The 45,124-nt window shown below is 73.7% G+C and carries 41 protein-coding genes, 1 pseudogene and 1 riboswitch (1 of these 43 running past the window's edge); of the genes and pseudogenes, 23 read left to right on the top strand and 19 right to left on the bottom strand.

Going from position 1 to position 45,124, the window contains the following annotated elements; genetic code table 11:
* Positions 1-163: 163 nt before the first annotated feature.
* On the bottom strand, positions 164-535 hold the full coding sequence (locus tag ACFYNS_RS22500) for a hypothetical protein (RefSeq protein ID WP_360291042.1): 372 nt from the start codon (positions 533-535) through the stop codon (positions 164-166).
* Between the two features lie 349 nt (positions 536-884).
* On the opposite strand from ACFYNS_RS22500, the gene ACFYNS_RS22495 reads away from it, so the two are divergent.
* The 5 genes from ACFYNS_RS22495 to ACFYNS_RS22475 all read left to right on the top strand — a co-directional run bounded on the left by ACFYNS_RS22495 (position 885) and on the right by ACFYNS_RS22475 (position 5,235).
* Positions 885-2,060, top strand: coding sequence for an MFS transporter (locus ACFYNS_RS22495; protein ID WP_388604733.1), 1,176 nt, complete (start codon positions 885-887; stop codon positions 2,058-2,060).
* Positions 2,061-2,463: 403 nt separating this feature from the next.
* The gene (locus tag ACFYNS_RS22490; RefSeq protein ID WP_388604732.1) at positions 2,464-3,030 is read left to right on the top strand and encodes a hypothetical protein; all 567 of its coding nucleotides are present in this window, start codon (positions 2,464-2,466) and stop codon (positions 3,028-3,030) included.
* 167 nt (positions 3,031-3,197) lie between these two features.
* Positions 3,198-4,205, top strand: coding sequence for a transcriptional regulator (locus ACFYNS_RS22485; protein WP_388604730.1), 1,008 nt, complete (start codon positions 3,198-3,200; stop codon positions 4,203-4,205).
* A gap of 38 nt (positions 4,206-4,243) precedes the next feature.
* Positions 4,244-4,750 (top strand): roadblock/LC7 domain-containing protein, encoded by a 507-nt coding sequence (locus ACFYNS_RS22480; protein ID WP_360291047.1) that lies wholly within the window; start codon positions 4,244-4,246, stop codon positions 4,748-4,750.
* A gap of 110 nt (positions 4,751-4,860) precedes the next feature.
* Positions 4,861-5,235: a hypothetical protein gene (locus tag ACFYNS_RS22475; RefSeq protein ID WP_276476525.1), complete on the top strand. Its 375-nt coding sequence runs from the start codon at positions 4,861-4,863 to the stop codon at positions 5,233-5,235.
* A 206-nt stretch (positions 5,236-5,441) separates the two neighbouring features.
* Here the strand turns inward: ACFYNS_RS22475 and ACFYNS_RS22470 are convergent, their stop codons facing one another.
* Positions 5,442-6,260, bottom strand: a complete 819-nt coding sequence (locus tag ACFYNS_RS22470) for an NPP1 family protein (protein WP_388604728.1) — start codon at positions 6,258-6,260, stop codon at positions 5,442-5,444.
* A 248-nt stretch (positions 6,261-6,508) separates the two neighbouring features.
* Here ACFYNS_RS22470 and ACFYNS_RS22465 point away from each other — a divergent pair, with 248 nt between their 5' ends.
* Positions 6,509-7,765 carry an alpha/beta hydrolase family protein gene (locus tag ACFYNS_RS22465; protein WP_388604727.1) on the top strand — a complete coding sequence of 419 codons (1,257 nt, stop codon included), beginning with the start codon at positions 6,509-6,511 and terminating at the stop codon, positions 7,763-7,765.
* Between the two features lie 84 nt (positions 7,766-7,849).
* Here the strand turns inward: ACFYNS_RS22465 and ACFYNS_RS22460 are convergent, their stop codons facing one another.
* The 3 genes from ACFYNS_RS22460 to ACFYNS_RS22450 form a co-directional block, all read right to left on the bottom strand.
* The gene (locus ACFYNS_RS22460) at positions 7,850-9,862 is read right to left on the bottom strand and encodes a glycosyltransferase family A protein (RefSeq protein ID WP_360291057.1); all 2,013 of its coding nucleotides are present in this window, start codon (positions 9,860-9,862) and stop codon (positions 7,850-7,852) included.
* A gap of 224 nt (positions 9,863-10,086) precedes the next feature.
* On the bottom strand, positions 10,087-10,854 hold the full coding sequence (locus ACFYNS_RS22455) for a LysM peptidoglycan-binding domain-containing protein (RefSeq protein ID WP_360291060.1): 768 nt from the start codon (positions 10,852-10,854) through the stop codon (positions 10,087-10,089).
* Between the two features lie 4 nt (positions 10,855-10,858).
* A riboswitch (cyclic di-AMP (ydaO/yuaA leader) is annotated at positions 10,859-11,035 on the bottom strand.
* A gap of 531 nt (positions 11,036-11,566) precedes the next feature.
* Positions 11,567-12,163 (bottom strand): helix-turn-helix domain-containing protein, encoded by a 597-nt coding sequence (locus ACFYNS_RS22450; protein ID WP_360291063.1) that lies wholly within the window; start codon positions 12,161-12,163, stop codon positions 11,567-11,569.
* Between the two features lie 171 nt (positions 12,164-12,334).
* On the opposite strand from ACFYNS_RS22450, the gene ACFYNS_RS22445 reads away from it, so the two are divergent.
* The 4 genes and pseudogenes from ACFYNS_RS22445 to ACFYNS_RS22430 all read left to right on the top strand — a co-directional run bounded on the left by ACFYNS_RS22445 (position 12,335) and on the right by ACFYNS_RS22430 (position 16,674).
* The gene (locus tag ACFYNS_RS22445) at positions 12,335-13,072 is read left to right on the top strand and encodes an ABC transporter ATP-binding protein (RefSeq protein ID WP_360291066.1); all 738 of its coding nucleotides are present in this window, start codon (positions 12,335-12,337) and stop codon (positions 13,070-13,072) included.
* The gene (locus ACFYNS_RS22440; RefSeq protein WP_388604724.1) at positions 13,066-15,546 is read left to right on the top strand and encodes an FtsX-like permease family protein; all 2,481 of its coding nucleotides are present in this window, start codon (positions 13,066-13,068) and stop codon (positions 15,544-15,546) included. Before ACFYNS_RS22445 ends, ACFYNS_RS22440 begins: the two co-directional genes overlap by 7 nt.
* A 50-nt stretch (positions 15,547-15,596) precedes the next feature.
* Positions 15,597-15,743, top strand: a pseudogene (locus ACFYNS_RS22435) (TetR/AcrR family transcriptional regulator); the annotation flags it as partial.
* A gap of 97 nt (positions 15,744-15,840) precedes the next feature.
* The gene (locus ACFYNS_RS22430) at positions 15,841-16,674 is read left to right on the top strand and encodes an MOSC N-terminal beta barrel domain-containing protein (protein ID WP_360291072.1); all 834 of its coding nucleotides are present in this window, start codon (positions 15,841-15,843) and stop codon (positions 16,672-16,674) included.
* 113 nt (positions 16,675-16,787) lie between these two features.
* Here ACFYNS_RS22430 and ACFYNS_RS22425 read toward each other — a convergent pair whose 3' ends face one another.
* The 4 genes from ACFYNS_RS22425 to ACFYNS_RS22410 form a co-directional block, all read right to left on the bottom strand.
* The gene (locus ACFYNS_RS22425) at positions 16,788-17,327 is read right to left on the bottom strand and encodes a DUF1697 domain-containing protein (protein WP_388604741.1); all 540 of its coding nucleotides are present in this window, start codon (positions 17,325-17,327) and stop codon (positions 16,788-16,790) included.
* A gap of 78 nt (positions 17,328-17,405) precedes the next feature.
* Positions 17,406-17,864, bottom strand: coding sequence for a hypothetical protein (locus tag ACFYNS_RS22420; protein WP_388604722.1), 459 nt, complete (start codon positions 17,862-17,864; stop codon positions 17,406-17,408).
* 127 nt (positions 17,865-17,991) lie between these two features.
* Complete coding sequence (locus ACFYNS_RS22415; RefSeq protein WP_388604739.1) at positions 17,992-19,104, bottom strand: slipin family protein; 1,113 nt, start codon at positions 19,102-19,104, stop codon at positions 17,992-17,994.
* A gap of 270 nt (positions 19,105-19,374) precedes the next feature.
* Positions 19,375-19,779: a DUF5997 family protein gene (locus tag ACFYNS_RS22410; protein ID WP_360291081.1), complete on the bottom strand. Its 405-nt coding sequence runs from the start codon at positions 19,777-19,779 to the stop codon at positions 19,375-19,377.
* 58 nt (positions 19,780-19,837) lie between these two features.
* Between ACFYNS_RS22410 and ACFYNS_RS22405 the strand changes: the two genes are divergently transcribed.
* The 7 genes from ACFYNS_RS22405 (at position 19,838) to ACFYNS_RS22375 (ending at position 28,834) form a co-directional block, all read left to right on the top strand.
* The gene (locus ACFYNS_RS22405; protein WP_388604719.1) at positions 19,838-20,599 is read left to right on the top strand and encodes a LysR family substrate-binding domain-containing protein; all 762 of its coding nucleotides are present in this window, start codon (positions 19,838-19,840) and stop codon (positions 20,597-20,599) included.
* Positions 20,600-20,921: 322 nt separating this feature from the next.
* A complete protein-coding gene (locus tag ACFYNS_RS22400) occupies positions 20,922-22,058 on the top strand; it encodes a hypothetical protein (RefSeq protein ID WP_388604718.1) in 1,137 nt (378 codons plus the stop codon).
* A 46-nt stretch (positions 22,059-22,104) separates the two neighbouring features.
* Positions 22,105-23,001, top strand: coding sequence for a hypothetical protein (locus ACFYNS_RS22395; RefSeq protein ID WP_360299349.1), 897 nt, complete (start codon positions 22,105-22,107; stop codon positions 22,999-23,001).
* Between the two features lie 91 nt (positions 23,002-23,092).
* Positions 23,093-24,169, top strand: coding sequence for a hypothetical protein (locus ACFYNS_RS22390; protein WP_360299352.1), 1,077 nt, complete (start codon positions 23,093-23,095; stop codon positions 24,167-24,169).
* Entirely contained in the window at positions 24,166-25,407 is a 1,242-nt protein-coding gene (locus ACFYNS_RS22385; RefSeq protein WP_388604717.1) for a hypothetical protein, read from the top strand. Before ACFYNS_RS22390 ends, ACFYNS_RS22385 begins: the two co-directional genes overlap by 4 nt.
* Positions 25,404-27,287: a dynamin family protein gene (locus ACFYNS_RS22380; RefSeq protein ID WP_388604715.1), complete on the top strand. Its 1,884-nt coding sequence runs from the start codon at positions 25,404-25,406 to the stop codon at positions 27,285-27,287. Before ACFYNS_RS22385 ends, ACFYNS_RS22380 begins: the two co-directional genes overlap by 4 nt.
* Positions 27,284-28,834, top strand: coding sequence for a dynamin family protein (locus tag ACFYNS_RS22375; protein ID WP_388604714.1), 1,551 nt, complete (start codon positions 27,284-27,286; stop codon positions 28,832-28,834). Before ACFYNS_RS22380 ends, ACFYNS_RS22375 begins: the two co-directional genes overlap by 4 nt.
* Here ACFYNS_RS22375 and ACFYNS_RS22370 read toward each other — a convergent pair.
* The 3 genes from ACFYNS_RS22370 to ACFYNS_RS22360 form a co-directional block, all read right to left on the bottom strand.
* Positions 28,809-29,924 (bottom strand): hypothetical protein, encoded by a 1,116-nt coding sequence (locus tag ACFYNS_RS22370; protein ID WP_388604712.1) that lies wholly within the window; start codon positions 29,922-29,924, stop codon positions 28,809-28,811. The genes ACFYNS_RS22375 and ACFYNS_RS22370 overlap by 26 nt on opposite strands.
* 37 nt (positions 29,925-29,961) lie before the next feature.
* On the bottom strand, positions 29,962-30,735 hold the full coding sequence (locus ACFYNS_RS22365; RefSeq protein ID WP_360299364.1) for a Crp/Fnr family transcriptional regulator: 774 nt from the start codon (positions 30,733-30,735) through the stop codon (positions 29,962-29,964).
* A 72-nt stretch (positions 30,736-30,807) separates the two neighbouring features.
* Positions 30,808-31,401 (bottom strand): RNA polymerase sigma factor, encoded by a 594-nt coding sequence (locus ACFYNS_RS22360; RefSeq protein WP_360299367.1) that lies wholly within the window; start codon positions 31,399-31,401, stop codon positions 30,808-30,810.
* A gap of 143 nt (positions 31,402-31,544) precedes the next feature.
* Between ACFYNS_RS22360 and ACFYNS_RS22355 the strand changes: the two genes are divergently transcribed.
* The 3 genes from ACFYNS_RS22355 to ACFYNS_RS22345 all read left to right on the top strand — a co-directional run bounded on the left by ACFYNS_RS22355 (position 31,545) and on the right by ACFYNS_RS22345 (position 33,557).
* Complete coding sequence (locus tag ACFYNS_RS22355) at positions 31,545-32,246, top strand: Pycsar system effector family protein (RefSeq protein WP_360299369.1); 702 nt, start codon at positions 31,545-31,547, stop codon at positions 32,244-32,246.
* A gap of 162 nt (positions 32,247-32,408) precedes the next feature.
* A complete protein-coding gene (locus tag ACFYNS_RS22350; protein ID WP_360299383.1) occupies positions 32,409-32,792 on the top strand; it encodes a helix-turn-helix domain-containing protein in 384 nt (127 codons plus the stop codon).
* A 99-nt stretch (positions 32,793-32,891) separates the two neighbouring features.
* Positions 32,892-33,557 (top strand): glyoxalase, encoded by a 666-nt coding sequence (locus tag ACFYNS_RS22345; protein WP_388604709.1) that lies wholly within the window; start codon positions 32,892-32,894, stop codon positions 33,555-33,557.
* Between the two features lie 216 nt (positions 33,558-33,773).
* On the opposite strand, the gene ACFYNS_RS22340 is transcribed toward ACFYNS_RS22345, so the two are convergent.
* From ACFYNS_RS22340 to ACFYNS_RS22330, 3 genes are all read right to left on the bottom strand, one after another.
* A complete protein-coding gene (locus tag ACFYNS_RS22340; protein WP_360299374.1) occupies positions 33,774-35,027 on the bottom strand; it encodes a glycosyltransferase family 4 protein in 1,254 nt (417 codons plus the stop codon).
* 278 nt (positions 35,028-35,305) lie between these two features.
* The gene (locus ACFYNS_RS22335) at positions 35,306-35,878 is read right to left on the bottom strand and encodes a DUF2165 domain-containing protein (RefSeq protein WP_388604707.1); all 573 of its coding nucleotides are present in this window, start codon (positions 35,876-35,878) and stop codon (positions 35,306-35,308) included.
* A gap of 197 nt (positions 35,879-36,075) precedes the next feature.
* Positions 36,076-37,452 carry an MFS transporter gene (locus ACFYNS_RS22330; RefSeq protein ID WP_388604705.1) on the bottom strand — a complete coding sequence of 459 codons (1,377 nt, stop codon included), beginning with the start codon at positions 37,450-37,452 and terminating at the stop codon, positions 36,076-36,078.
* A gap of 111 nt (positions 37,453-37,563) precedes the next feature.
* Here ACFYNS_RS22330 and ACFYNS_RS22325 point away from each other — a divergent pair, with 111 nt between their 5' ends.
* The gene (locus ACFYNS_RS22325; protein ID WP_360303585.1) at positions 37,564-38,454 is read left to right on the top strand and encodes a LysR family transcriptional regulator; all 891 of its coding nucleotides are present in this window, start codon (positions 37,564-37,566) and stop codon (positions 38,452-38,454) included.
* Between the two features lie 89 nt (positions 38,455-38,543).
* Here ACFYNS_RS22325 and ACFYNS_RS22320 read toward each other — a convergent pair whose 3' ends face one another.
* Positions 38,544-39,179 carry a response regulator transcription factor gene (locus ACFYNS_RS22320; protein ID WP_360303587.1) on the bottom strand — a complete coding sequence of 212 codons (636 nt, stop codon included), beginning with the start codon at positions 39,177-39,179 and terminating at the stop codon, positions 38,544-38,546.
* Entirely contained in the window at positions 39,176-40,384 is a 1,209-nt protein-coding gene (locus ACFYNS_RS22315; protein WP_388604702.1) for a sensor histidine kinase, read from the bottom strand. Before ACFYNS_RS22315 ends, ACFYNS_RS22320 begins: the two co-directional genes overlap by 4 nt.
* A 170-nt stretch (positions 40,385-40,554) precedes the next feature.
* Between ACFYNS_RS22315 and ACFYNS_RS22310 the strand changes: the two genes are divergently transcribed.
* A complete protein-coding gene (locus ACFYNS_RS22310) occupies positions 40,555-41,646 on the top strand; it encodes an ABC transporter permease (RefSeq protein ID WP_360302163.1) in 1,092 nt (363 codons plus the stop codon).
* Positions 41,643-42,350, top strand: coding sequence for an ABC transporter ATP-binding protein (locus tag ACFYNS_RS22305; protein ID WP_360302160.1), 708 nt, complete (start codon positions 41,643-41,645; stop codon positions 42,348-42,350). Before ACFYNS_RS22310 ends, ACFYNS_RS22305 begins: the two co-directional genes overlap by 4 nt.
* Here ACFYNS_RS22305 and ACFYNS_RS22300 read toward each other — a convergent pair.
* On the bottom strand, positions 42,317-44,557 hold the full coding sequence (locus ACFYNS_RS22300; RefSeq protein WP_388604699.1) for a xanthine dehydrogenase family protein molybdopterin-binding subunit: 2,241 nt from the start codon (positions 44,555-44,557) through the stop codon (positions 42,317-42,319). The two genes, ACFYNS_RS22305 and ACFYNS_RS22300, sit on opposite strands and share 34 nt — an antisense overlap.
* Positions 44,554-45,124, bottom strand: the 3' portion of a protein-coding gene (locus ACFYNS_RS22295) for an FAD binding domain-containing protein (RefSeq protein WP_388604697.1). 440 nt of this gene lie beyond the right edge of the window; only the last 571 of its 1,011 coding nucleotides appear in the window; the start codon falls outside the window, past its right edge; the stop codon is at positions 44,554-44,556. The genes ACFYNS_RS22300 and ACFYNS_RS22295 overlap by 4 nt, the downstream gene beginning before the upstream one ends.

Genomic DNA, 45,124 nt, shown 5'->3' with positions numbered 1-45,124 from the left:
ACGAGGGTGAGTCGTACGTGACGTGGGCCCTATGGGCGGCCTCACAACCCCCACCCCGCCACCCCCCATCCCCGCACCCCCAGTGATCACCCCCATGCACACCGCCACGAGCCGAGAAGCCACCGGGAGCGGCGGCGTCACCGTGACGGGGGTCCGCGTCCCGTCAGCAGAAGGGGAGGTCGCGACGGCGGTCGTCCGGCAGGACGCCGAGCGCCGCCCGTGTGTCCCGTACCGAGACGGCGATACGGGCGAACCGGGTCTGCCCCCGCGTCTCGACGACCACGACCGGCTTCCAGGGGTGGACCGCGACGAAATCCTGCCCGTCCGCATGCCGCCAGACCCCGAGATGCGCGAGCCCGGGCAGGTGGCTGGTCCGCTTCGCCCGGCCCCGCAGCGGGCGCCACCAGGCCGAGGCGCCGCCGACCCGCGTCACCGCGGACAGCGGTACCCGTATCTCCCGGTGGCCTGTGGCGACCCTCTGCCACCAGCTCGGCCGGATGACCAGGTCGTCCTTGTCGATCAGCAGCCGTGCCATGGCCTCGGCTCCGTCCGTCCGTTCCCGCCGACCTGCCGGTCGGCTCGAGGGCCCACCCGCCTGTCGACCGATGCCGGTGCGCGGGACGGTTCCGGCGGTTGTGGACCGCGGGCCGTCTGCGCGTCCTTTTCCGCTCACTCCAGGCTGGGCTCCGCGCTCCGCTTCCGCACGGCGGGGAGTCCCGCAGATCGATCCGGTGCTCCCCGGGCCCGCGCGGGCGCCTCTTCCGGTTTGCGGTGATGCGCGCGCCCCGCATCCGAAGCCGAGCGCGGGAGGGGTGAGAACTGCCGGGAATCCAAGCTGTGATCGGTCTACCCGCGGGTAGTGGTGCGGCATACGCTGTCCGGCCATGGTGGACACACGGATGCGGCACGGCAGGGCCGCGCTCGCCTTCAGCTTCTTCGCGCAGGGCGTCGCGTTCGCACTGCTGGTGACGCGCATCCCCGCTGTGCAGGACCGGTACGGCATATCGAACGCCCTGCTCCCGGCGTTCCTCGCGGCTGTTCCCGTGCTCGCCGGGGCGGGGAGTGTGGGTGCGGAGCAACTCGTCAAGCGTGTACGGCCCGGCCTGGTGCTCCGGTGGTCGCAGCCGGTGGTGTTGCTGGCGCTGCTGGGTGTCGCGGCGGGAGACGCCGTGCTGCACCTGGCGGTGGCGCTCGCGGTCTTCGGGGTCGGGGTGGGGGCGCTGGACGCCTCGATGAACATGCTCGGGGTGAGCCTCCAGCACCGCTACGGTCGCAGCATCATGCTGGGCTTCCACGCCGCGTACAGCCTGGGCGGGATCGTGGGTGCGACGCTGGCCTGGGTGGGTGCGCACGGGCAGTTGCCGCTCCTCGGCTCGTACCTGCCCGTCGTCGCCGTGCTGCTGCCCGCCGCCCTGCTGGGCAGCCGTTGGTACCTGGACGCCGGTCGCGGTCCGGAGCCGCAGGAGGGCCCCGGCGCTGCCGGGGTGGGGCAGCCGGTGGCCGCTTTCCGGCTGCTGCTGCCGCTCTGCCTGGTCATGACCTTCGCCTACATAGGGGACTCCACGGTCTCCAACTGGAGCGCGAAGTATCTCCAGGATGTGCTGGGCAGCTCGGAGCAGCTCGCCACCGTCCCCTACAACGTCTACATGGCGACGACGCTCATCGGCCGCTCTCTCGGCGACCTGGGCGTACGACGATTCGGGGCCGCGGCCGTGGTCCGCTCGGGAGCGCTGCTGGCCGCGCTCGGGTTCGGCACGGTGGCGGCGGCCTCGGGTCCGGGAACGGGCATGCTCGGTTTCACCCTGCTCGGGCTCGGGCTGTGTGTGCTCGTCCCGCAGACCTTCGCGGCTGCGGGACGGCTCTTCCCGGAGGCCTCGGACTCCGCCGTCGCCCGCCTCAACATCTTCAACTACGTCGGGTTTCTCATCGGTTCGCCCCTGGTGGGAGCCCTCGGCGATGTCTGGAACTACCGCGGGGCCATGCTGGTGCCGATGGCGCTGGTGCTGGTCACCGTCGTATATGCCACCTCCTTCACTCCGCGGCGGACCGCCACCGCCTGAGCACGGGCTCGGTACGGCGGGCGCGGGCGGGCTGCACCGTGTGTCCTGCGGGTGCGTGGCTCGTAGACGGGCGGGGGCGTGCACAGGCTGCGCGGCTTTCGCAGCGTTCGGGCGCTGTGGTTGCGCACCGCCTTGAGCGCACCGCGTGGGTCCGGGGCACTCGTGGAGTGAGTGGCGTCGCGCCTTCTGCACGCTCAGAGATTCGATCTGATTCGATCAGAAACAGGACTCAAATGACCCTCTCTCGCCGAAGTGTGCTCAACTTCGGGGCGGTCTTGGCATGTTCCCCGGGAAAATGCCGGAACCCGCGCTGCTCCGCCCTGCACATGCGTAGTGTGAGCCTCACTGTCCGTGGCCGGGCGGTTTCGGTAGTGATGCGGTGTGCCGGGGAGGGGAGTGCAGGGTGCCCGGAATCGACGAGTGCCTCCTGGAGGCGATGCGGTTGCCCGGCGCCCGCTGCGCGGCCGTGGTGGACTGGATCAGCGGACTGGCGCTCGGCGTCGCCGGGGAGCCGCCCGGCGGGGACCACGAGGCGGCCGCCTGCGAGACAGCCGAACTGGCCAGAATGGTGGCCGAGTACCGCTCCCTCGGCCCGCTCTCCGCGCTCGGCGTCCCGGGCGCCCCCGCGACGGCGACCCCCGGTGCGCCTCCGCAGGCTCCTCAGGCAGGCTCTCCCGGTGGTGGCACCGGCCCGGGGCCCGGCGGCCCGGACGCCGCCTCCGGACATCCGTCCCCTCCTGTCCCTCCCGGCGCCCCGGACGTCTCCGATCCCGCGCTGCACCGCGGCGCAACGGCCCCGGCCGTCGAGGACATCATCGCGACGAACAGCGACAGTTACCACCTGCTGCGGTTCGTGACCGGTGCCCTGGACGGCACGCTCTTCCTCCACCTGTGGCTCGCCCGGGACGAGGGCAATCTCGCGCTGGCGCGGATACGGCTGGCGGAGATCGCAGGCCGGATGGTGCTCTGATGGGAGTGGCCCCCACGCCGGAGCCCCGGTCGCGCTCCGGTCCCGAACCCGCGGGGAGCGAGGGGGCAGGGCGGAACCATCCGCCGCAGGACCTGCCGCGCCCGTTACCGGCCCCTGCGACGCCGCACGATCCGGCCGGGCACCCGCCCGCGACGCGCAGCGCCCCGGTGCCGCACGGCACCGCGTGTCCGGGTGCCGCATACGCGGGCACCGCGCCGGTCCGTAATCCCCCGACGCGCACCCCCTCGACGCTGCACCGACTCGCAGCCGAGCGCGCCACCGGCGCATTCACCCGCGCAGGGGGCACCCTCTTCCTCGTCGACGGCCATATCGTGCACGCGGAGAGCTCGGCGGCCACGGGGCTGGAGGTCCTGCTGAACCAGGGCTGCGCCCTCTCCCGCGCGTGCTGGGAAGCGGCGATGACCCAGGCGGGGCAGGACGGCGGCGGGACGCGGCACCTGGTGGCCTCCGGCCGTGTCACCGCCGGAGTACTGGAACTGTGCCGGGGCGTCGCACTGTACGACGCGGCCTTCTTCATCCTCGCGCCCGGTGGCGGGCCCGGCAGGTTCCGGCGCGGGGTCCGCCACTGGCTCGGAGCCTGCGGGGGCGTCGTGCCGCTGGTGGTGGAGCGCGAGACCGTGCGCCGACTGGCCTTCCTGGACCGCATCTGGCCCGACGCGCGCCTGGACGTCCTGCCGCCTGTGCCGACCGGCGCCGCCGCCCCGCCTGCGCACCCGGCCGATCCGGTGGTGCGCACCGGTGCGGTGTCGCAGGGTGCGCAACCGCACCCGACCGGGCGGCAGGTGCGGTCCGCTGCGGTGCCCGGACGGAGCAGCCGGCTGCGGGCCGTACCGGACCGGCAGCTTCGGATCCTGGAACTGGCCGACGGTATCCGCACCCCGACGGACATCGCCCGCGCACTCGGGCGGCCCGCCTTCCACACACTCGTGGAGCTGCGCCGGTTGGCCGCAGCCGGCCTGGTGGCCCCGAGGCCGCACGACCGCCCGGTGGCGGGTGTGCCGGACCGGTGTCCGCACCCGGGAGGCGGATTCCCGGGCGCGGACACCGGTGTCACCGCCGGTGGGGCGCCTCCTGCCGGACCTCCGGGGCCGGTGTTCGCGGAGCCGGACATCGCTCTGCTCCGCCGGCTCCGGGACGCGCTGGAGGCATTGTGATCAAGGGATTCCGGCAGCGGGCCGAGAGGAGAATGCTCATGGCGGCGGAGCAGGGCGTGGGCGAGGAACTGCGCGGGCTGCGGGCCAGAGTTCCGCAGGTCGCCGGTGCGTTGGCGGCGACCGTGGACGGCTTCGTCCTGGCCGAGGACATGGCGCCGGCCCGGACGGGGGAGCGCCCGGAGGCGGAGCCGCTCGCCGCGCTCACCGCCGCCGCGCTCGGCCTGGCCTTCCGGATGAACGAGGCCACGGCGCGCGGCGCCTTCCGCGAACTGCTGATCCACGGAGAGCTCGGGTATGTCGCCACGTACGCGGCGGGGTCGTCCGCGGTGCTGACGCTGCTCGCGGACGACCGGATCAATGTCGGCCGACTGCATCTGGAGGGGCGTCGTACGGCCGCGCGGATCGGCGAGCTCGTGGTCGCCGTCCAGGGCCCGGCGGCTCCGCATCCGGCCGGGGACAGCCCGCCGCCCGAGCACCGGCCTCCGCTGGAACGCCGCCGTCTGCCGCTGGAGCGCCGCCGCCGGAACGCCCCGGCCCCGGAGTGACGACCACCGCACAACACGCACCACACGACCCACCGGACCGCCCGCACGGCTCACACCGTACGCAGCACACCGGGCCGATCAACGCACCGACGAAAGGACAACAGGACACCATGTCGAACACCGATGCTTCCCTCAAGGAAGCGATGAGCAGCATCGACGGCACGATCGGGGTGGCCCTGGTCGACTACACCAGCGGTATGGCCCTGGGCACCCTCGGCGGGGGCAAGGAGTTCGACCTCGAGGTCGCCGCCGCCGGGAACACGGATGTCGTGCGGTCCAAACTGCGCACGATGGAGCACCTGGGCATCAAGGACGAGATCGAGGACATCCTGATCACCCTCAGCAAGCAGTACCACCTGATCCGCCTGCTGCGGGCCAAGAGCGGCAACGGGCTCTTCCTCTACATAGCGCTGGACGCAGGCAAGGCCAACCTGGCCATGGCACGGCACCAGTTGCGGCGGATCGAGGCGAACCTGGAGGTCTGACCCGCCCGGTTCGCGGGCCGGGCCGGGCCGGAGCGCGCCCGCCGATCCGCCGGACTGACCGGGTCGCACCGGCCCGGGCCAGGCGCAGCGAAGCCGGCAGACGGTGTGCCCGCCTGCCGGCTCCCGCACCGGGGCCCGTATGCCGGAAGAGGCGCACCGCTGCACCGGACGCGCCCGGTGGCTGCGGCCGGAGTCCGGGCACGCGCTCAGCTGTTGGGATCGAAGGGGATGCCGTCCGGCTTCGCCTCGGCCAGGTGGCCGGCGAAGGTGTCGTCCCGGATGCCGAGTGTGGCGCTGCCGAAGTCGGCTCCGGTCAGAGTGTCCCGCAGTCCCTCGGGATAGCCGTCCCAGCCGACCAGGGTGGGGTACTGCCAGGCCCCCTTGTGGTTCTCGGGCGGCTCGTCGCCGCCGTCGCTCTTTGCCGCGCGGAAGCAGTGGGTGCTGATGCCGTCCTTGTGGTAGACGACCTCGGGGTGGCTGCCCTCGAAGGGCAGGGCGTCCCGGCCGTGGACGGTGAATCCGCCGTGGTTGGAGGTCGAGACGTACTCGGCCCGGTCGTCGTGCACCCAGACCACGACGTGTTCCCAGTCGTGCCGGTGCCCGGCACTGCCGCCGCCCAGAGCCGCCTGGTCCTTCTCGAAGTAGGAGGCGTAGACCACCGCACACCAGCCGTTGTTGCACTTGGAACGGGAGTATCCGTTGGTGTTCTCCAGATCCGGCTCGTCACGGCAGTTGCCGTTGACGTCGCCGCCTATCCTCAGGCCAGGCGCCAGGGTGCCGTCGGGGCCGATCGCGGGGGTCGCGTAGCAGCCGTCGGTGTCGTAGTCGTAGGCGGGCTGGAACGTCCTCTCCAGCGCGGTCGCGTTCAGCGGCAGCGCCTGCGGCGGATCGGCCAGAGCCGTACCCGGCAGCCCGACGACCAGGGCGAAAGCTCCGGCCACGACGCCCGCGGCTCTGCGCTTCCCTCCCGCTGCCCGGCGCTGCCGGGGGGCGGGGATGCGGGGAACGCCGTTCGTCGTCTTCATGCGCGCACTCCGAAGTGGGGGGTGGGTTGGCGCGGTTCACGGTTCACGCTGCCGTGCGGCGCCGCGCCTGCCAAGAGGGCAGGCGTGCACTCCCCGGGCCTGCACGCCGGGCCGAACCGCCGCGGCACGGGGGCGAGCAACCGGCCGCGGTCCGTTCCCCGGCCCGGGCCCGCACCTGCCGAAAGTGCAGGCCCGGCACCGGCTTTCGCCGGTGCCGGGCGCGGTGGCCGGTTCCTAGGCTGCCGGACATGATCCGTACACACCGCGCGGCGGCCGCTTTGCTGGCCGCCGCTCTGCTCGCCCCCGCGACCACGGCCTGCGCCTCCGCCGAAGGGGCCCCGGCGGGTGGCGCGCACACCGGCCGGGCGTCCGCCGCCGCGGCCTCGGACCACGCCGACCGGCTGTCCGTCCCCCGGCCCACGGGCCGTTGGGCGGTCGGACGCGACACGCTTCAGCTCACCGACGACAAGCGCCGCGACCCCTGGGTACCGTCCGCGGGCCCCCGCCGGCTGATGGCCTCGGTCTTCTATCCGGCCCGGCGCGGCGGCCGCGGTGAGACTGCGCCTTACCTGTCGGTGGAGGAGGCGGAGCTACTGCTGAAAGGGCTGAAGCTCGATGCGTCCTTCCCGGCGGACAGGCTCGCCTCGGTGCGCACGAACGCCCGCACCGGGGTCCGGCCGGCCCCGGGGAGGCATCCATTGGTCGTGCTCTCGCCGGGATTCTCGCTGCACCGCGCGACGCTCACCACGCTCGCCGAGGAACTCGCCTCCCACGGCTATGTCGTCGCCCTTCTCGACCACGCCTACGAATCCTTCGGCACGACCTTCACCGGCCCGGCCGGTCGGCGCACGCTCACCTGTGTCGCCTGCGGGACCGTCGAGGACGCGCCGACCGACGCGGGCGAGAAGAAACGGCTGGCCCGGGCCGCCCGCGACCGGGCAGCCGACATCTCGTTCGCCGTCGACAGGCTGACCGGCGCCGGGAAGGGCGCGAGGAGCGGCGCCGGGCGCGAGTCCGCCCACTGGGCGGCGCTGATAGACACTCGCCGCATCGGCGCCGCCGGTCACTCGCTGGGCGGCAACGCGGCAGCGGTGGCAGCGGGCACCGACCGCCGGATCCGGGCCGCCGCGAACCTGGACGGCACTTTCTTCGCTCCCGTGCCGCGGACCGGACTGGGCCGGCCGACGCTGATGCTCGGCACCCAAAAGGACCACACCCCGCACGCGACCGACACGACGTGGCCGCGGACCTGGCAGCGCCTGCACGGCTGGAAGCGCTGGCTGACGGTGACCGGTTCCGGGCACTTCACCTTCGTCGACCTGCCGATCCTGGGCGGTCAGGCCGGGGTCGCCGACCCCGAGGCGCCGCTGTCCGGAAGGCGCTCCGGGGAGATCACCACCCGCTATGTGACGGCCTTCTTCGACCGGCAGTTGCGAGGACTGCCGCGGCCGCTGCTGGACGGTCCCACGCGGGAGAACCCGGAGGTGGACTTCCACACGCCGTAGCCCGCCGGACGATCGCCGGCGGGCGCGTGCGGTCCGCCCGGTTCCCCGGGCGGGCTACCGGTTCCACGGGTGGGCTACCTGGGTTCAGGCGGCTTCCCGACCGCCCGGGCTCGCTCCTCCGGTCCGGTGTGCGGCCGGCCCGGCCGGGAGCGCCGCCGGCTGTGCGAGCCGGCGGCGCAGTCCGCGGGTGGGGCGTACCCGGTCCACGCGCAGCGTCAGCGGATCGCCCGCCACCGGTTTGGCGTATCGGGGCATGAGGCTCCGGCGCCAGCGTGCCGCGCCGGCCGGCAGGACAGGTTGCCGCAGGGGACGGGTGTGCTGCCAGTTGGCCGCGGCGATCCGCAGCGCGGCCGCCCACCGGCCGGAGGACAGCACGTCCAGGGGCAGTTCCACCGAGAAGCGGCCGTCGTCCTCGATCACCAGGGGGAAGTCGGCGGCGCCGCTGCGGGAGGCCAGCTGGACGAGGACGGTGCCGGCCGGAGGCGCGACGAGGTTGGTGGTGCCGTGCAGGCGCAGGACCCGACCGCACCAGACGGGGGCTTCCACATCGAGGCGCAGTTCCCTGCTCAGCCGTGCCGCGGGGACGTGCTCCAGGCGCAGGGTGAGGTTGCCGTGGGAGGTGGAGTACAGCCTGACGGTCCGGATGCCGCCCGCACCGTCGTCGGCCAGGTACGTGAACGGGCAGCGTCCGGCCTCCTGATCGCGTCGGCTGCCCAGCCGGACCGTCCTGACCAGCCCGTTCACGGTCAGACTCAGATACAGGTCCCAACAGCCGTCGGCCGGCGGGACGTCGTCGCCCGGCCCGCCGAGGAGATCCAGGTCGGCCTCGAAGAACTCGCCCGCCAGACGGGTCCGCGCGTAGCGTCGCCACGGCTCGTCCCGGTGCTGCAGGAAGACCTCGACCGCCTGCCGGTCGGCGGGCCCGGCCTGCTCCAGGCGTGCGCGTCCGGTCAGCCGCAGCCGGGTGCCGGTGCAGGAGAAGCGGGAGACGCGGTGGCTGAGCGTGAGGCGGTCCGTCACGTCGAAGCTCGCGGCCGGGCCTCCGGCACGGTGTTCTCCGCGCGGTGGGTAGTGTGCCAGCGCCGTTCCCCGGGAGATGCGGACGCTGAACGGCATGTGCGCGTCGGCGGACAGGGTGTGGGTGAGCAGTTCCCCGAGATGCCCGTGCCGGGCCAGATGGCAGCGCAGGCGCTGGACGGGAGCCAGCCGGTGCCAGAAGGAGTCGTCCTCGTGCCGGGTGAGAAGCCGCTGCACACGGGTGAACTCGCGCTGCTGGACGGCCGGGTCCGCCTCCTGGCCGAGGAAGCGGAAGACGTCGCGGAGCTCGACGGCGAAGTGCCGCTCCAGCAGGGCGTCGCGCTGCTGTCCGGGCGGAAGTTCGGCGCGCAGCAGCTCGCAGACGCGGTGCAGCGCATCGAGGACCGGCTCGGTGCTGCCCGTGGCGGTCAGATGCCGGCCGTCCGGGCGCCGGACCAGGTAGTAGCAGTCGTAGTCGGCGACCACCGAGATGCGGCGGGCCCGCAAGTAGGCGAGTGCGGTGAAGGGTTGGTCCTCGCCGATCCGCAGACCGGTGTCGAAGCGCAACTGCAGCCGGTCGAGCAGTTCTTTGCGGAAGAGTTTCTGCGCGGAAAGCGCCCAGTAGACGCGGGAGGTGAACAGGTCGGCATCGGCCTGGTTCGCGCGGAACATGGAGCGCGGCACCCGGCGTCCCCCCGAGGCCATTCGGCCGAGTACGACATCGGATTCGTTCACCTCGGCCGCCGTCGTGAGCCGTTGGAGGGCTTCGGGGGCCAGATAGTCGTCGGCATCGAGAAAGAAGACGTACCGTCCGCTCGCGAGGTCCAGGCCGAGATTGCGCGGACCCGAGGGGCTCCCGGAGTTCTCCTGGTGGATCACCCGCAGGAGGTGCGGATGTTGTGCGGCCAGCCGGTCCACAATGGCGGAGGTGCCGTCGGTCGAGCCGTCGTCCACGACAATCATCTCGGTGGCGCCGGGCTCGAATGACTGGTGTGCGACCGATTCGACACAGCGCTCGATACAGGGCAGTGCATTGTAAGCGGGCGTTATCACGCTCACAAGATTTCTGTTCTCGCTCATGGCTCGACGGTGGCCATTCGGGCGTACCCGCGCCAGAGGGAAGCGGCGTTCGGGTGAATGCGGCCCGCGCCGCGGCGGGGAGCGAGACGGAGGGTGCGCGTTCCGGTGCGCACGGCGACGGGGGCGGGGGAGAGCGCTCCGCCGCGGCCGCCGGGCGTGGCGCCGAGACGGCGACTGCCCGCCACCGCGAGGGTGGCGGGCAGTCGCCGCGTGCGTGCTTCGGCTCAGTAGGGGCCGTTCACGTTGTCGATCGAGCCGTAGCGGTTGGCTGCGTAGTTGCAGGCCGCGACGATGTTGGCGACCGGGTCCCGCTGGTCGTAGGCGGTGCCCTCGACGTGGAAGGAGTCGAAGGTCGGCTTGATCACCTGGAGCAGACCGATGGAGGGCGTGCCGTTCTGGGCGTTGATGTCCCAGTTGTTGATGGCATTGGGGTCGCCACCGGACTCCCGGATGATGTTGCGGTGGATGCCGTCGTAGCTGCCGGGGATGCCGTGCTGCTTCATGATGGCCAGCGCCTCGTTGATCCAGCCGTCCAGGTTGGTGGACTGGGTCTTGTGCACGCCGCCGGTGCGCTCGGCCGAGCTGCGGTCGGCGCGCTCGGGCGTGGCGTCGCTCTTCTCGGCGGGCTTCGAGGCCGTGTCCAGCGTCAGCTTCTGACCCGGCAGGATCAGGTCCGGGTCGCCGCCGACGGTCTTCTTGTTGGCCTCGTAGAGGGTGTTCCAGCCGCCCTCGATGTCGTGGTCCAGGGCGATCCGGTACAGGGTGTCGCCGCCGACGACGGTGTAGGAGCTGGGCTCCTGCTCGGTCTTCACCTGCTCGGCGGCGCCGGACCGTGCGGACTGCGCCTGCTCCTGCACCTGCGCCGGGGCGGCGTGCGCGCTGCCCGCGGCCAGCAGGGGAGCGGCGATGCCCGCGCCGCCGGCGGCGAGGGCGAGCGAGAGCCGGAGGCGGCGGGCGCGGAACGGATTACGGGCGTGAAGGCCACGAGACATGGGGGTGTCCTCTCCTAGCGCCTGCGAGGTCAGCTGTCGGATTCGGGCTGGAGTTGCCCGGCCATATCCGCTGTGCCGGGGCACAGCGGCCATGACTTCACCCCTAGCCGGGCCGCGAAGTGCGGCACGGCACGTAAGTGGGTCCCCCGCTCCTGCCGCGCGGTACTGGTGCGAATTTCCTAGCCGGGCGGCAGGATTCGGCGCCCCGGCAGCGGAACTCCGGCCGTTCACGGAGGCCGGAGCGAGGACACAGAAACACAATGGATTGCCCGGATCAAGGCGCACGATTCATGCACCGAGCAGCCGCCGAAAATGATCTAGCAATTCTTCAACGCTATGCTGTGGATCATTTTCTGTGTGTAAAAAGACGAACCCGCCGGTGTTTCGAAGAGCTTTTATGGAAAGGCTTCCTGACGGGGAGGCAGAGGATCTTGCTGATTTCTGGGTCCGGCCGGTGTGTTTCCCGACACAGCGTACGACCGAGAAGGGCAAGTCCTGTATATCCGGACATTGTCGGTGAATACCGCAGAATGTGGCCGGTTGCCGGATCCTGTGCGGCGGCTGAGGTGTCGCACGGAGGAATTCTACTAAGCGCGATCGTACATCCCCCGGCGCGAGGGTGTGGTGCAGCCCTGGTCCGAAACGGTCGGATGCGCGGTCGGGCGGCGGTGCCCGGCCGCGCACACCGGGGCCCCGCGGCGTCGCGGCGGTGTCAGTCCCGGCGGTCGAGCGGGACCCCGAACCAGCGGACGGCGATGGGCCGGGTGCCCGGTCCGGCTTCGGTGCGGTCGCGCCGGAAGCGTTGCAGCAGCTCCAGGTAGGCGTCGTGGAACTCCCGCAGTTCCTCCTGTGTGAGGTGGAGGGTGCTGCGGGAGCCGGACACCCACTCGTCTTCCTCGGCCGGACGGTCCGCCTGGCGCCGGACCAGTTCGATGTCCTCCTGCAGATGCGCCCGGTCCAGCTCCTCGACCACGGCGCGCTCCGCTGCCGGCAGGCCCGATCGGGAGGGGCGCCGCACCTCCGCGCCGCGCACCCCGCGCCACCAGCGCTCGCGTCCGTTCGCGGAGTGCTCGGGGTCGTCCTCGATGAGACCGGCCCGCGCCAGTTGGCGCAGGTGGTAGCTGAGGGTCCCGGTGTTCTGGTCGAGGGCCGAGGCGAGTGCGGTGGCGGTCGCCGGGCCCGCGGCGGCCAGCCTGCGCAGGATCTTCAGGCGCAGCGGATGCGCCAGCGCTTTCAGGGTCGCGGGGTCGCTGACGGTGTGCCGCTCCTGGTGAGCGGCGGTGCGGTCCTGGGGTGGGGGCTCGGTCATGCCCCGAGCCTATCGCAGAGAAATCTCTGCAGAACTTCCTCTGCAGAGATTTCTCTGCAATGCTCGCGGCGGATACCGGAGCACCTGCACCGGCCTCGCCGCCCGGCGTGCCCGGCGCGCACTCGCGCGCCGCTTCCGCGCCGACCACTTCGCACACGACAGGACAGACACATGGCCGATGAAGCCGTCCGCATGCGGCACGTCACCCGCCGCTACGGCACCGGTGCCGGAGCCGTCACCGCGCTCGACGACGTCACCCTCGACTTCGGCCACGGGACGTTCACCGCCGTCATGGGCCCCTCGGGATCCGGGAAGTCGACTCTGCTGCAGTGTGCCTCCGGGCTGGACCGCCCCACCTCCGGGTCGGTCGCGGTGGGCGGGACCGAGCTGACCGGGCTCGACGAGACCCGGCTGACGCTCCTGCGCCGCGACCGCATCGGATTCGTCTTCCAGGCGTTCAACCTGCTGCCGTCCCTGACGGCCGAGCAGAACGTGGGCCTGCCGCTGCGCCTGGCGGGTCGCCGCCCACCACCCGCCCGCGTCGCGGAGGCGCTGCGGCAGGTCGGACTCGGGTCGCGGGCCCGGCACCGCCCCGCGGAGCTGTCCGGCGGCCAGCAACAGCGGGTCGCCCTGGCCCGCGCGCTGATCACCCGTCCCCAGGTGCTCTTCGGTGACGAGCCCACCGGTGCGCTGGACTCGGTGACCAGCCGCGAGGTCCTCACCCTGCTGCGCGACATGGTCCACCAGGAGGGGCGGACCACCGTGATGGTCACCCACGACCCGGTCGCCGCCGGCTACGCGGACCGCGTGGTCTTCCTCGTCGACGGGCGCCTCGACGGGGAACTGCACGGCGCGTCCTCGCCGCGGATCGCCGCGCACATGGCGAAGCTGGAGGCCCTCCCGTGCTGAGGATCGCCCTCGCCACTCTGCGCACCCGCTGGACCGGCTTCGCCGGCAGCTTCGTTGCGCTCGCTCTCGGAGCGGGACTGCTGGCCGTCATGGGGCTCGCGCTGGCCTCGTCGCTGCACGCGCCGGAACGGAAGCCCGAACGGTTCGCCGCGGCGCCCGTCCTCGTCAAGGGCGCGGACACCCTCCGCGTCGCCACTCCGGCCGGCGACCGGGTCCGAAAGCTGGCCCGGCCCCGCGCCGTGCCCGACGAGGTGAAGGCCCGGCTGAGGAAGCTGGGGAGGGTCGTGGAGGACCGCGCCTTCGGCGTCCGGGTCCGCGGCGGCCCCCAGGACCTGGTCGGCCACCCCTGGTCCACCGCCGCGTTCGCGCCCTATCGCCTCACGGAGGGCCGAGCGCCCCGGGCCGGTGACGAGGTGGCCGTCAGCGACGGCTGGTCTGCGGACGGCGGGCCGGTGGGGCCGGGGGAGCGCCTGCGCACCGCGCGCGGGACCGTGCGCGTCGTCGGAGTCGTCGGCGGGCGGGGTTTCGAGGACGCTGTCTTCTACACCGACCGGCGCGCCGCGCAGCTCTCGCCGGACAGCCGCCAACTGGTGGTCGACACCGACGACGCGGCAGCCGTGCGGGCGGTGGTGCGCGACGGCGGCGCCGGCGCGCACGTCCTGACCGGCGACGCCCGCAGACTCGCGGACGCCGACCCCGACCGGGACAGCGAGGCCCTGACCGCGATGAACGCCATGTTCGGCACCGCCGGCGGCGTCTCCGCCTTCGTCTCGGTGTTCGTGGTAGCCGCCACCTTCGCGTTCGCGGTGGCCCAGCGGCGCCGCGAGTTCGGCCTGCTGCGGATGGCCGGCGCCACCCCGGCCCAGGTGCGCCGCACCGTCCTGTTCGAGGCCCTCGTCGTCGGTGGCCTCGCCTCCGCGACCGGCTGCCTGCTGGGCGCGCAGGGGGCGCCGGAGCTGGCCGCATGGGCGGTCGACCAGGAACTGGCGCCGCGCTGGTTCCGGATCGGCGACCAGCTCTGGCCCTACCACCTGGCCTTCTGGACCGGGCTGCTGGTGGCCCTGGCCGGTGCGGTGGCGGCCTCCTGGCGGGCCGGGCGCACCGCTCCCGCCGAGGCACTGCGGGAATCCGCCGCGGACAGCCGCGCCCTGCCGATGCTCCGCCGCCTGTGCGCCGGTGCCCTGCTGCTCGCGGCGGCGGTCACCCTGGTCGTGTCGCTGGCGACGGATCCGAGTGACCTGCTGCACCGCAAGACGTACGTCACCCGCCCGATGCTGCTGATCAGCGGGGTGGCGCTGCTGGCTCCGCTGCTGGTCGGCCCGATGGTGCGGCTGATCGGCTGGCTTCCGGCCCGGCTTCCGGGCGCGGCGGGGATGTTGCTGCGGCAGAACGCCCTCACCGGGCGCGGCCGCACCGCCGCGGTCGCCGCACCCGTGCTGATCACCGTGGCCCTGACCGGTTCCCTCCTGGGCGCCACCGCGACGCTGAGCGGCGCCGAGGCCACCGAGATGCGCACCGGCACCGCCGCCGACTTCGTCCTCACGCCCACAGGGCCGGAGGGCTTCGAGGAGGCGACGCTGCGGCGGCTGCGGCAGCTCCCCGGTGCCGAGTTCTCCGCGACCTCCTCCAGCGCCGTCTACACGCTGGAGGACGGGGTCGCGCTGATCGAGTCGCCCGCCCGTGCCGGGGACCCCGCCCGGCTCCGGGCCACCACCCGCCCGCCGCTCGTCGCCGGGAGCCTGGCCGACCTCGACGACGACTCGATCGTGGTCAACGAGGAGTGGGAGCAGCACACCGTGGGCCGGCGCGTGGAGGTCTGGCTCGGGGACGGCACCAGGAAGTCGCTGCGGATCGCCGCGGTCATGGCCGTGGGGACCGGCGGCAACGGCGTCTACGTCACCCCGCGCAACGCACCTCGGGCGCCCGTCGACCGGGTGGATGTGCGGCTGCGGGAGGGAGCCGACGCCGCCGCGGTGTCCGCTGCGCTGCGGGAGGCCGTGCCCGGTCGGGACGGCCGGGTCCGCACCAAGGAGGAGTGGATACGCGACCAACGGCCCGAGGCGGCGCGTACGACGCGCGCGGGTCTGTTCCTCGTCCTGGGCATCGCGCTGCTCTACACGGGGATCGCGCTGGCCAACATCATGGTCATGTCGACCGCGGAGCGGGTGCGCGAACTGGCCCTGCTGCGGTTGACCGGCGCCACCAGGCGGCAGGTGCTGGGTACGGTCGCCGCCGAGGCCCTGCTGGTGGTCGCGGTCGGCGGCCTGCTGGGCACCGCCGTCGCCGGACTCCACCTCGCCGGTATGTGGTGCGCCCTGGGCCTGCTCTCGGTGTGGACGCCCCTCCAGGTCCCCTGGGCGGCGCTCGGCGTGGTGCTGGCCGCCTGCGCCGTCATCGCGGTGCTCTGCGCCGTGGTCCCCGCCGCGCTGTCACTGCGCCGTCGGGCCGTCGAACTCGCGGGCGTCCGGGAATAGCGCCGGCGTCCGGCCGGGCGGGAGCTGTGCCCCCCCGCCCGCGTTCGGCCGCCGACATCGCCACTCTGGCTCCCACCCTCGTCGGAGCCGCCCATATGCTGTTCGCCGACCGGCAGGGCACCCCGCCGCAGACCGAGGACGTCCGCAGGGTCGTCACCGCGGTCGTCGCCGGTGCCGAGCAGGAACCGCCGCGCTGAACACCCCGCGGCAGGCGCCATCCGACGGCGCGGCCACCGCCGGGCACCGCAGGACCGAAGCCGACCCGCCCGACTCCAGGAACGGACCACCGGAATCATGAGCACGCCCTACGTGGCCTCGCTGTCGTACTTCCCCGTCAAGGGCGCCGCGGGTACGCATCCCGACGAGGCCGTACTGACCCCGGCCGGGCTCGCACACGACCGCAGCTTCATGGTGACCAGCAGGGACGGCGTCTTCCGCACCCAGCGCCGGCACCCCCGCCTGGCTCTCGTACGACCCGCCGTCAGTCCCGGCGGCGAACTGCTCACCCTCCGGGCCGACGGCCTGCCGCCCCTCGGCATCCCCGTCGACACCACCGGCCCCCGCCGCCCGGTGGACCTGTTCGGGCAGCCCTTCCACGGCGTCGACCAGGGAGAGGACGCCGCCCAGTGGCTGTCCGAGGCCCTGCGCGCCCCGAGCCGGCTGGTCCGGGTACCGCCCGAGCACGCCAGGGTCACCGACGGCCGCACCCCCGGCACCTCCGGATACGCCGACAGCTGCGCGCTGCACGTCCTGTCCCGCGCCACGCTCGACCTCCTGAGCAGGAAGCTCGCCGAGAACGGCGCCCCCGCCGTGCCGGAGGACCGCTTCCGGGCCAATCTGATCATCGATGGCTGGGACGAGCCGCACGCCGAGGACCGCGCCCACCGCCTCGCCCTCGCCGATGCGGAACTCGGCTACGCGAAGCCCGCGACCCGCTGCGCCGTCGTCATGGTGGACCAGCACAGCGGCCGGCGGGACGGCCCGGAGCCGCTGCGCACCCTCGCCGGCTACCGGCGGGCCGGCGGGGGGCCGGTGGCGTTCGGAGTGAAGTACGCGGTGCTGCGCCCCGGCCGGATACGGGTCGGCGACGAGGTGGACGTCACGGCCTGGGGGCCGGGCGAGGTCTGAACCGGCGGCCGCCTGCCCCGGTGCCGTACGTGCTGCCGTCCGGCCGGTTCAGCCCGTGACCCGGACGGCCAGGAACCCTCCGGCGGGCCTCTCCGCGCGCCGTCTGCGGGGAGTCAGCCGCGGGTCAGCTCGACGAGCGCCGTCACGGTGTTCCAGTTGCGCGACGTCGCGTCGATACCGCCGAGCACGGCGGGGCGGTGCAGGGCGGGGGAGAGGCGGGAGGTGCCGAGGCCGCCGGGCGTGTGCAGATACAGCGCCCGGTCTCCCGCGCGTACCTCCTCGGGGAGGAAGGTCGCGGCGTCGAGCGAGGCCAGCCGTTCGGCGGGGACGGGACGGGAGCAGAAGACGACATGCAGCTCCTTGCCCCCGACACCGTCGGTGGGGAAGGGGCACGCGTCGCGTACGCCCCGCAGATACTCCGCACCGCGCACCATGCAGGCGACGTGGAAGCCGAAGCGCTGTTCGAGCGCGTCCTCCAACTCGGCCGCGAGCGTGTCCTCGTCGGACGCGTCACTGCTGAAGACCGCGTTGCCGCTGTTGAGGTGGGTCCGCACCGCATCGTGGCCCAGACCGCCGAGCAGCTCCCGCAGTTCGGCCATCGGGACCTTCCGGTTGCCGCCCACGTTGATCCCCCGCAGGAGAGCGGCGTACATCGTTCGCACAACTTCATCCTATAGCCGCGCCGCCGGGTTCCGCGGCGGGCGCTGCCGAACAACTCCGTGCCCCGCGCGTCAGTCCTCCGGCCGACGCTTCCAGGGCCAGCGGCGATGTCCGCGCCGCCGTCCGCGGCCGCTGCGCCGGGACCGGCTCCAGAACCAGCCCGCGGGCGGCTCGTCGGAGCGCCACGGCTCCCGCTCCGGGTAGCCCTCCCGGTCCCAGCGGGCCGCCAGCTCCCGGGTCCGCGCCGCGGGCTCGGTCACGTCCGCCGCCCGGATGAAGGCCTCGCCGAACTCGACCGACTCCGCCTCCTCGTTCGTGAGCTCGATGCTGCCGACCGCGTCGGACGGCCCGGATTCCCCGGGCTCCGGCTCCTCGTGCCGCTCGGGCTGCTCGGACGGCTCGGGCTCCTCGGGCGGGCGTGCGGCACCGGCGCGGGGATCCGCTTCGCCCCCTCCGCCCCCGTTCGGAGGGTCGGGCCCGTCGCCGCGGTCACCGCCTGGTTCCCCGGCCCGGCTGCCGCCGTTGCTCATGACCTATGCGCCTCCTCAACTTCCCAGGCTACGAGGGATGCGCCCGGTGGCCTTCCGTGCCCGGTGAGAAACCGGTGAGAATGCGCGGCCGGACTCCGGGCCCTCGGTTCCGGTTGCCCGGCGGTCCTCAGTTCCGGTTGCCGGGGTGCCTGCGCCGGTGTCCGGTGTGCGCGGTCTCCTCGGACCTTCCGCCCGCACGCGCCGACTCGGCCGTGGGCAACCCGGTCACCTGCAGTTCCGGCAGCACCATGGCCGGGTCCCGGAGGGGCGCTGCGGGGTCCGGCGGCAGCGCGCCGGTGAACGGAGAGCCGGCCTCGTCCTCGTCCTCGACAGCGGAGCGGGCCGCCCGGGCCGCGGACCGGAACGCCGGGGCGACGTCACCGTCCGGCCGGTTCCGCGCCGCTCCCGCGGTCGCACTCCGTGCCGCACCAGTCGCACTCCGTGCCGCTCCCGCGGTCGCACTCCGTGCCGGTCCGCCACCCGCCGCCACCGGCGTCTCCTCCACCGCTGACGGAGCCTCGTCTGCGGACTCCGGCTGCGCGCGCTCCAGGAAGCGCAGCAGCTCGACGGGGAAGGGCAGCACGAGCGTGGAGTTCTTCTCGGCGGCGACCGCCGTGATGGTCTGGAGCAGCCGCAGTTGCAGGGCGGAGGGCTGCCCGGACATCTGCTGTGCGGCTTCCGCCAGCCGCTTGGACGCCTGGAGCTCCGCGTCCGCGTTGATGATGCGTGCCCGCCGCTCACGGTGGGCCTCGGCCTGGCGTGCCATGGACCGCTTCATGGTGTCGGGCAGGGACACGTCCTTGATCTCCACCCGGTCGATCTGCACACCCCAGTCGACCGCGGGGCTGTCGATCATCAGCTCCAGGCCCTGGTTGAGTTTCTCCCGGTTGGAGAGCAGGTCGTCCAGATCGCTCTTCCCGATGATCGACCGCAGCGAGGTCTGGGCCATCTGGGAGACGGCGAACTGGTAGTCCTCGACCCGGATGACCGCGTCCGCCGGCTTCACGACCTTGAAGTAGACGACGGCGTCCACCCGCACGGTCACGTTGTCGCGGGTGATGCCCTCCTGCGCCGGGACCGGCATGGTGATGATCTGCATGCTCACCTTGCGCAGCCGGTCGACTACGGGAACGATCAAGGTCAGGCCGGGACCGCGGATGTCCTTGTGCAGGCGGCCGAGACGCAGCACCACGCCGCGTTCGTACTGTTTGATGATGCGAACCGCTGACAGCAAACCCATCGCTGCCAGCAGTGCCACGACGACGATGACAGTAGTCACTGTTTCCGACATATCCGCACCTACGTCCAGAACGGCTGATACCAGCGTAGATCCGGTCGGGGCGTGCAGGCGAGCCCTGCAGGACGCGCCTGTGAGCAGGGACGATCCCGCCCGCCGGAGGGTGCGTCCGACCGGCGGGACACGGTGTGACAGCAGCGGTGACCGTGCGCACCGGGGACGCGGGTCACGACCTCGCGGCGGCGGCCCGCGGTGCCCGGTGCAACGGCACGATCAGCGGCGCGGTGCGTCCGCCTCCGCGGCGCGTTCGGCCTTCTTCGCCTTGAGCCGGGCCGCTTCCTTGCGGACCTCGGCCTGGGTGGCGCGCTCCTTCTGCAGCCACTCGGGGTTCTCCGCCTTGAGCGCCTCGATCCGCTCGGTGGTGAGGGCCTCGGTGACGCCTCCGCGCGCCAGACCGGAGATGGACACACCCAGCTTCGCCGCGACCACGGGCCGCGGGTGCGGGCCGTCACGTCGCAGGTCCAGGAGCCACTGGGGAGGCTCGGCCTGCAGGGCGTTCAACTCGTCGCGCGAGACCACGCCCTCCTGGAACTCGGCGGGGGTGGCTTCGAGGTACACACCCAGCTTCTTCGCCGCGGTCGCGGGCTTCATGGTCTGGGTGGTCTTGTGCGACGTCATGCCGTCCAGGGTATCGATCACCTGCGGTGCACTCGACCGCGCCCGGTAGCCTGGCGACGTGACAGGCTCGGAGACCCCACCGTCGTTCCGCCTCGCGTACGTCCCCGGCGTGACACCCGCGAAATGGGTGCGGATCTGGGGAGAGCGACTGCCGGACATCCCGCTGCACCTGGTCTCGGTGACCGCCGCAGAAGCCCCCGGCGTGCTGGCGGACGGCGCCGCGGACGCGGGTTTCGTACGGTTGCCCGTCGACCGCTCCCGCTTCAGCGCGATCCCGCTGTACACCGAGACGACGGTGGTCGTCGTCCCCAAGGACCACCTGGTGACCGCGGCGGACGAGGTGACCCTCTCCGAACTGGCCGACGAGATCGTGCTGCACCCCCTGGACGAGGTCCTGGACTGGGAGCAGCGGCCCGGGCAGCCTGCCCTGGAGCGTCCGGCCACCACCGCCGACGCCGTCGAACTGGTGGCCGCCGGAGTGGGGCTGCTGGTCGTCCCCCAGTCCCTCGCCCGGCTGCACCACCGCCGGGACCTCACCTACCGGCCCGTCACGGACGCGCCGGTCTCGCAGGTCGCGCTCTCCTGGCCGGAGGAGCGCACCACCGACATGGTCGAGGACTTCATCGGCATCGTGCGCGGCCGCACCCCCAACAGCACCCGGGGCCGCAAGGCGCCCGAGCCGCAGCCCCGGCAGCCGCGCGCGGAGCAGCCCACGCCCCGCCGCAAACCCGCCCCCGGCAAGCAGACCGGCAGGAACCCGCGGAGCGGCGCCGGAGGGGCCAGGAGCAGCAGGCGCGGCAGGCCCCGCCGCCGCCCCTGACCCGCTCGCCGTACAGGACGGCGATCCCCCTCCGGCGGCAGGCCGCCACCGGGCTCCACGGTGACCCCGGACCCGGCGCGGGCAGGGCCCGCGGACCGGTCCGCGGCGAGGTGCGCTCGCCCGCCGCGGCGGGTGCCCCCGGAACCCGAGACCGCCGCCTCGTCGCGTGCCGTCCCGTCGGTCCGGCGGCCGGCCGCGGAAATCGGCCTGACACGAATCCCGCACACCCGTCGTCCAATCATCACCGAGTGCGGGAGACGGCATGCGGGCCGACACCTGCCGTCGCGTGCGGGGGACGGCAGCAGCGGGGGAAGGGGGCGCCGTGGCGTCGGGCGGACCGGCCGAGTCCGAATGGGGACTCGCCGTGGATCTGGGCACCTCGGCCGTGAAGGCCGCCTACTGGACTGCCGGGAATCGGGCCGGCAGCCTGCTGCCCCCGTTCCCCTCGACCGTCTGCCGGGACCGGGACGGCCGTCTGCACACCGGGACGGAGGCACTCCGCCGCGCCGAGGACGGCCCCGAGTGTGCGGAGCGGATGCCCGTCCAGGCGCTCCTCGCGCAGCCCTGGGCCCTGCTGGACGGCGAAGCCGTCCCGGTCGCCGATCTGATCGCCGCCCTGCTGGAGCAGGTGCTTCGCGCCTGCCGGCCGATATGCGGCGGCGGGCCGCCCGCTCGGCTGACGGTGGTGGCTCCCGAGGACTGGAGCGGGTCCGCACGCGGCGAGCTGGCTGCCGTACTGACCTCCGCGGGACTGCCGGGACCGGAGTGGGTGACCGCCTCCGAAGCCGTGGCCGCCGCGTGGACGCGCGAGCGGAAGGTGCCCGCGGGGGAGCCGCTGGCGGTCTGCGACGCGGGCGCCGGGGGACTACGTCTGACGCTGCGAGCGGCGGGCCGCACCGCAGCGCTCTCTCCGGGCCGCTCGGTTGCCTGCGGCGGTGCGGACCTCGACGCGGCGCTGTGGGAGCGGGTACGCGATCTCGCCTCCGCCGCCGGGATCACCGAGGCGGAGTGCGTCGGGCCCTCCGCAGAGTCGGAACCCGCCCGGCGGCGCGCCCGGCTCGGCCGGATGGTGACCGGCCTCCGCGAGACGCTGTCCGCGCACACCAGTGCCTCGCTCGTCCTGCCGGGCCAGGCACGGGACTTGCTGGTGCGCAGATCCGACTTCGAGGAGGCGGCCGACGGCGCGCTGCGGCAGGTGGCCGCAGCGGTGGAGGCCCTGGCCGCCGAGCACGGCACATTCCGCACGCTCGTGCTGGCCGGGGGAGTGGCACCGACCCCGCGGCTGTCGGACCTGCTGGCCGAGGCGCTCGGCCGACTGCCCGACCTGGCACCGGGGGCGGCCGGGGCCGCGGTGCTCGGAGCGATCGGCCTGACACACACGCGGAGCGGAGGGGGCGACGGCGGGTGGGGGACCGCGGCGCCGTACGCCTTCCCCGACGACGAGGACCTGTTCGGATGAGCGCGCCCGGGGCCCAGTCGCCGGACGGAGCGGGAGGCGGAGAACGATGAACGTGGTGATGCTCGGCGGCAGCGGCGCGGGCAAGACGACATACGTGTCGTTGATGTACCGGATACTCGCGGACGGCATCGGCGGATTCTCCTGCCGCGCCGCGGACACCGCGGACCACCGGCGGTTGCTCAGCAGCGGGGACGAGGTGCTCGCGGGGGTGTACCCGAGTGCGACGTCGTTCCGCGAGGTCCACGACCTGGTGCTGCGCCATCAGGGGCAGGACGTGTTCCCCTTCCGCTGGAGCGACTACCGCGGCAGCGCGCTCGTGCAGCGCAGCGACGACAGCCCGCAGGCGGAGGAGCTGCACCAGGACCTCAAGCGTGCGGACGGGATCGTGCTCTTCCACGAAGCCGGTCCGCGTCCCGGCCGGAGCGGCGACGACTGGCTCGCCCGCCGGATGACCGCCGCCGTGCTGCGCTCGCTGGGCGAACGGGACGAGCGGCCCACCCCGTTGGTGATTGCCGTGACCAAGTGCGACCTGCACGCCGCGACCGGGCCGGACGCGGCACACCGGCTGCGCGCGCCGTTCAGCCCCCTGATCGCGGCGGTCGCCCGCACCGCCCACATCCGGGGGGCCGTCGTCCCGCTGGTGTGCGGCCCCAGCCCCTCCGGAGTGCTGGTGCCGGTGCTGTGGACGCTCCGGTACGGCATCCAGGGACTCATGCGCCAGGTACGGCAGGCCGTGGAGGACGCGGCAGCCGCCGGGCAGCGGGCGGCCGCCAAGGACACCCGCTGGGACCGGTTCGAGAGCTGGCTGACCTCGCAGAGAAGCTGGCGCAGCATCAGCGCACAGCATTACGCGGCCGCGGCGGCGCAGCGGGCCCGGCTCGAACCCCTGACCGCCCCCGCAGCGCGTCTGGGCGATCTGCTCAAGGAGGTCGACTCGTTCTGATCCGGGCACCGTCGCACGGCCCGGCGCCGGCGCGATCCACCTGCTCCGGCAGCTCTCACCCCGCACGTTCAGCACTCAGGAGAACGGCTCCATGGAGATTCCCCGCATCACCCTGACCATGGTCGGCGGCACCAGCACAGGCAAGACGATGTACATGCACGGGATGTACCAGCGCCTGTCGGCGGGACTGCACGACTACTTCCTCTACACGGTCGATCCGGACGACGAGTTCGACCTGATCAACGCCTGGCGGATGCTCACCGAGGTGGGCACCCTGCCCGAACCCACCTCGGTGCAGCCCTGTACCTACAAGTTCCGCTTCGCACAGGGCATGACACCTCTGCTCGACTTCCTGTGGACGGACTTCCGCGGCGGTGCAGCGCTGCAGAAGGCCACCGCGGAGAGTGCCGATGACGACGTGACCCAACTCCGGAAGCATGTGGCGCGCACGGACAGCCTCTACCTGGTCCTCGACGGCAGGGCGATCGGCAAATGGGTCAAGAAGGGCTGCCCGGCGGGCCCCGGTGGATTCGACAGCGGCAACATGGTGCTGAGCATCGTCAACCGGCAGATCCGGATGGCGCTCGAAGGACGCGAACAGGCCGGCAAGCCCCCGCCCTCCATCGTCGTCCTGATCACCAAGATGGATCTGCTGGCGGAGGCCTCGGGCCGCTCCACCGCCGAGACACTCCGCACCGCGGTCGCGCAGCTGCGCAATCTGTTGCCGCTCGTCCACGCACCCGGCGTCACCGCACTCGTCTGCCCGGTGCAGATCGGTGACTTCGGCCCGCGAGAACCCACCGACGGCAAGATCGACGTCGCCCGCATCCGGCCGCAGAATCTGCACCGGCCGCTCGTCTTCTCGCTGTGGCACTACCTCACCGAGACGCTCACGGCGGACCGGCAGCGGCTCGCCGGGATGCGGGCGGAGCTGGATGCGCAGAGTCGGGAACTGAGCACACTGCAGAACACGTTCTTCAAGCTCGGCAAGCGGCAGCGCATCCGGGACCTGGAATCGCTGACCGAGCAGGGCCGGGCCGAAGCGGATGCCTTCGGTGCGGCTGTGCACAGAGACGACTCCCTGGCCGACTCCCTGCCCGAGGAGTTCGCACGGCTTCCCGTCATCCGGGACGGCCGCCTCCAACTCCCCGCAGGCAGGCCGGAATGAGCCCGCCGGAGTGGAGCCCGGTCGTCTTCGCCCGCCTCCACCGGGTCGACGAGTGGTGGCGCGCGCTGCCTCACGGTACCCGCGGGTCCGGACCGCTGGCGCATGCTGTCGCCGCCGCCGTTGCCAACGGGCGGGAGCTGCGCCAAGGCCCCCGCCTGCTGCTGGCGTACGAATCCATACGTCCGGGCGAGCCGCTATCGGCGCTGGTCGGTGCGGCCTGCCAGGCCGCCCTGCTGGACCCCGACCACAGCACCGACAGCGCCGGACGCCCGCTGTACTGCTTCGTGGGATGGCTGTCGCAGACGGCCCGCCCCGGCGCCGCACCGTCCTTCGAATCCCTGCGCGCGGGCTTCGAGGGCTGGGCGTCCACCGAGTACGCGCGTGCGGTGCGGCCGGACTGGGATGCGCTGGTCTCGCCGCCCTGGCGCGGCCACAGCACCCCCGGGCCGCCCCCTTGGCCGGCGGAGGACGAGACGGGAGACGCTCTGGACTCCGCGGTCCTGCCGCGACCGGAAGCCGGCCGCCGCTGGCTGCTGCCGGAGGACCGGGCCGCCGCCTACTGGACCGCGGCCCGCTCGGTGTCGACTCCGTTCCTGCTGATCGCCGGGTGGCGAACGGATAGTCCGGCTCCCTCGGCCGCAACCCACCTGTGCACCACGGCCGTGACCGCTCCCGTGCTGACGGGCGGCCGGAACCGGTCCGGCTCCGCCGCCGCGCCGTCCAGCGGTGCGGCGCGCCCAGGCGGCCCGGCGGCGGAGCGGTGGTCCTCCTCGTCGTCCGGGCCCAGCACAGGGCCGTCCGCCGGGCGCCGGTCCGACGGCCTCGGAGCACCGGTCCCGCACGGCAGCAACAACTCCTCGGGCGGCTGTCTCGGCTGGGTGGCCTCCCTCCTGCGCGGCTTGGTGCCGGGCACCGCGCCGCGTCCGTCCGCGGGTCGACCTCAGCCCCGCTTGCGCCCCGCCCGGCGGCTGGCCCCGCGCAAGGACGTCCTGCCGGGCCGCGAGATCGCCTCCCGGGACGCGCTCACCGGAGGGGACCTGTTCGCCGAACTCGACAAGGCGCCGGAAGACCGGCGGGAGAACCAGCGCAAGAAGCAACCGGAGAACCGGCGGGAGACCCCGCAGCAGAAGCAGCCGGAGGAGCCGCCGGGAACGGGAGCTCAGGAGTGCGGCCCCCGGGGTGCCGCGCCCGCGCCGCCCCGGTCCGGCCCGGCCCGCGGATCCGAGGAGGAAACATGAACGACGACGCTCCCGCAGAGTGCGTCCGACGGTTGGCGGACATGGCGGAGCTGCTCCACGAAATCGCCGATGTCACCGATGTGTTGGAGGAGGACGAGACGGCCGGACCGCTCCGCGCCGAGGCCGACCTGCTGACGTCCGGCACCGCGGTGGCCGTGTGCGCGGGCGAGAAGAAGCGTGGCAAGAGCACCCTGATCAACGCCCTTGTCGAGCACCCCGGGCTGCTGCCCGCCGACGCCGACGTCGCCAGCAACGTCCACGTCCGGGTGCGCCACGGGGAGCCGGGAGCCCTCGTCGTCCGCGAACGCGATCCCGGCGACCCGGAGCAGGAGCAGCAGGCACCGGAACCCGAGCCGATCCCCCTCGACCGCGTCGCGGAGTTCGCCGCGCTCGCCCCGGACACTCAGCAGCCGCGCCACGAGGACGTCCACCACCTCGACATCACCGTCCCCGCACCCCTGCTGCGCCCCGGTCTGGCGCTGGTGGACACACCGGGAGTGGGAGGGCTGGTCTCCGGGCACGCGGCGCTGACGATGGCCACCCTGCGCCGCGCGGACGCGCTGGTCTTCGTGGTGGACGGGTCGAGCGAACTCACCCGATCGGAACTGGACTTCCTCGTCCGTGCCACCGGGCGCATCGCCACCGTCGTCTTCGTGCTGACCAAGACCGACCTGTATCCGCGGTGGCGGGACGTCATGGAGCGGAACCGCGGCCTGCTGGCCGAGCACGCGCCGCGCTACGCCCCCGCACCGTGGTTCGCGGTCAGCAGCGCGGCGGAGGAGGACGCGCTGACCGCCGACCGGGACGGCGACCCGGACACCGCCGAGCGCCGCCGTGCGACCGGGGGCATCCCGCAACTGCGGTCCGCACTCGGCGCGTCGATCACGGAGCGGGTCCTGGACCTGCGGGCCGCCAACGCGGCGCAGGCCGCTCGTGCCGTACTGGACGCCCAGACCGCCCGGGCAGGCCGGCTCCTGGACGCCGCCTCCGGCGACCTCGCACCCACCGAGGAGATCGAGCGGCTGCGGAACGCTCTCCTCGGGCACCGGAACGCCTCGGCCGGCTGGCGCCGCACACTCGGTACCAGGTTGAACCGGATGGAGTCCGATCTCCAGCTCGGCTTCCGACGGGCCGTCAACGATCTGCGTGCCGCCGCCGAGGACCGGATCGCCGTGGCCGCGACCGCTGCCGAGCTGGCGGACCTGCCCGAGGAACTGCACAAGGGGGTCGAGGGCTGCCTGATGGAGCTCGAGACCGGCGTCGCGGAGGGAGTGCGATGCGCCACCGAGGAGATCGCCGCGGAGATCGACGCGGCCGTGGGCGGCAGCGGCGACCTGCCGGCCCTGGCGTTTCCCGACCGGCTGCGCGAGCTGACCCCGCTCGTGCACGCGGCGCACGACCAGCGGGGTCCGGCTGCCCTGCTGGAGCGGCTCACACCGACCTGGGGCGCAGGGATGCTGGTGTCCGCCGTGGTCGCCGTCGTGACGGGCGGCCTGTTCGCACCCATCACGGCAGGGTTCGGCACCGTGGCCGTGCTGACCGGCCGCAGACGGCGCAGAGACGAGCTGACCCGTGAACGCGAGGACGCCCGTCGGTACCTCAGGCACCTGGAGAGCAACCTCAACACCGAGGTACCGCCCATGATCAGAGATGCTGTCGAGCAGGCGCGGCAACGACTGGGCGACCTCTTCGGTGCCGCTCTCGACCGCCGCGCCGAGGAACTCGCGGCCGAACTGCGGCGGCACCGGGAGCTCCAGAGCCAGGAGACGGAGCGGACGGAGCAGCAGACCGCCCGGATCAGGGCCCGGTGCGAGATCCTCCGGGGACTGAGCGGCCGGCTCGAGGAACTGGCACCGGCGTCCTCCGCGCAGCGCCGATGACGGGTGCCCCCGCCGGAGCGACCGGGCCGGACATAGCCCCGCTGCGGCAACTGGCCGCCGTGTGCGCCGAGACGGGGCCCCTGCTGACCGGGCCGGAGGCGGCCGCCGTGGCGTCCGTCGCACGACGGCTGGCGGAACCGCAGCTGCGGCTGGCCGTCGGCGGCCGCCTCAACGCGGGAAAGTCCACCCTGGTCAACGCGTTGCTCGGACAGTGCCTGGCCGGTACGGGCGCGACCGAGTGCACCCGGCTGGTCACCTGGTTCCGGCACGGCCCCCAGAACCGGGTGCGGGTGGTGCTGCGGGACGGCTCGGAGCACCAGGTACCGGGTGCTCCGGGCGGCGGCGTCCCCCGCGAGCCCGCAGCCCTGGGCTCGGCCGCGGACGACATCGCCGAACTGGTGGTGGAAGCACCGAACGATGCCCTGCGGCAGGGCTTCCGGATCGTGGACACCCCCGGCATGGACTCGCTGAGCGGACTGGACGAGGCCGCCCTCGCCGCCCTCGGCCGGGCCGACGCGCTGCTCTATGTGATGCCGCACCCGGGGGAGGGCGACCAGGAGGCACTGGAAGCGCTGCGCCGCCAGGCCGGGCAGGCCGTTCCGGCTGCCGCGGTCCTCGGGGTGCTCAGCAGGATCGACGCGCTGGGCCGCGGCGGCGGCGACCCGTGGCCGACGGCCCGTCGCCTCGCGGGGCGCTACGCGGGACGGCTGTCCGGGCTGGTCGCCGACGTGGTTCCGGTCGCCGGGCTGCTGGCGCAGGCGGTGTGCTGCGAGCGGTACACGGAGGCCGACACCGAGGCGGTGCGGCTGCTCGCAGCACGCCCCGCCGCGGAGCTCGGGGAGGCCCTCTACTCGGCCGACTCCTTCCTGTCCTGGTCCGCGGGACCGCTGACCGCCGCTGAGCGGGAGCGACTGCTGAGCCTGCTGGGGCGGTGGGGGATACAGGAAGCCGTGAACGCCTACGACGGCGAACCCACCAGCGCCCTGCTGGAACGGCTCCGGACGAGGTCGGGGGTGGCGGCACTGCACGAGCGCCTCCGGGAGGAGTTCCTGGACCGGGCCGACCGGCTGCGTGCCGCCACCGCCTTCCGGGCGCTGCACGCGGTCGCCCGGACGCTGCCCGCCACGGGCCCCGCGGACGCCCTGCACAGCGCACTGCACCGGGTGGGCCGCCATCCGGTGCTCCGCCAGGCGGCCCTCGCCCCGGCCCTGACGGCCTGGGCGAGCGGGCGGCTTCCGCTGGACGAGGAGCATGCCGCCGCGCTGAGCTCCCTGGCCAGAGGCGCGACGGCGGCTGCCTGCCTGGGGCTCGACCCCGCGGCGTCCCCGGAGCGGATCGCTGCCCGCGCGGCCGAGGAGGCACGCCGGTGGCGGCTGCTGGAGTTCCAGCCACCGCGCCTGGTGGGCGACCATGCGCGGGCCGCCCGCGAACTGTGCGAGGCGCTGTACTTCACCCTCCGCGGCCCGGGCCCGGACGCCGCACTCGGTGCGGAACCGGATGCGGCAGTCCGGCCCGGGCCCCTCAGAGGCCGAGGCCGCCGTCGATGAGGCCCTCGCCCCCCAGGCCGCCGTCGCCGAAGCCGGAGTCCGGCGCCGCGTCCCAGCCATACCCGTCGTCCGTCCACTCCGGCAGTCGGCGGCCCTCGTCGGGGGCGCCTCCGTCGCCCTCCGCAGATTCCCCTCCGTCGTCCGTCCGCCCGAAGGCGTCCTGCTCCTGCCCGAGGACGCCCGCGAGGTCCCGCACGTCGTCGGGTTCGGGTAGCTCGTCCTGGTCCGGCAGGGGACGGCGCTCCGACTCGCCGTGCGGGTGGGCCACGCGCGGGCCACCCGGTTCCGAGCCGCTTCCGCCGGCCGCGGGGGTGCCGTCGGGGAGTGGCGGCTGCGGGTCCACGGATACCGCGTCCAGGCCCAGCGCGAGTGCTTCGGCGAGCAGCGCCGCCGAACCCGAGCGGAAGCGCTTGCGGGGTGTGCCGAGCGCGGCAGGGGTGAACCGGGGCACGCATGTGTCGGACCGCACCGAGCGCGGACTGAGGACCCAGGCCACTGCCGTGCCGCCGTCCGCCGACTTGACCTCCACCGTGACGCGGCGGAAGTCGGCCGCCCGGGGCCCGCCGAAGTCCTGGGCCAACACGTCCTGGTAGTAGTCGTCGGGCACCGCGATCGCCAGGTCGTGATCGGGCGCCGTGTCCAGTGCCTCCCGGGTCGCCGGGCAGCCCTCCAGCAGACTGGCCATCTCGACGCCCTCGCCCACGAAACCGGTCGGGGCGACCCGAACGATGCCCTGCGCCAGAGCCATCCGCATCCGGAGCCGCCCGCCCGGTCCGGGCGTCCGGTTCATGTCGTGCAGCACGGTCTGAAGTCCTGTCAGCAGCCGTGGTACGACCTCGTCCTCTGGCAGGTCGGAGGGCAGGATCAGCAGCAGACCGTCCCCCTTCTCCTGCCGGTTGCACCGGCGCGGGTCGACCCCGGCGCTCTCCAGCGTCGTCTTCATCGCCCAGTCGAGCCGATTCTGCAGCGCCACCTGCTCGGGATGGGTGCGCCGGCTGTACTTCTCGATGTCGACCACCAGGCTCAGCCGCCGACGCGCCTTGCGCACCCCCGACCGCTTCTTGACCACCGCGCCGTCTTCACCCATCATGCGCCCCCTTCCAGACCCTCCGGCCGGCGGGGCGAGCTCAGCCCCCGCCGGCCGTCCCGCGGGCGAGCACCCGCAGAGTCTCCATGTCCAGTACCAGCAGCCGCAGATAGCCGGTGCGCAGCACACCGCGGCGCCGTAGCCCGGCGATCGCCCGCTGCACGCTGGGCAGCGACGAACCCGTCAGCGCGGCCAGGTCGCCCTGGCCGAGCGGCATGTCCAGTACGACGCCCTCGCCGGTGTGCTGCCCGTGCGTGAGCGCGAGTTGCTCCAGGACGCCGCAGACGCGTGCCAGCACCGGCGCGGCACCGGTGTCCACCCGGTGCCGGGTGGCCATCCGCAGCTTCCGGGTGACCGAGCGCTGTACGGCGTCCGCGGCCTGCGGGTGGTTCCGCAGGAACCGCAGGAACACCGGTCCCGCCCACGACACTCCCCGAACCGCACCGGCCGCTGTCACGGTGGCGCTGCGCGGGCCCCCGTCCAGCGCGGCGAGTTCGCCGACCAGGTCGCCACGCGTGCGGAGGGCGAGCAGCGTCGTCCTGCCGTCGGCCGTGTCGCCGAGAATCCGCACATAGCCGTCCACCAGCAGATGCACCTCGGTCGTGAGGTCGCCCTGCTGGATCAGTGTGGTGCGGGGAGGGAACCGCTGCTCCCTGCCCAGCGCGAGCAGCGGTTCCCGCAGCTCGCCGGGCAGTTCGGCCATCAGGCTCAGCCGGGGCCAGGGCGGCTCGGACCGGTCGGAGCGGGTGCGCCCGGCGGTGTTGGGCCCGGGGCCGGGAGGTTCCGCCCTCCCGGCAGGAGAACGGCGCGTCATGGCACAGGAGTCTAGAGCGCCTCGTGCCGTGTTGCGGGGGGTTCCGCCGAGGTGCGTTCCCCGGCTCGCTGCTCACCGCCGTACCCGCCCGGCTCGCGAACGGGCCCTGGACTGGGTGGAGTCCAGCAGCTCCGCCAGGCTGCGGCGGCCCCGGGCGAGATGTGCCCGGACGGCGTCCGGGGTGGAGCCGCGGCGCTCGGCGATCTCCAGGTAGGAGAGCCCGTAGTGGTCGCGGAGCAGCACGATCTCCCGGACATGGGGCGGCAGCTGCTCCATGGCCCAGGCCAGCGCGACCCGGTTGGCGAGCATGTCGTCCCCGCTCACGGCCACGGGAGTGAGGACCGCCTGCTCCGTCGGGGCGGGTCGGCGCCCTCGGCGGCGCACCTCGTCCAGTGAGGCGTTGATGGCGATGCGGGAGAGCCAGGTGCCCACGGTCGCCCGGCCCTGGAAGCTGCCGAGCCCCCGCCATGCGGCGATCAGGGTGTTCTGCAGTGCATCGTGGGCGTCGTGCTCGTCGTGGGTGATGCTTCGGCAGATCGCCAGTAAACGCGGCTGGTGGCGGGAGACCAACACGGAGAAGGCACCCGTCTCCCCCTCGCGGAATCTGCGCGCGAGTTCGGCGTCCTCCGGCTCCTCCGCATGGACTCTGCCCGCGTTCTTCGGCATGGGGGTCTCCTTCGGGAACGAGCGGCTGGGGAGCGGCAGCACTCAGCGTAAAAAGGCTATGGGTGGCTCATCGCATCATGTGAGGCATTCGCCCATTCCTCTGATGCGTACCGTCGACATCTCACGTAGAGCAGGAGGTGGACATGCCGGACGGCTCATCGGGCTTCCCGCCCCGCACCCCTCCCACGGCTGACGCCACCGGCCGTGGCCCCACGCCGGACGGGGACCCCGTGCCGACTCCGGACTCCCGCACGCCCGCGGATCCCGCGTCGGCCCGCGGCGGGGGAGTCACCGGGACGGCCCCGGTTCCCTCAGCGGCCCCGGGACGGCCCTCGCCCGGTTCGGGACCGGGTGGGACGCCGGACGCGCTGGAGGCCGCGTGGCGGATCCACGCGGCGGTGGGGGAGTGGACCAGCCGCGCCGATGTCAAAGCCTCGGTGGTGCTGGCGTTGGAGACCGCGGTGCTGGCGGCGGTGTTCACGCTGCTGGTGGGACCGGACGGCGGAGGACCCGGGTCGCGGATCCTCCTGCTGCGGGTCGCCGCCCTGCTGCTGGGCGCGGGAGCGCTGAGCGCCGTGCTGGTGGTGCTGCCCCGCATGCGTGGATCCCACATGTCCCGGGAGAGCCCCGACAGCTTCGTGTACTTCGGCCACCTGCGTACCTGGAACCCCGTGCGACTCGCCGAAGCCCTGCACGGCGACGTACTGCGGGTCCTCACGCGCGACATCGTCGTCTGCAGCGCCATCGCCTGGCGGAAGCATCGCATGCTGCAGCTCTCGATCGGACTCGCGGCGGCAGGCGGCTCCCTGCTCCTGTGCGCGGAGCTCGCCCCGATCCCGGGGTGACGGCCGGGGAGTGCCATGGGGCCCGCCGCGGGGCCGGAGGAGGCCCGGCCGGTCCCCGTACGCTGGGGCCCCGGCCGCGCCCCGCGTCGTGGCCGATCGGCCGACCGTAGGAGAGTGGCGGTGGACCTGGAAGAACGTACGTTCCGGCGGGGGAAGAACCTGATGGTGACCAAGCAGCAACTCAAGGGCCTGCCCGAGGAGGCCGACCTGCGGCGCGCCGACTCACTGGCGCGGGAGATCTTCTCCGACATCGCCAACAAGTGGGCGCTCCTGATCGTCGAGGCACTCGGCGAGCGCACCCTGCGCTTCAGCGAACTGCGCAAGGAGGTCGAGGGAGTGAGTCAGAAGATGCTCACCCAGAACCTGCGCAGGCTGGAGCGGGACGGCCTGGTCGACCGCACGGTATATCCGACCGTGCCGCCGCGGGTCGAGTACACCCTGACCGAACCGGGCCGGGCCCTGCGCGGCACGGTCGACGCCATGTGCGGCTGGACCCACCGGTACCTGGCGCATATCGAGGAGGCGCGTCGCCGCTTCGACGCCTGAGAGGCCCGGCGGGGCTCGCCCCGCCGGGGCAGGATCTGGGGCGGGAATCCAAGCGGTCAGGAATCGAGAAGCCCCGGCTGCGGGGTTCCTCCTAGCGTGATGCTCATGGCAACCACCGCTTCCACCACAGCCGGCATCTTCCTCACCTCCGTCACCCTCGAGGTGGCCGACCCGGAGTCCGCCCGCCTCTTCTGCACCGCCTTCGGGGTGGAGTCGCGCATCCGTCTGCGGCGCTCCGCGCCGCACTCCACCGGGTTCCGCGGCTTCACCCTGGCGCTCACGGTCTCCCGTCCGGCCACCGTCGACAGCTTCCTCGACGCCGCCGTGGACGCCGGTGCCACCGTGCTCAAGCCCGCGGCGAAGTCGCTGTGGGGCTATGGAGGCGTCGTCCAGGCACCGGACGGGACGATCTGGAAGGTCGCGACCCCCGCGAAGAAGGACACCGGTCCGGCCACCCGCGAGATCGACGAGATGGTCCTCCTCCTGGGCGTCCAGGACGTGAAGGCCACCAAGCAGTTCTACGCCGACCGGGGACTGACCGTGGCCAAGAGCTTCGGCGGCAAGTACGCCGAGTTCGCCTCCGGCGGATCCAGCCCCGTCAAGCTGGCGCTGTACAAGCGCGCCGGCCTGGCCAAGGACCTCGGCGTTCCCGACGACGGCAGCGGATCGCACCGCATCGTCCTCGGCGGCACGGCGGACTCCTTCACCGACCCGGACGGATTCGTGTGGGAGGCCGCCGGGCCGGCCGCCTCCGAGGCGTCCTGACCCGCGGACCGGCCGGCCCCCGATGGACCGCGGCCTGCGTGCCGGCCGGCAGAGACCCGCGGGAATGCGGACGCCGCCGCATGCGGCGGCGACCCTCGGACGCCGCTCCACTCACCGGACGTCGCCGGACGTCGCCGGGAATCGCCGGGAGCCGCCGGGCGGCGGGAGCGCTGCCCCGCGAACCCTGCTCCCCTGCGGGACGCCGGGTCCGCCGGTTCACCTCCGGGCTGCCCTGAGGGCGTATCCGGCCCCCGACCGCGCTGCCTCCCGAGCCGTGTACGCCCCGCCGAGCAGGCTGCCGCGGGCTCGGTGCAGCGTGCCCGACCGGCGGTTCACCAGCGGGGTCAGCAGGTCCTCGTACCGGGCGGCCAGGTGCGCCGGGTCGAACCGGGCCGATGCGGTGAGCGCGGCCCGCCCCATACGTGTGCGCAGACCCTCGTCGTTGATCAGCCGCAACAGGGCACCGGAGATCGCGCCCACATCACCTGTGGGCACCAGGAGCCCGTCCTCGCCGTGCCGGATGATCTCCCCGGGCCCGTGCGGGCAGTCGGTGGCCACGACCGGAAGCCCGCACCGCATCGCCTCGACGATGGTCATCCCGAACGATTCGAGGCTCGAGGTGACGGCGCAGATCGCGCCTTTCACCCACTCGGCCTCGATGGGGTTGGCCGAGCCCATCAGGAAGACGTGGTTGTAGAGGCCGAGTTCGTCGATGAGCCGGCGCAGCTTGTCGTGCTCCCGGCCGTGGCCGTAGATGCGCAGACCCCAGTCGGGGCGTTCCCGGGCGACCTCGGCGAAGGCGCGTATGAGCACGTCGTAGCGCTTGGCCGGGGCCAGCCGCCCCGCGGCCACGACCCACTTGCCGCTGCCGTCCGTCGGACCGATCTGCGGCTCGGGCACGCTGTTGGGGAGCCCTTCGACGCGCACGCCGGGCAGGCACAGCGTGCTGCGGTAGTCGCGTGCGTCGGCTTCGGTCACCGTCGTGACCGCGTCCAGCCGGGGATAGGTGCGGCGCAGCAGGCGCTTGAGCCGCACGGAGTGCGTGGCGAGGGTGAGGTGCTCCTGCCCCAGCCGTACCGGGCCGCGTCGCGTCTGCCGGGCCACGTGCACGTTGAGTCCGGGCCGGGTGCCGATCACGACATCCGCCTCGGTGCTCCTGAGATACGCGCCGATCCGGCGGTCCGTCAGCGCGCTGTGCCGCGAGTACTGGCCGTCGGCCGCAGGAAAGACCTGGGCAGGACGGGCGTGTTCGGGATCGTCGCCCTCATAGGTCGGCCGGTTCCGGCGCATGTCGACCAGGGAACTCAGCCGTACGCGCTCTCCCGGCTCGAAGAACAGTCTGTCCCGGTACCGGAAGACGGACACGACCTCCACGTCGTGCTGCTCGGAGAGCGCGTCCGCCAGGTTGAAGGTGGTGCGGACCGTCCCGCCCATCCCGTACGCGCTGAAGATCAGAAACGAGATGTGCATGGGTCCTCATATCCGGTGCTGTGGGTCGGGACGGCGGGGCGGGAGCCTGCGCCGGGCGGAGCGGGTGGCGATGCGGGAGCGGAACGCATCCGTCCCGCTGCTGCGGTGGTCTGCACATGGAGTTCGATGACGGCTCCGCGCGGAAAGTTCATGGCGAGCGCCGGATTTCTGACCGCTGCGCATGTCCGGCGGGCTCCGGCGTCCGTCCGACGGGCGGAACACAGCGGGCCGGGGCGGGGGCGTACCCCCGCCCCGGCCCGCTCCGGCTGCCGGCCCGGTCAGTCCGTATCGCTGACCGCCGCGCCCGGGCGGTCCCGGGTGGTGTGCACGGTCAGCAGTGTGAGTCCGCTCAGCAGGACGACGCGGGTGGCGGCATCCAGCCCGTTCCACTTCTCCGACTGCCACATGGCGAACCACTCCCCGCCGAGCGCCATGAACCCCGCCCCGAACAGCACGAGGAGCATCAGCAGGCCCGCGGTGGACAGCGAGCGGGCGCGGTGCCGGTCCCGGCGCCGCAGCCACAGCCCGGTCGCCGCGATCAGCACCAGCGCCGCGGCCGACTCCCACACGATGATGGCGACGTAGGCCGCGTCCTGCCACGCGCGGGAAGTGACCGCCCGCCACATCACATCCCCGTCCCGGAACGTGGTGTCCATCGCCAGCACGTGCCGGACGAACTCCCGGTTCGTGCCGAAGTCGGTGATGTTCCCGAACGCGACCAGGGCGATGTACAGGGCCACGACGCCGGTCAGCACGGCGGCCGCCGCCTCGCGTAGGTCAGGGAAGCGGCGGGCCCCGGCTCCCGCCGGGCCGGTGCGCGGGCCGCGGTCATGATCCGATGAGGCATTCATGGTCCGACTATGGGCCGCAGAACCCCGGGTGTTGAAGACCGCATCCCCCGCACGGAACGCCCGCGAGCTGCCCGGACAGGTGCCCCGCAGCGACCGGGCCCGCGGGCGGCGGGCTCCCGGCATGCCGTCGGCCGCCCCCGCCCCACCCGGTCCGCCGGTGCCGACCGGTTGCCGGCCCCGCTGCCCCGTGCACCCGGTCACGCACGCTGTACGCCGCCGAACCAGACGGCCGCTCCGGCACACACCACCGCCGCCACGGCGAACGCCCAGGGGGCCGAACCGGTGCCCGCCGCGAGGGGCGCTCCCATGGCGGCGATGCCGAGGCTCGCACCCGTCTGCCGGGCCGCGTTGAGGATGCCTCCCACGGAACCGCCCGCGCCCGGCGGGGCTGCCCCGGTCACGGCGGCGACCAGCGCGGGCAGCGCGAACGAGACACCGAGACCGGTCAGCAGCAGCCCCGCTGCCAGCCAGCCGTACGGTGCCCGGGCCCACGTGGCCGCTGCGAGCACGGCGCCCCCGGCGGCGAGCAGCACCAGCCCGCCGAGCACCGGCGGCCGCGGACCCCTCCTGGCCACGATCCGGCCGGTCAGCGGCGGGTTCACGGCGAACGGGATCGTCAGCGGCAGAAAGGCGAGCCCCGTCTCCAGCGCCGACATGCCGCGGTCGGTCAGGAGCAGGGGCAGCACGAAGAGGCTCCCGGCCAGGACGAAGTTGACCGCGGCTCCCGCGGCCAGCCCGGCCCGCGCGGCTCCGGCACCCAGCAGCGCCCGGTCCAGCACCGGTGCCGTGCTGCGCCGCTCCAGGCGTGCGAAGGCCGCGCCGGTGACCGCGGCGCCGCCCAGCGCCGCGAGGGTGTGCGGCCAGGCTGCCGCACCGGCGGCGATGAGCCCGTCCGTGACCAGTGCCAGACAGGCGCACGCCGCCGACTGGGCCGGCCAGTCCACCTTCCGGTCCCCCCGCGGGCAGCGCAGGCTCCGGGTGGCCGTCAGCACCAGCACCGCCGCGCCGAGCGGGACGTTGATCAGGAAGACGGCCCGCCAACCGGCGGCGCCGACCAGCGCGCCGCCCGCCAGCGGCCCGGTGGCCACCGCGGCGCCGCTGATCGCCGCCCAGGTCGCGACGGCCCGCGCGTGCTGACCCCGGTCCGGATAGAGGCGGCCGATCAGCGCCAGCGACGAGGGCACGCAGGCGGCGGCCGCGGCACCCAGCAGCGCGCGCATCCCGATCAGGGCACCGACGGTGGGGGCGAGCGCGCACAGTGCCGACCCCACCGCGAACACGGCCGTACCGGCGCGGAAGACCCGGTGCGCGCCCAGTCGGTCGGCGAGCGCCCCGGCCGACAGCAGCAGCGCCGCGAAGACCACCGTGTAGCTGTTGGCCGCCCATTGGAGACCGGCCACCGACGTGTGCAGAGAGGCCGCCAGGTCCGGCTCGGCGACCGACAGCACGGTGGTGTCGAGCAGGACCATGAAGTAGCCGAGCGAGATCCCCGCCAGTACGGTCCCCCGGCGCCGGACCGAGGAGCCCGGGCGACCGGCCGTGCCCGGGGGCAGAAGGTGTTTGTCGAGCGTCATACCGGGGACTGTGCGCCCACCGCGCTCCGCCCTCCACCGGCGCAGCCGTACACTCCGTTCGGGGAATCCGCACGGCCACGCATCCGTACGGCCACGGAGGAGAGGCGGGGCATGGAACTGCGACAACTCCGCACCTTCGAGGCGGTGGTGAAGCACGGCACGGTCACCGAGGCCGCACACGCCCTCGATCTCGCCCCCTCCTCGGTCTCCGCGCACATCCGGGCGCTGGAGGAGGCGATGGGGGTCGCTCTGTTCGCGCGCACGGCGCACGGCATGCGCACGACGGTCGCGGGCGACCGGTTGGTGGACTGGGCGGCACGGCTGCTGCGCCAGTCCGAGCAGGCGGTCGGCGAGGTGCGGGGCGCGGTCCGGCCGCTGCGGCTCGGTGCACTGGAGACCATCGCGGCCACCTGCGTACCCGCGGTGCTGCGCCGGTTCGCCCGTCGGCGGCCCCGCCTCGGAGTCGAGGTGCGCGTCGCCGCCGGGCGCGGCGTACTCCTCGACGAGGTCGCCGCGGGGAGCCTGACCGCGGCGCTGCTCCTGGACCGGGGCGGGAGCCTGGGCGGGCTGGGTTTCCCCCTTCCGACGGCGCCGCTCTCCAGCCTGGACGTCGGTGCCGTCCCACTGGATCTGGTGGCCGCTCCCGGGCATCCGCTGGCCGGCCGCCCGCTGGAGGCGGCCGAGTTGGCGGGCGAGCAGCTGCTGGTCAACGTGGCGCAGTGCTCCTTCCGCATGGTCGCCGACCATCTCCTGGGCCCCGAGGTCGAGCGGGTGGAAGCCGGTGGCGTGCCGGTGATGCGGGCGTGGGCGGAGCAGGGCCTGGGCATCGCGCTGCTGCCCCGGTTCGCGGTCGAGGACGGGCTGGCGCAGGGCCGCCTGGTCCGGCTCGCGCTGCCCGCGCCCGACCTCGCGCTGCGGCTGGTGTGGAGCACCGCCGACGAAGCGCTGCCCGAGGTGCGCGAACTGCTGTACGCGGCGAGCGGCAGCCGCGGCGCCGCCTGATGACGCCGGACCGGCACGGCGCCGACCGCCCCGGCGCGGGTGAGTGGGGAGCGTTGCGCGGGCAGGCCGGGCCCCGGTGCGGCGGCCGGTCAGCGGCGGATGAATCCGAGATCCGTGGCGGCGGCCACGGCCGCGGTGCGGGAGTCGACGTCGAGCTTGGCATAGATGCGCGCCAGATGGGACTTGACCGTGCCCTCGGTGAGGTGGAGCCGCCGGCCGATGTCCTTGTTGGACAGCCCTTCGGCGACCAGGGTCAGCACCTCGGTCTCCCGCTGGGTCAGGGCGGTCCCCGGGGCGCGCAGCCGCCGCATGATGCGGTCGGCGACCGCGGGGGCGAGGGTGGTACGGCCCGCGGCCGCGGTGCGTACGGCCTCGGCCAGTTCGTCCGGCGGTGCGTCCTTGAGGAGATAGCCGGTGGCGCCCGCCTCGATGGCCGGCAGCGTGTCGGCGTCGGTGCCGTAGGTGGTGACGACCAGGACCCGCGGCGCGCCGGAACGTGCGGTGATGGCGGCAGTGGCCTCCGAGCCGGTCATACCGGCACCGAACTGCAGATCCATCAGCACCACGTCGATCCCGCCCGCGGCGGCGCGGGCGACGGCTTCCTCGGCCGTGGCGGCTTCGGCCACGACGGCGAGGCCCGGTTCGGTCTCCAGGACGGCGCGCAGCCCCGCGCGCACCACGGGGTGGTCGTCGGCCAGCAGCAGCCGGACGGCACCGCCGGTCACCGGCGAGCCTCCTCGTCGGACCGGTGTGCGGCCGGTACCGGAAGCTGGGCCGCCAGCGCGGTGCCGCTGCCCGGTGCCGACTCGACGATGAGGCTGCCGCCCAGCGCGGCCATCCGGGCCCGCATGGCCGGGAGGCCGAAGCCGCCGGTGCCCGGTTCGCAGCCGGGCAGCCCGCCCGGGTCGAAGCCCGTCCCGTCGTCCACGACGTCCACGGCGACCTGCTCCCCGAGGTAGCTGAGCGTGACCTCCGCGCGGGTGGCACCGGCGTGGGACGCCGTGTTCGACAGCGCGGACTGGACGACCCGCAGCAGGGCTGCCTCGTGCGGGGCGGGCAGGTGATCCGGGCTTCCCGTGAGGTGGAAGCCGACGGACAGCGGATGGCGCGCCGAGACGGTCACGCACAGCCGCTCCAGCGCGCCGGCCAGTGTGCCGCCCTCCAGCGCCGGCGGAGTGAGTGCGGCGACGAATCGGCGGGCTTCGGCGAGATTGTCCACGGCGGCCTTCCGGGCCTGGTCGACGTACGCGCCGGCGGCCTGCGGACGGCCGGGCAGCGCCCGCTCGGCCGCGCGCAGCAGCAACTGGATGCTGGAGAGACCCTGGGCGAGCGTGTCGTGAATCTCCCGGGCGAGGCGTTCGCGCTCCTCGAGCACGCCCGCCGCGTGCTGGGCCGTGGCCAGGTCGGCCCGGGTCGCGGTCAGCTCCTCGATCAGCCGGCGGCGCTGCTCGCTCTCCCGGTACAGAGCCTGGTAGCCCCGCACGACGGCCACCGCGACCGCCGCGCCCAGGGCCGGCCCCAGCGCCGTCGCCACGGTGAAGGCACCCTGGTGCGCGGCGAAGCCGCCGATCGCGGCGGCCGTGGTGGCGGCCACCGCGACGAGTCCGCCGCGCCGCGGCAGCAGATGGAGCTGGAGGAAGTACAGCGGGAAGGCCACCCACACCCCGTCCGACGACAGGGACAGCAGCCCCAGCCAGATCACCCCCAGGGCGGCCAGCCATCCGGCGGCGGCTCGCCGGGAGCGCCCGACCGCGGGCAGCAGCGGCCCCGCCGCGTACGCCACGGCGAGCAGCAGGGCGACGGCGACGACGGCCACCGCCTCCGGCCGGTGGCCGGCCACGGCACGGCCGGCGGCCAGGGCCAGGAGCCCGGCGACGAGCAGATGCAGGCACCAGGCCAGGGCCCGCGTGGTGGGAGTCAGCGTATTCACGGCCACTCCAGCGTACGAGCAGTCGCCCCTCCGCGGCCTCTGTCGAAAGGTGGAACCCGGCCGCCGCCTTTCGGCCCGCGCAGTGCCCTCCCGCGAGCGATGCCGCGGGGGCGGGGGAGCGGCGACGCTGGGGGCTCAGCCGTTCCGTCGCATGAAAGCAGGCCGCAGCAGTGTTCGTCGCCTGGAGGGACCTCAAGTTCGCCAAGGGGCGGTTCATCCTCATGGGAACCGTCATCGTGCTTCTCACCCTGCTGGTCGGACTGCTCTCCGGCCTGACCGCGGGCCTCGGCCGGCAGAACACCTCCGCGATCACCGGTCTCCCCGCCGACCGGATCGCCTTCGACGCGCCCGGCCCCGGGGAGGATCCCTCCTACGCCGACTCCACCGTCACCCGCCGCCAGTGGCGCACCTGGGCCGACGCGCCCGGGGTCACCCATGCGGAACCTCTCGGCATCCGCACCACCAGAGCCACCTTCGGGACCCGCAGCGCCGGGGTCTCGGCGTTCGGGGTGCGTCCCGGCTCCCGGCTCGCCCCGGACGGCCACCGGATCGACGGGAACTCCGCGGTGCTCTCGCAGGGCGCCGCCGACGCCCTCGGCGTCCGCGTCGGCGACAGCTTCTCCCTGGCCGGGCAGCAGCTGACCGCGGCCGCCGTCGCCGGTGACGCCTCCTTCAGCCACACCCCGGTGGTCTTCACCAGCCTGCGAGCCTGGCAGCGGACCGCGCTGCCCGCAGCGGCCGGACCCGAGGGCCCCGCGGCGACCGTCGTCGCCCTGCGCACCGCGGCGGGAGCGGACGTCCCCGCCACCGACCGCGCGGCGGGCACCCGGACCCTGGCCAAGGACGACTCGCTGAGCGCGATCGGCTCCTACTCCTCCGAGAACGGCTCCCTGCAGCTGATGCGCGGCTTCCTGTACGCCATCTCAGCCCTGGTCATCGGCGCGTTCTTCACGGTCTGGACCATCCAGCGCAGCGGCGACATCGCCCTCTTCAAGGCGCTGGGCGCCTCCACCGCGCGCCTGCTGCGGGACGCCCTCGGTCAGGCCGTGCTGCTGCTGGCCGGCGGCACCGCGCTGGGCACCGCCCTCGCCGCCGGTGCCGGTGCGGCGCTGTCCGGCTCCGCGGTGCCGTTCCTGCTCACCCCCGCCACCGTCCTGGTCCCCGCCGCCGTCACCGTCCTGCTCGGTGCGCTGGGGGCCGCCCTCTCCGTCCGCCGGATCACCTCCGTGGACCCGCTGATCGCCCTGGGGAGCGCCCGATGAGCCTCGAGTTGACCGACATCACCCTCACCTACCCGGACGGCGACGGCGTGCTGACCGCGCTGGACCGTGTCAGCCTCCGGGTGCCCGCGGGGAGCGTCACCGCCGTCGTCGGCCCCTCCGGCTCCGGCAAGTCGAGTCTGCTCGCCGTGGCCGCCACCCTCATCAGGCCCGACTCCGGCACGGTGACCGTCGACGGCACCGACACCGCCGGCATGAGCCGCCGGGAGCTGACCGCGCTGCGCCGGGAGCGCATCGGCATCGTCTTCCAGCAGCCCAACCTGCCGGCCTCGCTCACCGCCGCCGAGCAGCTCCAGGTCATGGCACAGCTCGGCGGGCGCTCGGCGGCCCGGGCGCGCCCCCGCGCCCTGGAGCTGCTGGCGGCCGTCGGCCTGACCGGGCAGGCCGACCGGCGCCCCCACCAGCTCTCCGGTGGCCAGCGCCAGCGCGTCAACATCGCCCGCGCTCTGATGAACGACCCCACCGTGCTGCTGGTCGACGAACCCACCAGCGCCCTCGACCACGAGCGGGGCGCTGCGGTCGTCGACCTGCTCGTGCGGCTCACCCGCCGACAGGGCGCGGCCACCGTCCTGGTCACCCACGAACGGGCCCACCTGTCCGTCGTCGACCGGCTCGCCGAGGTCCACGACGGACGCCTGGCCGCCGGCCCGGGTCACAGCAGCGCCTCGACGGTGATCGGCAGCTGACGCACGCGGCGCCCGGTCGCGTGGTGGACGGCGTTGGCGATGGCCGCCGCCGCACCGACCTGGCCGATCTCGCCGACGCCCTTGACCCCGAGCGGATTGACGACGGTGTCTTCGACCTCCACCAGCTCGACCTCCACCTCGGGTGCGTCGGCATTGACGGCGACCAGATAGGAACCCAGACTCGCGTGGGTCCAGCGGCCGGTGCCGGGCCGCATTCGGTTGGACTCCAGCAGCGCCTGGCCCAGTCCCCACAGCATGCCGCTCATCAACTGGGCGCGGGCCATACGGGGGTTGAGCACCCGGCCGGGGGCGAAGGCACCCGTCATCCGGCGCACCCGGACCAGGCCCAGCTCCGGGTCGACGGCGACCTCGGCGAACTGGGCGCCGAACGTCATCATCGCGTACGGCGCCTCGCTGTCCGGCTGCCACGACCCCGTGGCCTCCGCGTCCGGCCGGGCGGTGCGCCGCAGCAGCTCGGCGTACGACTCGGCGGCGGTCCCGGCCCGCATGACGCCGTCCCGTACGGCGACCTCGGCCGGGTCCCGGCCGTGCAGCGGGGAACCGCGGTCGGCGACCGCCAGGGCGACGAGCTGCCCCCGTAGGGCGGTTCCGGCGCTGTGCACCGCGGCGCTGATCATGCCGGCGCCCGAGGAGCCGACCGCGGCGGCGATGTCGGGCAGCGCGGTGTCCCCGCCCTCGAATCGGCAGCGGTCCACCGGCATGCCGAGGGCGTCGGCGGCGACCTGCGTCATAGCCGTGACCACGCCCGTGCCGAACTCGGGTGTGGCGGCCTGCACGACAGCGGTGCCGTCGTCGTAGAGGCGGGCGCGAGCCCGCTGCGGGGTGGGTGGCGGGGCGACGGGGTATCCGGCCGTGGCCATCCCGGTGCCGATCAGCCAGTCGCCCTCGCGCCGTACCCCCGGGCGCGGATCGCGGTCCTGCCAGCCGAAGCGCTCCGCGCCCCGCCGGTAGCACTCCCGCAGTCCGCAGCTGGACCAGGGCTGCCCCGTCATCGGGCTGACGTCGGCGTGATTGCGCAGCCGCAGCTCCACGGGGTCCAGGCCCAGTTCGTGGGCGAGCTCGTCCATCGCGCACTCGAGCGCGTACAGCCCGCTGGCCTCGCCCGGCGCCCGCATGAAGGTCGGGGTCATGGTGTTGGCCCGGAAGAGGCGGTAGACGCCGTCGAAGTGGGGGCAGTCGTAGAGCTGCGCGGAGACCCCGATCGAGGGCTCGGCCCAGTCGTCGAAGTGCGAGGTGGGCGAGAGCTTGTGGTGCCGGATCGCGGTCAGCCGCCCCTCCCGGGTCGCCCCGAGGCTGATGAGCTGCTCCTGCTCCTCGCGGTGCCCGACGGAGGTGAACATCTGCTCGCGGGTGAGGGCGAGTCTGACCGGTCGGCCGACGGCCCGGGCCGCCAGCGCGGCCAGCGCAGGATGGGCGTGGATCATTGCCTTGGAGCCGAAGCTGCCGCCCACGTAGTGGCCGATCACGCGGATCCTCGAGCGGGGGATGCCCAGCAGCCGGGCGACGGTGATCTGGGTGGCGTTCACCCCCTGGGTCGAGTCGTGGAGGACGAGTTCGTCCCCCTCCCACCAGGCGGTGGTGCACGCCGGCTCCAGCGGGTTGTGGTGGTTGGCCGCGAACGTGAACGCGGCGTCCACCCGCAGCTCGGCCCCGGCCAGTCCGGCGTCGGCGTCCCCGCGCGAGATCCGCCCGGGCAGCCAGCCGCCGAAGATCCGCTCCGGCACATAGGCATGGTCGCGGCCCTGTTCGAAGGTGGTCGTCGCGGCAGTCTCCTCGTAGGAGATCCGCAGCAGATGCGCCGCGTGCTGCGCCCGCTCCCAGGTGTCGGCGACGACCAGGGCGATCTGCTGGCCCGCGTAGTGGACGGTGGCGTCCTGCATCGGGAAGAACGTCTGCCCGGGGGCTGCGGTGCCGGCCAGGGAGGGGAGGAGAGGAGGCTGTTCGGCGATCCCGGGCAGGTTCTCATGGGTGAGGACGGCCAGCACCCCCTCCTCGGCGCGGGCGGCCTCCGCGTCGACGGCCAGCACTCGGCCCGCGGCGATCCGGGAGCCCACCATGCAGGCGTGGGCCGCACCCGGGGCCGGCACCTCGGTGGAGTAGCGGGCGCTGCCGGTGACCTTGGGCCGGCCGTCCAGGCGTGCCAGGCCCTGCCCGACGGCCGTCGCCGTGCTCGCGGTCGCGGTCATGCGTGGCTCCCGTCCTCGAGGCCGGTGCCCTCGGCGAGCGTACCGAGGGCGCGTACGAGCGTCCGCTGGGCGAGTTCGACCTTGAAGGCGTTCATGGGGGTCGGCCGCGCCTCGGCCAGTTCCACCTGGGCGGCCTGTGCGAAGGCGCGCCGCTCAGCCACCTCGCCGACCAGGAAGTCCTCGACGCGCCTGGCCCGCCACGGTTTGGCGGCCGCGCCCCCGAGCGCCACCCGTACGTCCGCGATCCTGCCGTCCACCACGGAGAGCGCTGCCGCCACCGAGACGAGCGCGAACTCGTACGACGCGCGGTCCCGCACCTTCAGGTACAGCGACCTGCGGGCCACCGGGGTGCGCGGCACCTCGACGGCGGTGATCAGCTCGCCGTGGGCCATCGGGTGCTCGCGGTGCGGGGAGTCGCCGGGCAGCAGGAAGAAGTCGTCCAGCGGGTAGGCCCGTTCACCGTCCGGACCCAGGGTGTGCACCGAGGCGTCGAGGGCGGTCAGGGCGACGGCCGCGTCCGAGGGGTGGGCGGCGATGCAGTGCTCGCTGGTGCCCAGGACTGCGTGG

The sequence above is a fragment of the Streptomyces sp. NPDC006925 genome (genome assembly GCF_042869575.1).
Classification (GTDB): domain Bacteria; phylum Actinomycetota; class Actinomycetes; order Streptomycetales; family Streptomycetaceae; genus Streptomyces.
This window is presented reverse-complemented; position numbering and strand designations above follow the sequence as displayed.

Bases quoted from the DNA above. Each gene is read 5' to 3' on its own strand.
- ACFYNS_RS22450 (WP_360291063.1), bottom strand. From the start codon at position 12,163: ATGACCGAGCCCCCACCCCAGGACCGCACCGCCGCTCACCAGGAGCGG.
- ACFYNS_RS22445 (WP_360291066.1), top strand. From the start codon at position 12,335: ATGGCCGATGAAGCCGTCCGCATGCGGCACGTCACCCGCCGCTACGGC.
- ACFYNS_RS22455 (WP_360291060.1), bottom strand. From the start codon at position 10,854: ATGTCTCGTGGCCTTCACGCCCGTAATCCGTTCCGCGCCCGCCGCCTC.
- ACFYNS_RS22415 (WP_388604739.1), bottom strand. From the start codon at position 19,104: ATGGGTTTGCTGTCAGCGGTTCGCATCATCAAACAGTACGAACGCGGC.
- ACFYNS_RS22365 (WP_360299364.1), bottom strand. From the start codon at position 30,735: ATGACGCGCCGTTCTCCTGCCGGGAGGGCGGAACCTCCCGGCCCCGGG.
- ACFYNS_RS22375 (WP_388604714.1), top strand. From the start codon at position 27,284: ATGACGGGTGCCCCCGCCGGAGCGACCGGGCCGGACATAGCCCCGCTG.
- ACFYNS_RS22475 (WP_276476525.1), top strand. From the start codon at position 4,861: ATGTCGAACACCGATGCTTCCCTCAAGGAAGCGATGAGCAGCATCGAC.
- ACFYNS_RS22495 (WP_388604733.1), top strand. From the start codon at position 885: ATGGTGGACACACGGATGCGGCACGGCAGGGCCGCGCTCGCCTTCAGC.
- ACFYNS_RS22325 (WP_360303585.1), top strand. From the start codon at position 37,564: ATGGAACTGCGACAACTCCGCACCTTCGAGGCGGTGGTGAAGCACGGC.
- ACFYNS_RS22385 (WP_388604717.1), top strand. From the start codon at position 24,166: ATGAGCCCGCCGGAGTGGAGCCCGGTCGTCTTCGCCCGCCTCCACCGG.
- ACFYNS_RS22460 (WP_360291057.1), bottom strand. From the start codon at position 9,862: ATGAGCGAGAACAGAAATCTTGTGAGCGTGATAACGCCCGCTTACAAT.
- ACFYNS_RS22305 (WP_360302160.1), top strand. From the start codon at position 41,643: ATGAGCCTCGAGTTGACCGACATCACCCTCACCTACCCGGACGGCGAC.
- ACFYNS_RS22500 (WP_360291042.1), bottom strand. From the start codon at position 535: ATGGCACGGCTGCTGATCGACAAGGACGACCTGGTCATCCGGCCGAGC.
- ACFYNS_RS22360 (WP_360299367.1), bottom strand. From the start codon at position 31,401: ATGCCGAAGAACGCGGGCAGAGTCCATGCGGAGGAGCCGGAGGACGCC.
- ACFYNS_RS22465 (WP_388604727.1), top strand. From the start codon at position 6,509: ATGATCCGTACACACCGCGCGGCGGCCGCTTTGCTGGCCGCCGCTCTG.
- ACFYNS_RS22300 (WP_388604699.1), bottom strand. From the start codon at position 44,557: ATGACCGCGACCGCGAGCACGGCGACGGCCGTCGGGCAGGGCCTGGCA.
- ACFYNS_RS22370 (WP_388604712.1), bottom strand. From the start codon at position 29,924: ATGATGGGTGAAGACGGCGCGGTGGTCAAGAAGCGGTCGGGGGTGCGC.
- ACFYNS_RS22350 (WP_360299383.1), top strand. From the start codon at position 32,409: ATGGTGACCAAGCAGCAACTCAAGGGCCTGCCCGAGGAGGCCGACCTG.
- ACFYNS_RS22420 (WP_388604722.1), bottom strand. From the start codon at position 17,864: ATGAGCAACGGCGGCAGCCGGGCCGGGGAACCAGGCGGTGACCGCGGC.
- ACFYNS_RS22395 (WP_360299349.1), top strand. From the start codon at position 22,105: ATGAACGTGGTGATGCTCGGCGGCAGCGGCGCGGGCAAGACGACATAC.
- ACFYNS_RS22335 (WP_388604707.1), bottom strand. From the start codon at position 35,878: ATGAATGCCTCATCGGATCATGACCGCGGCCCGCGCACCGGCCCGGCG.
- ACFYNS_RS22410 (WP_360291081.1), bottom strand. From the start codon at position 19,779: ATGACGTCGCACAAGACCACCCAGACCATGAAGCCCGCGACCGCGGCG.
- ACFYNS_RS22430 (WP_360291072.1), top strand. From the start codon at position 15,841: ATGAGCACGCCCTACGTGGCCTCGCTGTCGTACTTCCCCGTCAAGGGC.
- ACFYNS_RS22345 (WP_388604709.1), top strand. From the start codon at position 32,892: ATGCTCATGGCAACCACCGCTTCCACCACAGCCGGCATCTTCCTCACC.
- ACFYNS_RS22355 (WP_360299369.1), top strand. From the start codon at position 31,545: ATGCCGGACGGCTCATCGGGCTTCCCGCCCCGCACCCCTCCCACGGCT.
- ACFYNS_RS22330 (WP_388604705.1), bottom strand. From the start codon at position 37,452: ATGACGCTCGACAAACACCTTCTGCCCCCGGGCACGGCCGGTCGCCCG.
- ACFYNS_RS22380 (WP_388604715.1), top strand. From the start codon at position 25,404: ATGAACGACGACGCTCCCGCAGAGTGCGTCCGACGGTTGGCGGACATG.
- ACFYNS_RS22390 (WP_360299352.1), top strand. From the start codon at position 23,093: ATGGAGATTCCCCGCATCACCCTGACCATGGTCGGCGGCACCAGCACA.
- ACFYNS_RS22425 (WP_388604741.1), bottom strand. From the start codon at position 17,327: ATGTACGCCGCTCTCCTGCGGGGGATCAACGTGGGCGGCAACCGGAAG.
- ACFYNS_RS22480 (WP_360291047.1), top strand. From the start codon at position 4,244: ATGGCGGCGGAGCAGGGCGTGGGCGAGGAACTGCGCGGGCTGCGGGCC.
- ACFYNS_RS22340 (WP_360299374.1), bottom strand. From the start codon at position 35,027: ATGCACATCTCGTTTCTGATCTTCAGCGCGTACGGGATGGGCGGGACG.
- ACFYNS_RS22470 (WP_388604728.1), bottom strand. From the start codon at position 6,260: ATGAAGACGACGAACGGCGTTCCCCGCATCCCCGCCCCCCGGCAGCGC.